51 protein-coding genes (1 of these 51 only partly in view) are annotated in these 55,188 nt (G+C 64.8%); 30 read left to right on the forward strand and 21 right to left on the reverse strand.

The window, feature by feature from the left end:
• Positions 1 to 45 precede the first annotated feature (45 nt).
• From dnaA to gyrB, 3 genes are all read left to right on the forward strand, one after another.
• Positions 46 to 1,422, forward strand: a complete 1,377-nt coding sequence (gene dnaA, locus ACLSSQ_RS00005; RefSeq protein ID WP_416244308.1) for a chromosomal replication initiator protein DnaA — start codon at positions 46 to 48, stop codon at positions 1,420 to 1,422.
• A 229-nt stretch (positions 1,423 to 1,651) separates the two neighbouring features.
• Positions 1,652 to 2,758 carry a DNA polymerase III subunit beta gene (gene dnaN / locus ACLSSQ_RS00010; protein WP_014235938.1) on the forward strand — a complete coding sequence of 369 codons (1,107 nt, stop codon included), beginning with the start codon at positions 1,652 to 1,654 and terminating at the stop codon, positions 2,756 to 2,758.
• Positions 2,759 to 2,830: 72 nt separating this feature from the next.
• Positions 2,831 to 5,323, forward strand: coding sequence for a DNA topoisomerase (ATP-hydrolyzing) subunit B (gene gyrB / locus ACLSSQ_RS00015; RefSeq protein WP_130459613.1), 2,493 nt, complete (start codon positions 2,831 to 2,833; stop codon positions 5,321 to 5,323).
• Between the two features lie 206 nt (positions 5,324 to 5,529).
• On the opposite strand, the gene ACLSSQ_RS00020 is transcribed toward gyrB, so the two are convergent.
• Genes ACLSSQ_RS00020 through ACLSSQ_RS00030 form a run of 3 tightly spaced genes read right to left on the reverse strand, consistent with a single transcriptional unit; the run spans position 5,530 to position 6,665 of the window.
• Entirely contained in the window at positions 5,530 to 5,883 is a 354-nt protein-coding gene (locus tag ACLSSQ_RS00020) for a rhodanese-like domain-containing protein (protein WP_416243414.1), read from the reverse strand.
• A gap of 36 nt (positions 5,884 to 5,919) precedes the next feature.
• Positions 5,920 to 6,351 carry a CopD family protein gene (locus ACLSSQ_RS00025; protein ID WP_416243415.1) on the reverse strand — a complete coding sequence of 144 codons (432 nt, stop codon included), beginning with the start codon at positions 6,349 to 6,351 and terminating at the stop codon, positions 5,920 to 5,922.
• Entirely contained in the window at positions 6,339 to 6,665 is a 327-nt protein-coding gene (locus ACLSSQ_RS00030; RefSeq protein WP_416243416.1) for a DUF3817 domain-containing protein, read from the reverse strand. The genes ACLSSQ_RS00025 and ACLSSQ_RS00030 overlap by 13 nt, the downstream gene beginning before the upstream one ends.
• A gap of 112 nt (positions 6,666 to 6,777) precedes the next feature.
• Between ACLSSQ_RS00030 and ACLSSQ_RS00035 the strand changes: the two genes are divergently transcribed.
• Positions 6,778 to 7,758, forward strand: a complete 981-nt coding sequence (locus ACLSSQ_RS00035; RefSeq protein WP_416243417.1) for a GlxA family transcriptional regulator — start codon at positions 6,778 to 6,780, stop codon at positions 7,756 to 7,758.
• 388 nt (positions 7,759 to 8,146) lie between these two features.
• Positions 8,147 to 9,271, forward strand: coding sequence for an acyltransferase family protein (locus tag ACLSSQ_RS00040; protein ID WP_416243418.1), 1,125 nt, complete (start codon positions 8,147 to 8,149; stop codon positions 9,269 to 9,271).
• Positions 9,272 to 9,375: 104 nt separating this feature from the next.
• On the opposite strand, the gene tpx is transcribed toward ACLSSQ_RS00040, so the two are convergent.
• Together tpx and ACLSSQ_RS00050 are read right to left on the reverse strand one after the other, a co-directional pair.
• Positions 9,376 to 9,879 carry a thiol peroxidase gene (gene tpx / locus ACLSSQ_RS00045; protein WP_152090178.1) on the reverse strand — a complete coding sequence of 168 codons (504 nt, stop codon included), beginning with the start codon at positions 9,877 to 9,879 and terminating at the stop codon, positions 9,376 to 9,378.
• A 372-nt stretch (positions 9,880 to 10,251) separates the two neighbouring features.
• The gene (locus ACLSSQ_RS00050) at positions 10,252 to 10,683 is read right to left on the reverse strand and encodes a hypothetical protein (protein ID WP_416243419.1); all 432 of its coding nucleotides are present in this window, start codon (positions 10,681 to 10,683) and stop codon (positions 10,252 to 10,254) included.
• A gap of 144 nt (positions 10,684 to 10,827) precedes the next feature.
• On the opposite strand from ACLSSQ_RS00050, the gene ACLSSQ_RS00055 reads away from it, so the two are divergent.
• The 3 genes from ACLSSQ_RS00055 to ACLSSQ_RS00065 all read left to right on the forward strand — a co-directional run bounded on the left by ACLSSQ_RS00055 (position 10,828) and on the right by ACLSSQ_RS00065 (position 13,485).
• Positions 10,828 to 11,532, forward strand: a complete 705-nt coding sequence (locus ACLSSQ_RS00055; RefSeq protein WP_152090176.1) for a pseudouridine synthase — start codon at positions 10,828 to 10,830, stop codon at positions 11,530 to 11,532.
• Between the two features lie 450 nt (positions 11,533 to 11,982).
• A complete protein-coding gene (locus ACLSSQ_RS00060) occupies positions 11,983 to 12,894 on the forward strand; it encodes a hydrogen peroxide-inducible genes activator (RefSeq protein ID WP_416243420.1) in 912 nt (303 codons plus the stop codon).
• Between the two features lie 114 nt (positions 12,895 to 13,008).
• On the forward strand, positions 13,009 to 13,485 hold the full coding sequence (locus ACLSSQ_RS00065; RefSeq protein ID WP_014235930.1) for a Dps family protein: 477 nt from the start codon (positions 13,009 to 13,011) through the stop codon (positions 13,483 to 13,485).
• 89 nt (positions 13,486 to 13,574) lie between these two features.
• Here ACLSSQ_RS00065 and ACLSSQ_RS00070 read toward each other — a convergent pair whose 3' ends face one another.
• From ACLSSQ_RS00070 to ACLSSQ_RS00085, 4 genes are all read right to left on the reverse strand, one after another.
• Positions 13,575 to 16,160, reverse strand: coding sequence for a DNA topoisomerase III (locus ACLSSQ_RS00070; protein ID WP_416243421.1), 2,586 nt, complete (start codon positions 16,158 to 16,160; stop codon positions 13,575 to 13,577).
• A gap of 189 nt (positions 16,161 to 16,349) precedes the next feature.
• The gene (locus ACLSSQ_RS00075) at positions 16,350 to 16,838 is read right to left on the reverse strand and encodes a DUF494 family protein (RefSeq protein ID WP_130459632.1); all 489 of its coding nucleotides are present in this window, start codon (positions 16,836 to 16,838) and stop codon (positions 16,350 to 16,352) included.
• Positions 16,839 to 16,848: 10 nt separating this feature from the next.
• On the reverse strand, positions 16,849 to 17,967 hold the full coding sequence (dprA, locus tag ACLSSQ_RS00080) for a DNA-processing protein DprA (protein WP_416243422.1): 1,119 nt from the start codon (positions 17,965 to 17,967) through the stop codon (positions 16,849 to 16,851).
• Between the two features lie 9 nt (positions 17,968 to 17,976).
• Positions 17,977 to 18,969 carry a LysM peptidoglycan-binding domain-containing protein gene (locus ACLSSQ_RS00085; RefSeq protein WP_232058792.1) on the reverse strand — a complete coding sequence of 331 codons (993 nt, stop codon included), beginning with the start codon at positions 18,967 to 18,969 and terminating at the stop codon, positions 17,977 to 17,979.
• A gap of 180 nt (positions 18,970 to 19,149) precedes the next feature.
• On the opposite strand from ACLSSQ_RS00085, the gene def reads away from it, so the two are divergent.
• From def to htpX, 3 genes are read left to right on the forward strand one after another with little or no spacing between them, the layout of a single operon-like run.
• The gene (gene def, locus ACLSSQ_RS00090; protein ID WP_416243423.1) at positions 19,150 to 19,653 is read left to right on the forward strand and encodes a peptide deformylase; all 504 of its coding nucleotides are present in this window, start codon (positions 19,150 to 19,152) and stop codon (positions 19,651 to 19,653) included.
• Positions 19,654 to 19,708: 55 nt separating this feature from the next.
• The gene (gene fmt / locus ACLSSQ_RS00095; RefSeq protein ID WP_287874611.1) at positions 19,709 to 20,635 is read left to right on the forward strand and encodes a methionyl-tRNA formyltransferase; all 927 of its coding nucleotides are present in this window, start codon (positions 19,709 to 19,711) and stop codon (positions 20,633 to 20,635) included.
• A gap of 57 nt (positions 20,636 to 20,692) precedes the next feature.
• Positions 20,693 to 21,538: a zinc metalloprotease HtpX gene (gene htpX / locus ACLSSQ_RS00100; protein WP_287874612.1), complete on the forward strand. Its 846-nt coding sequence runs from the start codon at positions 20,693 to 20,695 to the stop codon at positions 21,536 to 21,538.
• 90 nt (positions 21,539 to 21,628) lie between these two features.
• On the opposite strand, the gene ACLSSQ_RS00105 is transcribed toward htpX, so the two are convergent.
• Positions 21,629 to 22,552, reverse strand: a complete 924-nt coding sequence (locus ACLSSQ_RS00105; RefSeq protein WP_287874613.1) for a S1/P1 nuclease — start codon at positions 22,550 to 22,552, stop codon at positions 21,629 to 21,631.
• Positions 22,552 to 23,454 (reverse strand): cation diffusion facilitator family transporter, encoded by a 903-nt coding sequence (locus ACLSSQ_RS00110; RefSeq protein ID WP_416243424.1) that lies wholly within the window; start codon positions 23,452 to 23,454, stop codon positions 22,552 to 22,554. Before ACLSSQ_RS00110 ends, ACLSSQ_RS00105 begins: the two co-directional genes overlap by 1 nt.
• Positions 23,455 to 23,627: 173 nt before the next feature.
• Between ACLSSQ_RS00110 and rsmB the strand changes: the two genes are divergently transcribed.
• The 9 genes from rsmB to ACLSSQ_RS00155 all read left to right on the forward strand — a co-directional run bounded on the left by rsmB (position 23,628) and on the right by ACLSSQ_RS00155 (position 37,137).
• Positions 23,628 to 24,965, forward strand: coding sequence for a 16S rRNA (cytosine(967)-C(5))-methyltransferase RsmB (rsmB, locus tag ACLSSQ_RS00115; RefSeq protein WP_416243425.1), 1,338 nt, complete (start codon positions 23,628 to 23,630; stop codon positions 24,963 to 24,965).
• On the forward strand, positions 24,925 to 25,533 hold the full coding sequence (locus ACLSSQ_RS00120; RefSeq protein WP_152090167.1) for a DUF4390 domain-containing protein: 609 nt from the start codon (positions 24,925 to 24,927) through the stop codon (positions 25,531 to 25,533). Before rsmB ends, ACLSSQ_RS00120 begins: the two co-directional genes overlap by 41 nt.
• Positions 25,530 to 27,650 carry a sensor histidine kinase gene (locus ACLSSQ_RS00125; protein WP_130459641.1) on the forward strand — a complete coding sequence of 707 codons (2,121 nt, stop codon included), beginning with the start codon at positions 25,530 to 25,532 and terminating at the stop codon, positions 27,648 to 27,650. Before ACLSSQ_RS00120 ends, ACLSSQ_RS00125 begins: the two co-directional genes overlap by 4 nt.
• Positions 27,651 to 27,673: 23 nt before the next feature.
• The gene (locus tag ACLSSQ_RS00130; protein ID WP_130459642.1) at positions 27,674 to 28,930 is read left to right on the forward strand and encodes a sigma-54-dependent transcriptional regulator; all 1,257 of its coding nucleotides are present in this window, start codon (positions 27,674 to 27,676) and stop codon (positions 28,928 to 28,930) included.
• A 116-nt stretch (positions 28,931 to 29,046) separates the two neighbouring features.
• Positions 29,047 to 30,477, forward strand: coding sequence for a Trk system potassium transporter TrkA (trkA, locus tag ACLSSQ_RS00135; protein WP_014235916.1), 1,431 nt, complete (start codon positions 29,047 to 29,049; stop codon positions 30,475 to 30,477).
• A 10-nt stretch (positions 30,478 to 30,487) separates the two neighbouring features.
• Positions 30,488 to 31,945: a TrkH family potassium uptake protein gene (locus ACLSSQ_RS00140; RefSeq protein WP_152090164.1), complete on the forward strand. Its 1,458-nt coding sequence runs from the start codon at positions 30,488 to 30,490 to the stop codon at positions 31,943 to 31,945.
• A 99-nt stretch (positions 31,946 to 32,044) separates the two neighbouring features.
• Positions 32,045 to 33,127, forward strand: coding sequence for a uroporphyrinogen decarboxylase (gene hemE / locus ACLSSQ_RS00145; RefSeq protein WP_014235914.1), 1,083 nt, complete (start codon positions 32,045 to 32,047; stop codon positions 33,125 to 33,127).
• A gap of 651 nt (positions 33,128 to 33,778) precedes the next feature.
• On the forward strand, positions 33,779 to 35,803 hold the full coding sequence (locus ACLSSQ_RS00150; RefSeq protein WP_416243426.1) for a primosomal protein N': 2,025 nt from the start codon (positions 33,779 to 33,781) through the stop codon (positions 35,801 to 35,803).
• 221 nt (positions 35,804 to 36,024) lie between these two features.
• Positions 36,025 to 37,137, forward strand: coding sequence for a hypothetical protein (locus tag ACLSSQ_RS00155; protein ID WP_416243427.1), 1,113 nt, complete (start codon positions 36,025 to 36,027; stop codon positions 37,135 to 37,137).
• A gap of 10 nt (positions 37,138 to 37,147) precedes the next feature.
• On the opposite strand, the gene ACLSSQ_RS00160 is transcribed toward ACLSSQ_RS00155, so the two are convergent.
• From ACLSSQ_RS00160 to ACLSSQ_RS00170, 3 genes are all read right to left on the reverse strand, one after another.
• Positions 37,148 to 39,400: a diguanylate cyclase domain-containing protein gene (locus tag ACLSSQ_RS00160; RefSeq protein ID WP_416243428.1), complete on the reverse strand. Its 2,253-nt coding sequence runs from the start codon at positions 39,398 to 39,400 to the stop codon at positions 37,148 to 37,150.
• Positions 39,401 to 39,517: 117 nt separating this feature from the next.
• Positions 39,518 to 40,219, reverse strand: a complete 702-nt coding sequence (locus ACLSSQ_RS00165; RefSeq protein ID WP_416243429.1) for an MOSC domain-containing protein — start codon at positions 40,217 to 40,219, stop codon at positions 39,518 to 39,520.
• Between the two features lie 18 nt (positions 40,220 to 40,237).
• The gene (locus tag ACLSSQ_RS00170) at positions 40,238 to 41,128 is read right to left on the reverse strand and encodes an ROK family protein (protein ID WP_416244309.1); all 891 of its coding nucleotides are present in this window, start codon (positions 41,126 to 41,128) and stop codon (positions 40,238 to 40,240) included.
• 231 nt (positions 41,129 to 41,359) lie between these two features.
• On the opposite strand from ACLSSQ_RS00170, the gene ACLSSQ_RS00175 reads away from it, so the two are divergent.
• On the forward strand, positions 41,360 to 41,875 hold the full coding sequence (locus ACLSSQ_RS00175) for a DUF2059 domain-containing protein (protein ID WP_416243430.1): 516 nt from the start codon (positions 41,360 to 41,362) through the stop codon (positions 41,873 to 41,875).
• Positions 41,876 to 41,945: 70 nt separating this feature from the next.
• On the opposite strand, the gene ACLSSQ_RS00180 is transcribed toward ACLSSQ_RS00175, so the two are convergent.
• Positions 41,946 to 43,505, reverse strand: a complete 1,560-nt coding sequence (locus ACLSSQ_RS00180) for an acetyl-CoA hydrolase/transferase family protein (protein WP_014235907.1) — start codon at positions 43,503 to 43,505, stop codon at positions 41,946 to 41,948.
• 174 nt (positions 43,506 to 43,679) lie between these two features.
• Positions 43,680 to 44,336 (reverse strand): carbonate dehydratase, encoded by a 657-nt coding sequence (gene can / locus ACLSSQ_RS00185; protein WP_014235906.1) that lies wholly within the window; start codon positions 44,334 to 44,336, stop codon positions 43,680 to 43,682.
• A gap of 163 nt (positions 44,337 to 44,499) precedes the next feature.
• Here can and ACLSSQ_RS00190 point away from each other — a divergent pair, with 163 nt between their 5' ends.
• A complete protein-coding gene (locus ACLSSQ_RS00190) occupies positions 44,500 to 44,832 on the forward strand; it encodes a DUF1840 domain-containing protein (protein ID WP_416243431.1) in 333 nt (110 codons plus the stop codon).
• 8 nt (positions 44,833 to 44,840) lie between these two features.
• Here the strand turns inward: ACLSSQ_RS00190 and ACLSSQ_RS00195 are convergent, their stop codons facing one another.
• From ACLSSQ_RS00195 to ACLSSQ_RS00205, 3 genes are all read right to left on the reverse strand, one after another.
• Complete coding sequence (locus ACLSSQ_RS00195) at positions 44,841 to 45,218, reverse strand: hypothetical protein (RefSeq protein ID WP_014235904.1); 378 nt, start codon at positions 45,216 to 45,218, stop codon at positions 44,841 to 44,843.
• A 76-nt stretch (positions 45,219 to 45,294) separates the two neighbouring features.
• Positions 45,295 to 45,660, reverse strand: a complete 366-nt coding sequence (locus ACLSSQ_RS00200) for a cupin domain-containing protein (RefSeq protein ID WP_014235903.1) — start codon at positions 45,658 to 45,660, stop codon at positions 45,295 to 45,297.
• 20 nt (positions 45,661 to 45,680) lie between these two features.
• On the reverse strand, positions 45,681 to 47,507 hold the full coding sequence (locus ACLSSQ_RS00205; RefSeq protein ID WP_416243432.1) for a M61 family metallopeptidase: 1,827 nt from the start codon (positions 47,505 to 47,507) through the stop codon (positions 45,681 to 45,683).
• Between the two features lie 49 nt (positions 47,508 to 47,556).
• On the opposite strand from ACLSSQ_RS00205, the gene ACLSSQ_RS00210 reads away from it, so the two are divergent.
• Positions 47,557 to 48,300 carry an N-acetylmuramoyl-L-alanine amidase family protein gene (locus ACLSSQ_RS00210; protein ID WP_416243433.1) on the forward strand — a complete coding sequence of 248 codons (744 nt, stop codon included), beginning with the start codon at positions 47,557 to 47,559 and terminating at the stop codon, positions 48,298 to 48,300.
• Positions 48,301 to 48,322: 22 nt separating this feature from the next.
• Here ACLSSQ_RS00210 and ACLSSQ_RS00215 read toward each other — a convergent pair whose 3' ends face one another.
• Positions 48,323 to 48,811, reverse strand: coding sequence for a hypothetical protein (locus ACLSSQ_RS00215; protein ID WP_014235900.1), 489 nt, complete (start codon positions 48,809 to 48,811; stop codon positions 48,323 to 48,325).
• A 592-nt stretch (positions 48,812 to 49,403) separates the two neighbouring features.
• A complete protein-coding gene (locus ACLSSQ_RS00220) occupies positions 49,404 to 50,117 on the reverse strand; it encodes a LexA family transcriptional regulator (RefSeq protein WP_416243434.1) in 714 nt (237 codons plus the stop codon).
• Positions 50,118 to 50,322: 205 nt separating this feature from the next.
• Between ACLSSQ_RS00220 and ACLSSQ_RS00225 the strand changes: the two genes are divergently transcribed.
• The 7 genes in view from ACLSSQ_RS00225 to ACLSSQ_RS00255 are tightly spaced (at most 54 nt apart) and all read left to right on the forward strand, a layout consistent with a single transcriptional unit that may run on beyond the window.
• Entirely contained in the window at positions 50,323 to 50,652 is a 330-nt protein-coding gene (locus tag ACLSSQ_RS00225; protein WP_416243435.1) for a helix-turn-helix domain-containing protein, read from the forward strand.
• 2 nt (positions 50,653 to 50,654) lie between these two features.
• Positions 50,655 to 51,095, forward strand: coding sequence for a hypothetical protein (locus tag ACLSSQ_RS00230; RefSeq protein WP_416244310.1), 441 nt, complete (start codon positions 50,655 to 50,657; stop codon positions 51,093 to 51,095).
• Positions 51,092 to 53,179, forward strand: a complete 2,088-nt coding sequence (locus tag ACLSSQ_RS00235; protein WP_416243436.1) for a Mu transposase C-terminal domain-containing protein — start codon at positions 51,092 to 51,094, stop codon at positions 53,177 to 53,179. Before ACLSSQ_RS00230 ends, ACLSSQ_RS00235 begins: the two co-directional genes overlap by 4 nt.
• A 54-nt stretch (positions 53,180 to 53,233) precedes the next feature.
• Positions 53,234 to 53,968, forward strand: coding sequence for an AAA family ATPase (locus ACLSSQ_RS00240; RefSeq protein ID WP_416243437.1), 735 nt, complete (start codon positions 53,234 to 53,236; stop codon positions 53,966 to 53,968).
• 1 nt (position 53,969) lies between these two features.
• Positions 53,970 to 54,614 carry a hypothetical protein gene (locus ACLSSQ_RS00245; RefSeq protein WP_416243438.1) on the forward strand — a complete coding sequence of 215 codons (645 nt, stop codon included), beginning with the start codon at positions 53,970 to 53,972 and terminating at the stop codon, positions 54,612 to 54,614.
• Complete coding sequence (locus ACLSSQ_RS00250; RefSeq protein ID WP_416243439.1) at positions 54,604 to 54,942, forward strand: hypothetical protein; 339 nt, start codon at positions 54,604 to 54,606, stop codon at positions 54,940 to 54,942. Before ACLSSQ_RS00245 ends, ACLSSQ_RS00250 begins: the two co-directional genes overlap by 11 nt.
• Positions 54,939 to 55,188, forward strand: partial view of a hypothetical protein gene (locus ACLSSQ_RS00255; RefSeq protein ID WP_416243440.1) — the 5' portion only. The gene runs 104 nt beyond the window's last position; 250 of the gene's 354 nt are visible here — the first part of the coding sequence; it begins with the start codon at positions 54,939 to 54,941; the stop codon falls past the right edge of the window. The genes ACLSSQ_RS00250 and ACLSSQ_RS00255 overlap by 4 nt, the downstream gene beginning before the upstream one ends.

Consider the following 55,188-nt stretch of genomic DNA (forward strand, 5'->3'; position numbering starts at 1 on the left):
ATGAGCGGTTTCTGGTCAATCTGTCTGAGCCAGTTCGAACAAGAACTGCCGCCCCAGCAATTCAACACCTGGATCAAGCCCCTGCGGCTGGAAGGCGAGGACAACCTCGCCGAAGGCCTGCGCCTGCTCGCGCCCAACGGCTTCATCCTGAAGTGGGTGAAGGAGCGCTACCTGTCCCGCATCGAGGAGCTGGCCCACAGCCACTTCTCTGCCCCTGTCGCCATCAGCCTGGGCATCGGTGGCGGCCGCACCGCCGTGGCGGTGGCCCGGCCCACGGCGCCGGCAGCCGCGCCCGCCGAGATTCCCGCTGCCGCCCCCCGGACCATGGCCCCGGCACCTGCCGCCGCCCCGGCACCGGCGCCCGCCGCCCGCCGCAATAACGGCCCCCAGAGCAGCTACGAGAAGACCCGGCTGATTCCCGGCTTCACCTTCGACAACCTGGTGGTGGGCAAGGCCAACGACCTGGCCCGGGCTGCCGCCATGCAGGTGGCCCAGAATCCGGGTGTCTCCTACAACCCCCTGTTCATTTACGGCGGCGTCGGCCTGGGCAAAACACACGTCATCCACGCCATCGGCAACGCCATCCTGCAGGCCGATCCGGACAAGGTGGTGCGCTACGTGCACGCCGAGGACTACTACTCGGACGTGGTGCGGGCCTACCAGCAGAAATCCTTCGACGTCTTCAAGCGCTATTACAAGTCCCTGGACGTGCTGCTGGTGGACGACGTGCAGTTCTTCAACGGCAAGAACCGCACCCAGGAAGAGTTCTTCTTCGTCTTCAACGCCCTCACCGAAGCCAAGAAGCAGATCATCATCACCTGCGACACCTACCCGAAGGACATCAACGGCCTCGACGACCGCCTGGTGACACGCTTCGACTGGGGCCTGACGGTGCAGATCGAGCCGCCCGAGACGGAAATGCGGGTGGCCATCCTGAAGAAGAAGGCCGAAGCCGAGGGCGTGGCCCTGGACGACGAGGTGGCCTTCTTCATCGCCAAGCACCTGCGTTCCAATGTGCGGGAGCTGGAAGGCGCTCTGAAGAAGGTGCTGGCCTATTCCCTCTTCCACGGCCGCGAGATCGCCCTGGACCTGGCCAAGGACGCGCTGAAGGACGTCATCGGCGCCTTCAACCGGCAGATCACGGTGGAGAACATCCAGAAGACCGTGGCCGAGTACTACAAGATCAAGGTGGCCGACCTCTATTCCAAGAAGCGCACCCGGGCCATCGCCCGGCCGCGCCAGGTGGCCATGTGGCTGGCCAAGGACCTGACGCCCCACAGCTACCCCATGATCGGGGATGCCTTCGGCGGCCGGGACCACACCACGGTATTGCATGCGGTCCGCACCATCGACACCCTGCGGGCCAAGGACAACGAACTGAACCACGACCTGCATGTGCTGCTGCAGGTCCTGAAAGGCTGAAAAGCCTGCACTTATGTCGTGCCCCGGGTTTTTTCCCGGGATGAAATGTGGATAATCGAGGTTTCGCCGTGGGCAGCCCCGATTTTCCCAGGCTTCACCCGGTGACCCGCCCTTTTGCGCGGGCAGCCGGAGGCAACAGGTTTTCGCAACACAGGCTTCTGCAATAATCGGATCAACGCGAGTTATCCACAGAGTTGGCGCCGCTACTATCTTTTAAGGATTGATCTCTATGCTTCTAATCAAGACCCAACGCGACACGCTGCTTTCGCCGCTGCAATCGGTCTCCGGCATTGTGGAGAAGCGGCACACCCTGCCCATCCTGTCGAACGTGCTGCTGGAAAAGAAGGGCGACGCCCTGACCTTCCTGGCCACCGACATCGAAATCCAGATCACCACCAGCGCCGCCGCCGAAGGCGGTGAAGGCGACGGCGCCGTCACCGTCGGCGCCCGCAAGCTGCAGGACATCCTGCGCTCCCTGCCCGAAGGCACGGAAGTCAGCCTGGTGCTGGAAGAAAAGCGCCTGCTGGTGCGCGGCGGCAAGAGCCGCTTCACCCTGCAGACCCTGCCCGCCGACGACTTCCCCCGCATGGCCATCGGCAACGACGACGCCAAGCGCTTCTCCGTCACCCAGAAGCAGTTCCGCCAGCTCCTGGCCCAGACCCAGTACGCCATGGCCGCCCAGGACGTGCGCTACTACCTGAACGGCCTGCTGCTGCTGACCGAAGGCAAGGAACTGCGCGCCGTGGCCACCGACGGCCACCGCCTGGCCTTCGCCAGCATGGAGATCGAAGCCGAGCTGCCCCGCCAGGAACTGATCCTGCCGCGCAAGACCGTGCTCGAGCTGAACCGCCTGCTGGCCGATTCCGACGACGCCCTGGAAATCACCCTCTCCGCCAACCAGGTGCGTTTCGCCTTCGGCAACGTGGTGCTGGTGTCCAAGCTGATCGACGGCAAATTCCCCGACTACGAGCGGGTCATCCCCGCCACCCTGAAGAACAGCCTGGAGCTGGGCCGCACCGCCCTGCTGCAGTCCATGGTTCGCGCCGCCATCCTGACCAACGAGAAGTTCCGCGGCGTGCGCCTGGTGCTCCAGGGCAACAGCCTCAAGGTCATGGCCGCCAACGCCGAGCAGGAAGAAGCCCAGGAAGAGCTGGAAGTGGAATACGCCGGCGACTCCCTGGATGTGGGCTTCAACGTCGGCTACGTGCTCGACGTGCTGAACAACGTCAGCAGCGACACCGTCACCCTCAATTTCAACGACGCCAATTCCAGCGCCCTCATCACCGTGCCGGGCAACGACCGCTTCAAGTATGTCGTCATGCCCATGCGCATCTGATCGCCGCCGAACGCCGTGATCTAAGGTCCGCCGCCCGGCGGACCTTTTGCAGTTTTAAGTGGAACAGGAACAATGAGCGAAGAAAACCCGCAAATGAACACCCCGCAGGAAGCGGCCCCCGCCTACGGCGAATCCAGCATCCAGATCCTTGAAGGCCTGGAGGCCGTGCGCAAGCGCCCGGGGATGTACATTGGCGACACTTCCGACGGCACCGGCCTGCACCACCTGGTCTTCGAAGTGGTGGACAACTCCATCGACGAAGCCCTGGCCGGCCATTGCGACGACATCACCGTCACCATCCACGCCGACAACTCCATCTCCGTCACCGACAACGGCCGCGGCATTCCCACCGGCGTGAAGATGGACGACAAGCACGAGCCGAAGCGCTCCGCTGCCGAAATCGCCCTCACCGAACTGCACGCCGGCGGCAAGTTCAACCAGAACTCCTACAAGGTTTCCGGCGGTCTGCACGGCGTCGGCGTCTCCTGCGTGAACGCCCTCTCCAAGTGGCTGCGCCTGACCATCCGTCGCGACGGCAAGCGCCACTTCATCGAGTTCAACCGGGGCGTCCCGGTGGAGCGCGTCATCGAAGTGCGCGACGGCTTTGAAGTTTCCCCCCTCAAGGTGCTGGGCGATACCGACAAGCGCGGTACCGAAGTGCACTTCCTGGCCGACGACGAAATCTTCGGCACCGTGGAATTCCACTACGAAATCCTGGCCAAGCGCCTGCGCGAACTGTCCTTCCTCAACAACGGCGTCAGCATCCGCCTGGTGGACCAGCGCAACGGCAAGGAAGAGCTGTTCGCCTTCGCCGGCGGCGTGCAAAGCTTCGTCGAATACATCAACCGCACCAAGTCCGTCCTGCATCCCAGCATCTTCTACTCCGCCGGCGAAGCCAAGGTCGGCGACACCGGCGTCACCATCGGCGTCGAAGTGGCCATGCAGTGGAACGACTCCTACCAGGAACAGGTGCTGTGCTTCACCAACAACATTCCCCAGTCTGACGGCGGCACCCACCTCACCGGCCTGCGGGCGGCCATGACCCGCATCATCAACAAGTACATCGAAGAGAACGAGATCGCCAAGAAGGCCAAGGTGGAAATCACCGGCGACGACATGCGCGAAGGTCTGGCCTGCGTTCTCTCGGTGAAGATGCCCGATCCCAAGTTCGCCTCCCAGACCAAGATGAAGCTGGTCTCTTCCGAAGCCCGTCCGGCGGTGGAAGAAGTGGTGGCGGCCAAGCTCACCGAATTCCTGCTGGAACGCCCGGTGGACGCCAAGACCATCTGCGGCAAGATCGTCGAAGCCGCCCGCGCCCGGGACGCGGCCCGCAAGGCCCGCGAAATGACCCGCCGCAAGGGCATCCTGGACGGCGTCGGCCTGCCCGGCAAACTGGCCGACTGCCAGGAGAAGGACCCCACCCAGTGCGAACTGTACCTGGTGGAGGGTGACTCCGCCGGCGGCTCCGCCAAGCAGGGCCGGGACCGCAAGTTCCAGGCGATCCTGCCCCTCAAGGGCAAGATCCTCAACGTGGAAAAGGCCCGCTTCGACAAGCTCATCTCCAGCCAGGAAATCGCCACCCTCATCACCGCCCTCGGCACCGGCATCGGCAAGGACGAATACAAGCCGGAGAAGCTGCGCTACCACCGCATCATCATCATGACCGATGCCGACGTGGACGGCGCCCACATCCGCACCCTGCTGCTCACCTTCTTCTACCGGCAGATGCCCGAGCTGGTGGAACGCGGCCACATCTACATCGCCCAGCCGCCCCTGTACAAGGTCAAGCACGGCAAGACCGAGCGCTACCTGAAGGACGACCACGAGTACCAGCAGTTCCTGCTGCAGATGGCCATGGAAGGCACCGAGCTGCTGCCCCGGGCCGGCGCCGAGCCCATCAGCGGCGCGGCCCTCGAATCCCTGGCCCGGGAATACCTGCTGGCCGAGGCCGTCATCAACCGCCTCTCCAACCACATCAACCCGGAAGTGCTGCACGCCCTGGTGCACCACAACCTGGAACTGAAGCTGGACGACGAAGCCGCCGCCAAGGCCAGCGCCGCCCTGCTGGCCAAGGTATCCAGCGACGGCATCGACGTCTTCGCCCACTACAACGAAGCCCAGGAAAGCTGGCAGGTGCGCATGGAAAAGATGCACCACGGCAACCGCAAGGTCAGCAGCATCGACGAAGACTTCCTGCGCTCCGGCGACTACCTGCAACTGCGCAAGACCGCCGAACTGCTCAACGGCCTCTTCGGCCCCGGCGGCCTGATCCAGCGCGGCGAGAAGAAGATGGCCGTCGCCGACTTCGCCAGCACCATGACCTGGCTGCTCAACGAAGTGGAAAAGGGCATCAGCAAGCAGCGCTACAAAGGTCTGGGCGAAATGAACCCCGAGCAGCTGTGGGAAACCACCATGGACCCCAACGTCCGCCGCCTGCTGCGGGTCGGCATCGACGACGCCATCGGCGCCGACGAAGTCTTCACCACCCTCATGGGCGAACTGGTGGAACCCCGCCGCAACTTCATCGAAAGCAATGCTTTGCGGGCGCAGAACATCGACGTTTGATGTTGTAGGATCTCATTTGCTTCTAGATTTGTCTCACAACTCTAGATTTATTTAGGCCCCATAAAATGAAAAAGCCACTCCCTGTGAGTGGCTTTTTTTTGTCCGCTAGTCGACCAGAGCTGCCGATCAAAAGAATAGGCGTAAACGGCAACTTTGCACTGAATTCTGCGCATACTTACCACAGAACCTTAATCATCCTGTTTCACCTATGGCAGACGATGTAGGGCCTCGATATTCGCCATGGCCCCTCCGTTGAAGGCATATTTGAATCCTCTTTCCCTAAGGATTTTGACAGCCTTGATGCTCCTGAGTCCGTGGGAGCAATAAGTTATATAGGTTCGGGTTGGATCAAGCTGAATGTAATTTTCCCTCAGTTTTCCAAGGGGGATGTTGATTGCACCATCAATATGGGTATCGTCATACTCGAAGTTCGTCCGGACGTCAATTAAGACAGCCCCATCGGCGATTAATTGCCCTAAATCTTCATCACTCTTAGCAAATTGAAACGCCCCGCAAGCAACGATCAATACCGATAGGACAAGCACCAGGGCAATCATCATTTTTTTTTCGAACATTTTTCATTATTGAGGTTCCGCTCAAAGCGGCTTAAGAACGGCCAAGGTCACTACCACAGCGACCGATAGCAATATCCCGACCGGGGCAAAGCGCAGCATCGCCCTGGGCTTGCGGCGAGTTCCGTTCGCCACCAAACGGCGCAGCGTTGCAGCCTGGATTCCATGAAGCGCTGACAGCGCCAGGACAATCAGTAGCTTGGCCGAGAGCCAGATTGACGCAAACCAATGGCCTTGAGTTGCAAGTGCAAGTCCTAGTACCCACGCCGATGCCATCGCAGGCGTCGTGACCCGTTGATCCCAACGTTGTAGAGCAGCCAACAAGCGATTCTCAGGCAAGATAAACGGACCGGCGACCGGCCGCATGGAAACCAGCAACAGCGCTGCCAATAGCAAGCCGCCTGTCCAGGTAATGATGGCTAGGACATGCAGCGCCTTGATGGTCAGGTAGAGCATGATTGGTCCAATTCGACATTCTTGCGCATCAGGAACTTCGCATTCACGAAAGCTCCGAAAGGTAGCAAGGCCATCGCGACGGAAAGGGCGATCTGGCCCTTGCTCCAATCTTCACTGACTGCGGTGTTAACGACTGTCCAGAGATAGAACACGAACGCGAGTCCATGTATTGGACCGACGATTGAAACCGTCGCCGGCATGCCCATCAAATGTTTGAGGGGAACCGCTATGAAAAGCAGGGAGAGCAAGGTTATGCCTTCGATCAGGGCAGCAAGCCGTAAGCGGTGTAGTGGATTATGCTGTTCAAAAATCAAGTTACTGCCTCCTTTACGTACTCTGTATTTCCATTTGATACGGAGTAAATTCTGGCAGTTCGAACCGCGGTAGGCCATTGGCTAGAATGACAACATACGAAATAATCTAGCCATGCACAAAATTGCCATCGTCGCCCTCCATGGGGTCGTTCCTTTTGATCTATCTACCGCCAGTGAGGTATTTGGCTGGACACGCACAGACGATCAGCAGCCAGCCTATGAAATTCGCGTCTGCGGAGAATCGAGAACGGTTGACGCCGGCACCTTCGATATACGTACGAAGTGGGGGCTGAGGGATATTTCTTGGGCCGATACCGTGATCGTCCCCGGCTTGTCTAATCCACTGACGCCTATTCCCAAAGCCGTGACTAGACGTATTAAAACGGCAGTTGATGCTGGTGTGCGCGTAGCTTCGATATGTTCGGGAACCTTCGTTTTGGCGGCAGCGGGGGTGCTTGATGGTCTGCGTGCTACAACGCATTGGCGGGCTGCAGCGGAACTAGCGCGACGCTACCCAGCTATCGATGTAGACCCGAATGTGCTGTTTGTCGACAACGGACAAATTCTGACCTCGGCCGGTGCCGCTGCCGGACTGGACTTATGTCTACACATGGTACGTCGCGATTACGGAGCGGCAGTCGCAGCGGAATCTGCGCGCCTATCCGTAATGCCACTTGAGCGTGAGGGCGGCCAAGCGCAGTTCATCTCACACGAAGGGCCGACATCCTACGCTAATCTTCAACCACTGCTCGTTTGGTTGGAGCAAAATCTTCAACGCCCACTGAGCCTCGAAGACATTGCAAAGCAGGCGGCAACAAGTAAACGGACACTCAGTCGGCGCTTTCTCGAACAAGTTGGCACAACTCCGCTGCAGTGGCTACTTGCCTCTCGCATTCGTCTTGCAAGAAAACTGCTTGAGACGACGGCCTTGTCAGTCGAGCAAATTGCAACAGCAACCGGGTTTGGTTCCGCGACAGCGCTGCGAGTGCGTTTTGCACAGACTTTGGGGACAAGTCCCTCACGTTACCGTCAAGCCTTTCGCCAATTGCCCGACGAACATGGAACTCAGCGGTTTAAGTGGGCCATGAATTAGCCCCCGCTACTTTCGGCAGAACTATTATTCTCTGCGGACTAACCTAATACAGTTGCAAGTTCACAAAGCGCACGTTGGAAGAACTGGATATTTCCAGGCGCCTATGGATCGAATTTCACCGCCCTGCCCGTCAATCCCCGTACGCCATTCCCGGCTTTCCCCAGGCTGTTACTTTCCCTAGACTCTGCCCATCTTTAAGTCCGTCATCCTCTTCCAGGTCGAGGGCTTGAAAGTCACAAAAGGGAACCGATATTCCCACCCCGAAAGGCTGCCGCCCTGGCGGTCTTTTCCGGCGTTTTAGCGCGTCAGCGCTGCTTCGGCTCAACCCGCCCCGCTTTTTCAATACTTCTGCCGGCAATGCCGCTGCGGCGCTGCACGGCCGGCCATCATGCCCATGCAATCAGTGATCGAGGGCGGAAGTACGGTGATCCCGGCTTCCGACAAGCGTTATTTCATTACCGGCCTGCGGGCCGTGGCAGCGGTGATCATCGCCTGGCATCACTTCGCCCTGTATCCGCCGCTGAAGGAATGGGCCGCGCCCCTGCTGGGCCACTTGCTGGACTGGCTGGCGGACCACGCCCGGGCCACCCAGGTGTTCTTCGTCGTGGGGGGCTATGTGATGGCCCTCAGCATGAGCGGGCGCGACTGGCGCCTGCCGGCCTTGGGGCGCTACGTGGTGCAGCGTTATTGCCGCCTGGGGCTGCCTTACCTGGCGGCCATGATCCTGGTGTGCCTGGCATACACCTATGGGCGGGAATGGCTGCCGGAGGAGATCACCGGGTCCCCCGTGAGCCTGCCCCAGGTGCTGGCCCACCTCTTCTTCCTCCAGGGCTTGCTGGGCTATGAGCAATTGTCGGCTGGCTTCTGGTTCGTCTGCATCAACTTCCAGCTGGCCCTGGTGTACGCCGGCAGCCTGTGGCTGCGCGACAGTCTGGGCCGGGGCCGTATCAACATGCCCCTGCTGCTGGGCTGGCCGGCGGCGGCCTTTGCCCTCTTCCACTTCAATCTGGATGGGGCCCTGGACGGCTGGTGGCTGTATTTCTTCCCCTACTTCTTCATGGGCATCGTCATTCACCATGCCGTGCGCCAAGCCCGTTCCCCCCTGCAGTTCTGGCTCTACGCCCTGCTGCTGCTGGCGGCCATGGGTTTTGAATGGCGCTGGCGCCTGCTCAGCGCCCTGCTGGTGGGCCTGCTGCTATGGCACGCGGAATGGCGCGGCTGGGGCGCCCGCTGGCCGCAACACAAGGCCGTGCTGGAGCTGGGGCGGATTTCCTACAGCCTGTTTCTGGTGCATTTCCCGGTGCTGGTGTTTGTCGGCGCCCTGTGGACCCGGCTGGAACTCTATTCGCCGGAGCAGGCGGCCCTGGGCCTGTTGCTGGCCTTTGTCTGCAGTGTGCTGCTGGCGCAGTTGTTCCACCGCTGGGTCGAGCAGCCGGCGGCGGCTCTGGGGCGCCGCCTGACCCAGGGTTCTACTTCCCCTGCCGGTTATGTGCCGGCTTGGAAGGGGGCCTGATCGGTGGCGGTTCGGACTTGGGCGGGTTGCTTGCCGATCCACCAGCAAAGCCGCAATGAAAAACGCCCGGCACAGCCGGGCGTTTTATTTTTTTTTAGGCAGCCTTACTTGAGCGCTGCCAGGGCTGCGTCGTAATTCGGTTCGTTCTTGATCTCGCCGACCAGTTCGCTGTGCAGGACCTTGTTGTCGGCATCCAGCACCACCACGGCCCGAGCGCAGAGACCCTTGAGGGGGCCGTTTTCCACCGCCACGCCGTAGTTCTGCAGGAATTCGGGATTGCGGAAGGTGGACACGGTGCGCACCGCTTCCAGACCTTCCGCGCCGCAGAAGCGGGCCTGGGCAAAAGGCAGGTCGGCGGAAATGCACAGGACTACAGTGTTGGCCAGGGAACCGGCGGCCTGGTTGAAGCGGCGCACGGAGGTGGCGCAGGTGGGCGTATCGATGCTGGGGAAAATGTTCAGCACTTTGCGCACCGGGCCCAGGCCGGCCAGGGTCACTTCGCCCAGGTCTTTGCCGGTCAGAGTGAAAGCGGGGCCGGCACTGCCGGGGGCAGGCAGTTGGCCGGCCACTTGAATGGGGTTGCCGCCCAGGGTAACGGTCTGGCTCATGGAATTTCCTCGCTGATGGATGGGGTTGAGGTTGTCAGAGTAGCAACGATGGCGGCGGTTCCCCAACACCTGTTAACAGCCTGTGCATAACTTGGGTATGGATCGGGTACCAGTTGTGCACAACTCCCTGTTTCGCAGGTTTGGCAAAAACCCTGCACAATTGCCTCACAGCGCTACACAGACGTTTTGCACAGGGATTTTTCTGTCTTAAGCAATTGTTGTATCGGAAGAAAAATTAGTTATCCACAGATTTGGGGCCAGGTTAACTGGTTTACGTCTTTGTATACATAAAAAACAGTGAACAACCCTTAGCTGGAGCCGGAAAAAAAAAGCCCCCGGTGAAGAGGGCGGTAAAAGAGAAGAAAAGAGGCTTCAGTTCTGGGGAGGAGCGGATGCCGGTGCAGCCGGTGCGGGAGCGGGCCGGTCGCCGTGGCGCTTGCCCCGGCTTTCGACAAAGCGTTTCTTCATGTCGTCGCAACGCTTGGGATCTTCCTTGCAGCGCTGTTCGAACTGTTCCCGGGCTTTGGCACGCATTTCTTCCCGCGCCTTGTCACAGGCGGCCGGGTCTTGTTTACACTTCTGCCGCATTTCCTCCCGTTTTGCCTTGAGCTCTTCGCAGCGTTGGGGGTTATCCTTGCAGAAGGCGTCGTGGCGCTCCTTGAGCCGTTCGCAGGCCCTGGGGTTGGCGGCACAGCGTTCCTGCATGGCGGGGCCCTTGGGGGCCGGCTGGGGGGCTTCCTGGGCCTGTACCGCAAAAGCGAAGCCGGCAAGGGCGAGGAAGGCGAGAACATGGCGTCCTGACATGGTGTTTCTCCTGGGTTCGGGGTTCATTGAATCGACGGGCCCAGTATAGGAAGGCCAGGGCGTCCCAGGTGTTTCACCCCGGCAAGGGGTTGTAAAAGTGTGTAAGCGGTCGCCGCGGCGGCCGGATTAGGAGAGAGCGTCACCATGCAACTGGAAAAACTGCTGCACAGCCAGGGATTCGGCACCCGCAAGGAATGCCGGGCCCTGGTGCGTAACGGCTGGCTGGAAATCGGCGGGGTGGTGGTGGAAGACCCCTTCCTGGAAGTGGATCCCGAGGGTTTTGAATTCACAGTGGACGACCAGCCCTGGCGTTACCGGGAAAAGGCTTACCTGATGATCCACAAGCCGGGGGACTACGAGTGCTCCCACAAGCCCAAGCACCACCGCAGCATTTTCACCCTGCTGCCGGAGGAGCTGGTGAACCGGGACGTGCAATGCGTCGGCCGCCTCGACGAGGACACTACGGGCCTGCTGCTGATGACCGACGACGGCCAGTTCATCCACCAGATGAGTTCGCCCAAGCGCAAGGTGCCCAAGGTTTACGAGATCACGGCCAAGCATCCCATCGACCAGGCCCAGATCGATCAGCTGCTGGCCGGGGTTCTCCTTCATGGCGAATACGAGCCGGTGGTTGCGGATAGCTGCGAGCTCGTCAGCGACACCGTACTGCGGTTGACCATCACCCAGGGTAAGTACCACCAGGTAAAGCGCATGCTGGGCGCTGTAGGCAACCGGGTGGAGGGTTTGAAGCGGGTGAGGATCGGCGCTTTGGACCTGCCCGCGGATCTGGCGCCGGGAGAGTGGCGCTGGCTGGAAGCCGAGGATCTGGAAAAGCTGAAGCCGGCCTGAGTGAAAAAGCCCCGCCAACGCGGGGCTTTTTCTTTGGCGCCTGGAAATGAAGGAATGACGGCGATTTTCAGGGTGCCATGCCTGTAAGCACGAAAAATAGAGCTTCTCCAGCCACCATCTTTCCTTTGCCCCGCCCTTTCTGCCTTCCGGCCTGGGTCGTTTTTTTCTTGCCCGCTTTGGCTTTTTTCAGCCGTTCCGGTTTTCCCGGCTTTTCCCTAGGGGTTGTTCACTGTTTTTTATGTATACAAAGACGTAAACCAGTTAACTCAGCCCCAAGTCTGTGGATAATTTTGAAAAGCCAATCCCATTCATTGGCTTAGGTCCGAAAAATCCCTGTGAGAAACCTCTGTGCAGTGGTGTGGGAAGATTGTGCAGGGATTTTTCCCCTACCCTTGCCCGCCCAGGTTGTGCACAATTGGTTCCACCACTTTTACCTGAGTTATACACAGCATGACCCTGACGGAAATGCGCTACATCGTGTCCTTGGCCCGGGAGCGCCACTTCGGCCGCGCCGCCGAGAAATGCCACGTGAGCCAGCCCACCCTGTCGGTGGCCCTGAAAAAGGTGGAAGAGCGCCTGGGGGTGCTGCTGTTCGAACGCAGCGCCGCCGAAGTGCGGCTGACGCCCATCGGCGAAGAGGTGGCGCGGCAGTCCGAGAAGGTCCTGAACGAGGCCCAGCGGGTCGAGGAAATCGCCCAGCGGGGCAAGGATCCCTTCAGCGGGCCCCTGCGCCTGGGGGTGATTTACACCATCGGCCCCTATCTGCTGCCCCGGCTGGTGCCGGCCCTGCACCAGGCCGTGCCCCACATGCATCTTTACCTGCAGGAGAATTTCACCCACGTGCTGGCCGAATCCCTGAAGCGGGGCGAGCTGGACGTGATCGTGGTGGCCCAGCCGTTCGACGAGCCGGGCATTGTCACCCAGCCGGTGTACGTCGAACCCTTCCGCATGCTGGTGCCGGCGGCCCATCCCTGGGCCGAGCGGAAATCGGTGGATGCGGGGGAACTGAAGGGCGAGGAACTGCTGGTGCTGGGCCAGGGCAACTGTTTCCGCGACCAGATGGTGGCCGCCTGTCCGCGCCTGACCGAGCCGGGCGGGCTGGAACGTTCCTATGAGGGCGGCTCCCTGGAGACCATCCGCCTGATGGTGGCCAGCGGCACCGGCGTTGCCGTGCTGCCCGCTTCCGCCGTCGAGGTGGCGCCGCCGGATCCGTCCCTGGCCCGGGTCATTCCCTTCAAGGCGCCGGAGCCTTCCCGCCGCATCGTGCTGGCCTGGCGCGTCACCTTCCCCCGGCCCCAGGCCATTGATGCGGTGCGGGCCGCCATTTTGCAATGTCCGCCACCCGGGGTTAAGGTACTGTAGTCCGTCTGTATTGCCCGTCCCTATTCAATCCATAGGGATAAGTCATTGGCCCGGGCGGCCGCTATCGGCCACAATGGGCGCATGGTTATTGAGAAGCTTGAAAGGAGAATCCACATGGCAACCAAGATCGATATCGGCATCACCGAGAAAGACCGCAAGAAAATCGCCGACGGCCTTTCGCACCTGCTGGCAGACAGCTACATCCTCTATCTGAAGACCCACAATTTCCACTGGAACGTCACCGGCCCCATGTTCCAGACCCTGCACACCATGTTCATGACCCAGTACACCGAACTGTGGAACTCCCTGGACCTGATCGCCGAGCGCATCCGTGCCTTGGGTTACCCGGCTCCCGGCTCCTACAAGCGCTTCGTGGAACTGGCTTCCATCACCGAGGAAGACGGCGTGCCCAAGGCCAAGGACATGATCCGCCAGCTGGTGGCCGGCCAGGAAGCCGTGGCCCGCACTGCCCGCCAGGTCTTCGCGGTGGTGGACAAGGCCAACGACCAGCCGACGGCCGATCTGCTGACCCAGCGCATGGAAGTGCATGAAAAGAACGCCTGGATGCTGCGCGTCCTGCTCGAAGAATAAGTAAATTCACCGCTTCGCCGCCTGGCGGCGGTGCGGATGCAAAAAGGGCTCGGTTCACACCGAGCCCTTTTCTTTTGCCTTGCTTAACCTCAGGCTTCCTTCGCCTTGCGCTTTGCCGGGGCTTTGGCGGGCTTTTCCGCCGCTGCCTTGGGCTCGGCCTTGGCGGCGGTTTTTTTCGCCGCTGGGGCCTTGGGCTCCCGTTTCTCGAACTCGAAGCTGACCTTGCCGTCCTTGCCCTTCACCAGGAAGGCGGAGAACTTGCGCCGGGTGCGGGCGGAGATGAAGTCCTTGAGCAGATCGGTGCGGCCGGTGGACAGCAGTTTTTGCATCTGTTCCCGTTCCACCGCCTGTTGCAGGATGATCTTGCCGGAACGGAAGTCGCAGCTCTTGGCCGGACCCACGGACTTTTCGCAGACGTAGGCCAGACCGTGCTCATAGACAGGGCTGCCGCACTTGGGACAGGGTCCCAGGCTTTCCTGGCCGGAGAAGTCCACCGGTTCGCCGCCGTCCTCGCCGGAGCGGTCCTGGCCGAAGTCGAATTCCGGTTCGTTCTTGTCGTTGAGCTTGATCAGGGCATTGAAGGGCCGCCCCATCTTGTTGCGGAAGCCCATCAGGGGGCCGACCTGGCGTTCGGTGAGCAGGGTCTCGATTTCCTCCGGCTCGAACTGGCGGCCGGCGACGATCTTCCACAGGCCGTAGTCGCAATCGCCGCACTGGAATTTCTTGTAGGTCTCGCGCATGAGACCGCCGCACTTGGGACAGGGCGACTTGAGCAGGCCGAAGTCGCCGGGCACCGTGTCGCTGTCGTAGCTCTTGGCCCGGTCCACGATGTGCCGGGTCATTTCCTCGATTTCCTGCATGAAGGCGCTGCGGGAAAGGTCGCCGCGCTCGATCTGGGCCAGCTTCCATTCCCATTCGCCGGTCAGTTCCGGCGAGGTCAGTTCGGAAATGCCCAGGCCGTTGAGCAGGGTCATGAGGGAGAAGGCCTTGGCGGTGGGGATCAGTTCCCGGCCTTCGCGGTGCAGATACTGTTCGGTGATCAGGCCTTCGATGATCTGGGCCCGGGTGGCCGGGGTGCCGAGGCCGCGGCGGGCCATGGCGGCACGCAGTTCCTCGTCGTCCACCATCTTGCCGGCGCCTTCCATGGCGGAGAGCAGGGTGGCTTCCGAGTAGCGGGCCGGGGGCCGGGTGTCGTTCTGATTGACCGCCACTTCTTCGGTCTGCACCTTCTCGCCCTGGGAGACGGCCACCAGGTTGCCCTCGTCGCCCTCCTGGCCTTCGCGGCCGTAGATGGCCAGCCAGCCCGGATTCACCAGGACCTTGCCTTCGGTCTTGAAGGGTTCGCCGGCGACCCGGGTGATGCGGGTGGTGATCAGGTATTCGGCGGCCGGGAAGAAGACGGCGAGGAAGCGCTTGACCACCAGGTCGTAGAGCTTCTGTTCCGGCTCGGAGAGGTTCTTCGGCGCCTGGGTGGTGGGGATGATGGCGAAGTGGTCGGAAATCTTGGCATTGTTGAAAATGCGCTTGTTCGGCACCACCCACTTGGACTTGAGAATCTTGTTGGCGAAGATGCCGTAGCGGTCCACCACGGAGGTGTCAGAACCCTTGGTCAGGTTTTCGCCGTTGAACATCTGCAGGGTGGCCTGCACCGTGCCCAGGTAATCCTCGGGCAGGGCCCGGGAGTCGGTCCGGGGATAGGTCAGGACCTTGTGCTTTTCATACAGGGCCTGGGCCAGGCCCAGGGTGTTCTTGGCGGAGAAGCCGAAGCGGCTGTTGGCTTCCCGCTGCAGGCTGGTGAGGTCGAAGAGCAGGGGCGAGAGCTGGGTGGAGGGCTTGGCCTCCTCGCTCACTTCGCCGGGCTGGCCTTCGCACTTGGCTTGCAGGGCCTTGGCCCGGGCTTCGTCCCACAGGCGGTCGGCCCGGGCGTGTTCGTCCTCGTCCTTGCCCTTGAAGGCTTCGTCGAACCACTTGCCCTTGTATTCGCCGGCAGCGGCGGCGAAGGTGGCTTCCACTTCCCAGTAGGGACGGGCCTTGAATTCGCGGATCTTGCGTTCCCGCTCCACCACCAGGGAGAGGGTCGGGGTCTGCACCCGGCCCACGGTGGTGAGGTGGAAGCCGCCGGTCTTGGAGTTGAAGGCGGTCATGGCCCGGGTGCCGTTGATGCCGACCAGCCAGTCGGATTCGGAACGGCACACGGCGGCATCGCCCAGCCCCTGCATTTCCTCGCCGCGGCGCAGACGGGCGAAGCCGTCGCGGATGGCCTGGGGCGTCATGGACTGCAGCCACAGCCGCTGCACGGCCTTGCCGGACTTGGCGTGGCGGGCGATGTAATTGAAGATCAGCTCGCCCTCGCGGCCCGCGTCACAGGCGTTCACCAGGCCGTCCACATCCTTGCGCTTGATCAGCTTGGTCAGCAGCTTCAGGCGGGACTCGGTTTTCTCCACCGGCTTCAGTTCGAAGTGGGGCGGGATCACGGGCAGGTGGGCAAAGGACCACTTGCCGCGCTTGACCTCGTATTCCTCGGGGATCACCAGTTCCAGCAGATGGCCGATAGCAGAGGAGAGAACGAAGTTGTCGCTCTCGAAATAGTCGTCATGCTTGGTGAAACCGCCAAGGGCTTTGGCGATGTCGGCAGCGACGGAAGGTTTTTCGGCAATGATGAGCTGTTTGCCCATGGCAGGGGCCTCTGGCAGTCCCGGTCGGGAGGTGCGGGGGATGATAAGAGGGACTTACGGGCCTTGGCAAGCAAGCAGCCACTAATTTGACGCGCGAAGCCTGCATATTGCGTGCTTCGCCCATCATGCTGCCTGCGCCATCTGGTGCGACCCCTCAGTCGCCCCGGCTGGCAGGCCCGACGGATGGACTTAATGCAGGTGTTCGGGTTCCGCGTCGGAGAGCAGTTCTTCGACGATGAGGGTATCCAGGTTCTGCTCCTGGCTCCACAGGACCATCAGCACGATGACCTTGAAGCGGCCCAGGGACAACCGGTCGTCCGGCAGGGCCATGGCCCGCTCGATGACCAGTTCCCGCAGGTCGGCGGAGAGGACCTTGGCCTGTTCCAGGAAATGCAGGAAGCCCAGGGCGTCGGCACCCAGGTGGGCGCTTTCGTCCGGCGTGTAGGCCCGCAGGGAACGGGAATCGGCCTGCAGCTGGCGGGTCGGCAGGGTGGCCTTGAGGCCCTGGAGCCATTCCAGGGCTTCGCTGATTTCTTCTTCGGAGAAGCCGGCCGCAGTGAGTTTGCGGCTGAGGGCCGTGTCGGCCTGGGAATCGGGTGAATCGGGTTGATTGCCGGACTTGCTGAAGTCGGCGAAATCGACGTAGTTTTCGAAGAGATAGACGAGGATGTCGAACATTGGCAACGTATCAGGTGGGGGAAAGCCGCTGGTAGCGGCCTCCGGGAAGACTGGCAACGCGGTCCGCCAGTTCCAGCGTCACGAGGATGGCGCATAGGGCTTCCGTCGTCAAGCCTGTGCGCTGCAGCAATTGGTCCAGATTGGCCGGATCGTGGCCGAGGGCATCGAGTACGGCAGCCTGGCCAGGATCAAGGATTGGCGAGGTTGTTGGGGTATTGCCGGTGGAAAGTGGCGTCCTTGCTGGCTTGCAGCCCGGGGGGTCGAACGGGCCGATTTCTTCCACGATGTCCCGGGCTTCCTGCACCAGCTTGGCGCCCTGCTGAATCAGCCGGTGGCAGCCCTTGGCCACCGGCGAATGGATGGAGCCCGGAATGGCAAACACCTCCCGGCCCAGTTCGGCCGCCAGGCGGGCGGTGATGAGGGAACCGCTTTCCAGGGCGGCTTCCACCACCAGGCAGCCCTTGGCCATGCCGGCGATGATGCGGTTGCGGCGGGGAAAATTGTGGGCTACCGCCGGCGTACCCAGGGGAAATTCGGAAACGATGGCGCCTTCGGTCGCCAGTTGCAGCGCCAGTTCCTTGTGCCGCGAGGGATAGATGCGGTCAGCCCCGGTGCCGATGACGGCGACGCTGCCGCCCTCCCCTTTCAGCCCGCCGCGATGGGCGGCGCCGTCGATGCCCAGGGCCAGGCCGCTGACGATGGTCAGCCCCTGGGCCGCCAGATCGGCAGCGAGGGCCTCGGCATCCTTGAGGCCCTGGGGCGTGGCATTACGACTGCCGACAATGGCCAGGGCAGGCCGGTTGAGCAATTCCACCCGGCCCTTCACATAGAGCAGGCTGGGAGGATCGGCGGATTCGAGCAGCAGCTGGGGATAGTCTGGATCGGCCAGGGTCAGGATGCGGTTGCCCGGCTTGCCGGCCCAGTCCAGGGCCCGGTCCACCGCTTCCTGATTGTCCGTGTCGAGCAGCAGTTCGGCCTTCTTGCCGACGACCTGCTTGAGGGCACCGGGGGGGGCGGAAAAAATCTGTTCCGGCAGGCCGAAGGCGGCCAGCAGATGGCGCTGGGTCTCCGGCCCGACGCCCGGAACCAGCGTCAGCCGGAGCCAGGCGGTGAGGGCCGGATCAGCCACGGCGGGGGCTCAGGGGTTGCGTACCAGATCGGCCAGAGACAGGGGCAAGGCAGCATCCATGACCAGGGCGTAGGAAACCCGCTCGAACGTCCGGAAGACAAAGACCAGGCCATAGCGCTGGGGCGGCACTTTGACCAGCTCCCGCTCGCCCTGTTCGTTGCGCTGTTCATAGACCTTTTCACTGCGCAGCAAGGCCAGGACGTGGCCGACCTCGAGCCCGTCGCGACTGCCCCTGGACAGGGATACCACCGAGTAGCGCCCACCGGTGCCGACACCGCCGTACACCGCGATGATGCGGGCCTCAACCTTGGCTTCCGGACGACGGGGCGCATAGGTGATCAGTTCGGGGCGGGATGCGGGCATCAGCCGGTCGAACTTGCCGACCTCCTGCTTCACCTCCACCATTTCCATGACGGAGGGCTCTCCCGGTTGAATCAGCCTGGCCGTACCCAGGTAGAACGCCTCATGACCCAGCACTTCCTTGGTGTCGGGATCGAGCATGGCCTTGCCGGGACGATAGACCTGCCACAATTCGGAAGGCTCCCGTACCCCAACCACGTAGGCCTGGTCGCCGCCGCCAAGATAGACCCGTCCTTCCTGGGTGGCGATGATGCGGGCTTCCTTGTCCATGGCGCTGGGGTCCACCACCAGGGGCTGGGACAGGAAGGGCTCGATGATGCTTTGCGGAATGGTGGGAATTTCGTTCTTGACCGCTTCGCTGTACTCGCGCGGCTGCAGCTTGAGCGATTTGGCCAGCTTGAGCTGTGGCTTGCCGTCCTCGCCGGTGACCATGACGATGACGTCGCCCGGGTAGATGCGGTGGGGATTCTTGATCTGGTCCTTGTTCAGGCGCCAGATTTCGGGCCAGCGCCAGGGTTCCTGGATGAACTTGCCGGCGATGCCCCACAGGGTGTCGCCCGGCACCACGATATGGCGGTCCGGCGCGTTGTCGGCGAGGCGGGGAGATTCCTGGGCACTGGCGCTGGAGGCGGCGACAGCCAACAGAAGGGTGGCTATAATGCGGGCGGGGTTCAGGCCAGGGCGGCCGAACAGGTGTCGAATCATCGTGGCGTCCTCGCGCTGCCGGAACAAGGGCGGCCCTTTTGTTGTCCACACCCATGTCCCGAATCTAGGGATTTGGTTTAAATTCTGCATGTAATAGATTATTCGGGCAAGCTTTTTATGGCTTTACTCCCTATTTTGCGCTTCCCGGATCCCCGCTTGAAAAAAGTGGCGGTTCCGGTCCAAAAAATTGACGACGGCATTCGTGCCCTGGCCCGGGACATGGCGGAAACCATGTACGAGGCGCCGGGTATCGGTCTGGCCGCCACCCAGGTCGATGTACACAAGCAGGTGATTGTCATCGACGTGTCGGAAACCAAGGACGAACTCTTGGTGCTGATCAATCCGGAAATCACCCACCGCGACGGACTGCAGGTGGGTGAAGAAGGCTGTCTCTCGGTGCCGGGCATTTACGACAAGGTCGAGCGGGCCGAGCATATCGCCGTGCGTTACCTGGACCTGGACGGCAAGATCTGTTCCCTGGAAACCGACGGCCTGCTGGCGGTCTGCATCCAGCATGAGCTGGATCACTTGCAGGGTAAGGTTTTCGTCGATCATCTGTCCCAGCTCAAACAGGGTCGCATCAAGGCCAAGCTGGCCAAGCAGGCCCGCATCACCGCCTGATTTTCCGGGGGAGCAGCTCTGCTCCCCTGCCCTCTTTCCTTCCGGTTCTCCCCCCATGAAAATCGTCTTTGCCGGCACTCCCGAATTTGCCGCCCGGGCCCTGGCCGCCCTTTACGAGGCAGGCCACGACATTCCTCTGGTACTGACCCAGCCCGACCGGCCGGCGGGCCGGGGCATGACCCTGCAGGCCTCGCCGGTGAAGCAACTGGCCCTGTCCCGGGGCAGCGAAGTGTTCCAGCCCCTGACCCTGAAGGATGAGGCGGCCCAGGAGAAGCTGCGCCAGCTGGCACCGGACGTGATGGTGGTGGCCGCCTATGGCCTGATCCTGCCCCAGGCCGTGCTGGATATTCCGCGCCATGGCTGCCTCAACATCCATGCCTCCCTCCTGCCCCGCTGGCGCGGCGCGGCTCCCATCCACCGGGCCATTCTGGCCGGCGATGCGGAAAGCGGTGTCTGCATCATGCAGATGGAAGCCGGCCTGGATACCGGCCCCGTGCTCCTTTCCGCCAGTACGCCCATCACGGCCCAGGATACGTCCCAGACCCTGCACGACAAGCTGGCGGTGCAGGGGGCCCAGCTTATTGTCAGCGCCTTGCAGCACCTGCCGCTGCCGGCGGTCGCCCAGCCCGAAGCCGGTGTCACCTACGCCGCCAAGCTGGACAAGTCCGAGGCGCCCCTGGACTGGCGCCGTCCGGCAGCCGAGCTGGATCGGCAGATCCGGGCCTTCACTCCATTCCCCGGAACCACCGCGGTGCTGGACGGTGCGCCCCTGAAAGTCTGGGCCGCCCTGCCCCGCAGCGAAAGCGGTGTCCCCGGTACCGTGCTGGCGGCGGACAAGCACGGCATCCTGGTGGCTTGCGGTAGTGGCTCCCTGCTGCTGACCGAATTGCAGAAGGCCGGCGGCAAACGCCTGCCGGTAGCCCAGTTCCTGGCCGGCCACGGCGTGTCCGCAGGGGCGCGGTTCGAACTCCCGGCGGCTTGAATTTGGCGACAGGCGCCCCGAGTTAACCACCCATACAAGATTGTCCGGAGGTTTGAGATGAGTGCGAACTGGTTCAAGACCACCCTGCTGATGGCGGCCATCGTCGCCCTTTTCGGTGTCATCGGCGGCGCCGTGGGCGGTGCCCAGGGCATGGTGATCGCCCTGCTTCTGGGCGGCGCCATGAATGTGTTCGCCTACTGGAATTCGGACAAGATGGTGCTGCGCATGTACAACGCGCAGCAGGTGGACGAGGCTTCCTCCCCCTATCTCTACAATATGGTGAAGGAGCTGGCCGGCCGTGCCGGGTTGCCCATGCCCCGGGTGTACATCATCGACGAGGCTCAGCCCAACGCCTTCGCTACCGGCCGCAATCCCGAGAACGCCGCGGTGGCGGCGACCACCGGCATCCTGCAGATGCTCTCCCAGCGGGAGTTGCGGGGCGTCATGGCCCACGAACTGGCCCACGTGCAGCATCGGGACATCCTCATTTCCACCATTTCCGCCACCATGGCCGGCGCCATTTCGGCCCTTGCCAATATCGCCATGTTCTTCGGTGGCCGGGACGAAGAAGGTCGACCGGCAAATCCCCTGGCCAGCATCCTGGTGGCCCTGTTGGCGCCCCTGGCGGCCAGCCTGATCCAGATGGCCATTTCCCGGGCCCGGGAATTCGAGGCCGACCGGGGCGGTGCCCAGATCAGCGGCGACCCCCTGGCCCTGGCCGATGCCCTGGCCAAGATCGATGCCTACGCCCGGGGCATTCCCATGCCGGCGGCGGAGGCCCATCCGGAAACGGCCCAGATGATGATCATGAATCCCCTGTCGGGGGGTGGTCTGGCCGGACTGTTTTCCACCCATCCGGCGACCGAAGAACGCATTGCGCGGCTGCGTCAGCTGGCCCGCTGACAATTTCCCAAAAGAAACAGGGCGGTCCTCACCGCCCTGTTTCACGTGAAACACCCGGTGGCGTTCGCCGGCTTTGTTCCACGTGAAACGTCACTTACCCCATATCCTGTTGAGCAGTCCGGCCAGCCGGCGCCCTGCCTCAACCAGCCGTCTATCTGCGACTGCCTTGGCTTGCCTGCTGTAACGTTCATCCAGTACCGGCACCAGATTGCTGTCGATGCCGGGATAAACCCGGGTGCGTGCCAGTTGCAATGACTCCTGCCGCCAGGCGGCAACCGTCTTCTGTGGTGTGTGCTGAATGTCGGAGTCCATTAACTGGGCGGCATCCAGCAGCTGGTTTCCCCGCAGCCGGGAGGGTCCCGGCAGATCATCCCAATAGGTGTGCAGGCTGGTTTCGGGTCTGCGGTTGTTGGCCGGGTCGATCACCGACTGGTCGTTGCCCCCGGCATCCGGGTTGCCTTCCTCGTCGTAGCGGCTAACCACGTGCAGGGGCTGGTGGATGTCACCCACCAAATGGATCAGCCAGACCAGGGCGTAGGCCCGCTCCGGGTCGCCCAGGCGCCGGTCGGCCAGTTGGGCCGACAACTGCTTGATGCGGGTGGTGAGCTGTCCCCGCTGCGGTGCCCGCTCCTCCGGCCCGCCCCGCCCAGGCGTCAGGGGCAGGTTCTCGTAGTGCCAGTCCCGATGCCGGGCCATCATGTCCGGCGTGTCGGAAAGCGTCTCTGCGTCGTTGTCGTGGTAGCGGCTGTCGTGACGGATGTCGTCGGCCCAGGTGGAGGCTTCGATGAACAGAACCCGGCTTTGCTCCAGGCTGCCGTAGTGCTTCTGCTGGCGTTGCCAGCGGGCGAGGTCCGGGTGTGCCTGCAGCAGGCGGCTCACCTGTTGGCGCGCCGGGGCGGACAGCCTGTTCCAGGCAATGCTGGCGCTGATGCGGTGCCCCGCTCCGTTCCAGGCCAGGGCGGGAGGCGCGCCGAGGCCGATGCCCAGGATCAGGAGCAGCGCCTTGGCTCGCATCAGCGGTCCAGGTCGATGTCCTGGTGGGACAGGGGGTCTTCCAGGGGCTCCAGATGAGTGGTGACGTGGGCGCCGGGAATGGCCCGGCGGATGTCCTCCTCCACCTGCTCGGCCAGCTCGTGAGCCCGTTGCACCGTCCATTCCCCCGGCACCAGCACGTGCAGGGAAATGAAGGCCCGGGTGCCGGCCTGGCGGGTGCGGATGGCGTGGAAGCCGATGCCTTGCTGCCGGTGGGGCGAGAGGGCGCCTTCCAGGCTGCCGAGGAATTCCTCCGGCAGGGCGGCGTCCATGAGTCCGGCAGCCGCATCCCGAATCAGGTGCCAGGCAGTGTAGAGAATGTGGGTGGCAACGATCAGGGCCAGGATCGGGTCCAGCCACAGCCAGCCGGTCAGGGCCACGGCGGCCACGCCGGCAATGACGCCGACAGAGGTCCATACATCGGTCATCAGGTGGGCGCTGTCCGCCTTGAGGGCGACCGAGCCGTACTGCTTGCCGGCGGCCAGGAGGACCCGGGCGACGCCCAGATTGACCAGGGAAGCCACTACCGAAATGGCCAGGCCCACGCCTACCTGCTCCAGAGCCTGGGGGTTCAGCAGGCGGTTGATGGCGGTGTGGGCGATGGCCAGGGCCGCCACCAGGATGAGCAGGCCCTCGAAGCCGCTGGCGAAATACTCGGCCTTGCTGTGGCCGTAGGCGTGCTTTTCGTCGGGCGGCTGGGCCGCCAGGGTCAGCATCCACAGGGCCATGAGGGCGCCGGCCAGATTGACGAAGGATTCCAGCGCATCGGAAAGCAGGCCGACGGAACCGGTCCACCACCAGGCCGCCCCCTTGAGCAGGATGGTGGCGATGGCGGCGGCAATGGACAGCCAGGCGTAGCGGGTCAGGGAGGTGTTGGTGTGCATGGCCGGATTATCGCCCAAAAGTGCCCCGGGCCCGAGGGACCCGCGACGGCGGGAAAAGTGGTGAAAACCGCTCCGGTGCTGCCGGAGCGACAGAAAGGCCATGCTAAACTGCTTCGACTACGCCGATGTACTTCCGGCAGCCTTTTTTACCGATTTTTTTGAGCCCGCAATCCTTGTCTTCCCGCAACTCCCCGCCCGCCTCCCGCCGCCCTTCTCCTGTCCACTCCGCTCCGGAGCCGGCACCCGATTCCCTGGCCCGCGCCCTGCTGCTGGCCAGTGCAGCCGTTGCTGCCGTCCAGGCCGGACGCAGCCTGACCGAAGTGCTGGCGCAGCAGGCCAAGGGCGAACTGGGGCCGACCCGGGCCCAGGCACAGGATCTGGCCTACGGCGCCCTGCGCCGTTATGGCTGGGGCGAGGCGGTGTTGGCGGCCCTGCTGCAGAAGCCCCTGCCCGAACCCCAGCTGCAGAGCCTGCTGCTGTGCGCCCTGTACCGCTTGGAGAGCCGGCCGGAGCAGAGCCACACGGTGGTGGACCAGGCCGTGGCCGCTGCCGCCACCCTGGCCAAGGGCAATTTCCGGGGGGTGATCAACGGCGTGCTGCGCAGTTATCTGCGGCAGCGGCCCGAGCTGCTGGCCCGGGCCACCGGCAAGCCGTCGGGGGCCTGGTGGCATCCCGACTGGTGGCTGTTCCGCCTGCGCCGGGCCTATCCCCGGGATTGGGAAGCCATTGCCACGGCCGGCAACGGCCAGCCGCCCATGACCCTGCGGGTCAATCTGGCCCGGGGCTCCCGGGAGGAATACCAGGCTCGCCTGGACGCCGCCGGGATTGCCGCTGCACCCCTGGGCAGCGCCGCCCTGCTGCTGCAGAATCCGGTGCCGGTGGATGCCCTGCCCGGCTTTTTCGACGGTTTTGTCTCGGTTCAGGACTGGGGCGCCCAGCGCGCCGCCGAGCTGCTGGACGCCCGGGCCGGCCAGCGGGTGCTGGATGCCTGCGCCGCCCCCGGCGGCAAGACGGCCCATATTCTTGAACGGGCCGGGGTGGACCTGCTGGCCCTGGACGTGGACGGGCTGCGCTGCCGCCGGGTGGAGGAAAACCTGAGCCGCCTGGGCCTTCGGGCCGCCGTGCGTGCTGCCGATGCCCGCTGCCCCGACGACTGGTGGGACGGCCGCCCCTTCGACCGCATTCTGGCCGATGTGCCTTGTTCCGCCAGCGGCGTGGTGCGCCGCCATCCGGACAGCAAATGGCTGCGGCGGGAGACCGACATCGCCCAGTTCGCCCGGGTGCAGCGGCAGATCCTGGAGGTGCTGTGGCCGACTCTGGCGGTGGGTGGGCGCCTGCTCTATGCCACCTGCTCCGTTTTCCCCGAGGAGAACAGCCAGCAGGTGAGCGCCTTCCTGGCGCGCCACGGGGATGCCCGCCGCATCGGCATCGACGGTGCCGACGAGTTGCAGTTGTTGCCAGGAAGTGAACATGACGGCTTCTACTATGCGCTGCTGGAAAAGACCGCTTAAGCTCCTCGCCATCTGCTGGCTCTGTCTCTGGGCTGCCCTGGGGGCGGCGAGCGAGGTGGAGGTACGCAATCCCCAGCTCACTCCGGGGGACGACGGCTACACCCTCTCCGCCGACTTCGCCTTCGAGTTCAATTCCCGCCTGGAAGAAGCGGTGACCCGGGGGGTGGTGCTCAACTTCCTGGTGGAATTCGAGCTGACCCGCGTCCGCTGGTACTGGCTGGACGACAAGGTGGCCAGCCGCAGCCAGACCCTGCGTCTCTCCTACAACGCCCTCACCCGCCAGTACCGCCTTTCCTCCGGCGCTCTGCACCAGAACTTCTCCTCCCTGGAGGAGGCCCTGCGCATCCTCTCCCGCCTGCGCCACTGGACGGTGCTGGACAAGTCCGTGGCCCTCCGCCCCGGGGAAACCTACCAGGCTTCCCTGCGCCTGCGCCTCGATCCCTCCCAGCTGCCCAAGCCCTTCCAGCTGACGGCCCTGGCCAACCGGGAATGGAACCTGGCTTCCGACTGGCTCAACTGGCCCTTCTCCGTGCCCCGGGAAGAGCCGCCGCGGGAGGGCGCCAAGTGAGAGTCCTCCTGGTCATCGTCGCCGCCCTGGGCGGCATCCTGCTCTTCCTGCTGGCCTCGGCCTCGGCCAATACGGCCCTTTTCGCCCGCAACTATCCCTGGCTGCTGGCCCTCAACGGTCTGGTGGCCCTGGCCCTGGCCGGCCTGGTGGCCTGGCAGCTGCGGGCCCTGTGGAAGGAGCACCGGGCCAAGGTCTTCGGCTCCCGCCTGAAGCTGCGCCTGCTGGTCTTCTTCGCCCTCATGGGGGTGGTGCCCGGTGTCACCATCTATGCCGTGTCGGTGCAGTTCGTCACCAAGAGCATCGAGAGCTGGTTCGACGTGCGGGTGGAAACCGCTCTGGAGTCGGGCCTCAACCTGGGCCGCAGTGCCCTTGACGCCATGCTTTCCGACCTCACCGAGAAGGGCCGGCAGATGGCCCAGGAACTGGCCGACCGGCCCGACGGCACTCGCCGCCTGCTGCTCAACCGCCTGCGCGACCAGGCCGGGGTGGAAAGCGCGGCCCTCTTCGCCGCCAACGGCCAGGTCATCGCCAGCGCCAATGGCGACTATTCTTCCCTGCTGCCCTCCCTGCCCTCCTCCGCCCAGCTGAAGCAGGCCCGTCTTTCCCGGGGTATCGGTTCCATCGAGGGTGAGGGCAAGGACATGACCCTCAGGGTGCTGGTGGGCATTCCCGGCTACGGCCTGACCGAGGAGCCGCGCATCCTGCAGCTGACCCAGGGGGTGCCGCCGGCCATCGCCGAGAATGCCGATGCGGTGCAGGACGTGTACCGGGACTACCAGGAGCTGTCCCTGGCCCGCAGCGGCCTCACCCACATCTACGCCCTGACCCTGACCCTGGCCCTGCTGCTGTCCCTGTTTACCGCCATCGCCGTGGCCTATGTGCTGGCCCGGCGCCTTTCGGCGCCCCTCTCCATCCTGGCCGAGGGTACCCAGGCCGTGGCCGCCGGCGACTTCACGCCGCGCCAGGCCATCTACAGCCGGGACGAACTGGGGGTGCTGACCCAGTCCTTCAACCAGATGACCCGTCAGCTGGACGATGCCCGCAAGGAGACGGAGCGCCACCGCAGCGAACTGGAATCGGCCCGGGCCTATCTGGAGGAAATTCTCGCCAACCTCTCTGCCGGCGTTCTCGCCTTCGACGCCCGCTTCGTCCTGCGGGCCATCAATGCGGGGGCCTGCACCATCCTCGGCGACGACTTCGTCGGCCTTTCCGGCGAGCCGGTGGAAGCCTGGCCCCGGCAGAACCTGCTGGGCCGGGCCATCCGCGACGGCTTTGCCGCCCATGCGGAAGAGGATTGGCAGACCCAGGTCGAGCTGGACCGCCCCGGCCTGGCGCCCCAGGTCCTGCTGTTGCGGGGCTCCAAGCTGCCGGCCGGCAGCGGCGGCGGCTACGTGGTGGTGTTCGACGAGGTGACCCAGCTCATCGCCGCCCAGCGCAGCGCCGCCTGGGGCGAAGTGGCCCGACGCCTGGCCCACGAGATCAAGAATCCCCTCACCCCCATCCAGCTTTCCGCCGAGCGCCTGCAGATGAAGCTGGAGGACAAGCTGGATGCGGCCGCGGCCGAGACCCTGAACAAGGGCACCCAGACCATCATCAACCAGGTCCAGGCCATGAAGCGCATGGTGGACGACTTCCGCGACTACGCCCGCATGCCCTCGCCGGTGCTGGCGGTGCTCGACCTCAACGCCCTGGTGGGCGAGGTGCTGGGGCTCTACGAGACCTCCCACGCCAGCATCGACGTGCATCTGGCCGGCGACCTGCCGCCGGTGCTGGGGGACGCCACCCAGCTGCGGCAGATCATCCACAACCTGCTGCGCAACGCCGAGGACGCCCTGGCGGAGCAGCCGGCGCCGGCCATCCGCCTCGCCACCGAGCCGGCCGGGCGCTTTGCCCGCCTGGTGGTGGAGGACAACGGCCCCGGCTTCCCGGCGGAAATCCTGGCCCGGGCCTTCGAACCCTACGTCACCACCAAGCCCAAGGGCACCGGCCTGGGCCTGGCCATCGTGCGCAAGATCGTGGACGAGCACGGCGGCCGCATCGACATCACCAACAAGCATGAAAACGGCACCGGAGGCGGCGCCCAGATCAGCATCCGCCTGCCCCTGGCCAACCCATAAGAAAACCGAGGATCTCAAGCAACATGGCTCAAATACTGGTTGTGGACGACGAAATCGGCATCCGGGAACTGCTGTCGGAAATCCTGGAGGACGAGGGACATCACATCTGGCTGGCGGAAAACGCCACGGCCGCCCGCCGCCTGCGGGCTGAGAAGCGCCCGGACCTGGTGCTGCTGGATATCTGGATGCCCGACACCGACGGTATTTCCCTGCTCAAGGAATGGGGCGCCTCGGGCCTGCTGACCATGCCGGTGGTGATGATGTCCGGCCACGGCACCATCGACACCGCGGTGGAGGCCACCCGCCACGGCGCCGTGGAATTCCTGGAAAAGCCCATCGCCCTGCAGAAGCTCCTAGCCACGGTGAAGAAGGCTTTGAAGCACGACGCCCAGACCGTCAAGCCGCCCCTGACCCTGGATGCCCTGGCCAAGCTGCCCCTGCTCAAGGACCTGAAGAAGCGCCTGGAGCAGGCGGCCAAGAGCGCCCCAGTGCTGCTGCTCAAGGGCGGCGCCGGCGCCATCGCCGACATCTGCGCCCGCACCCTGCAGGCGCCCCATGCGCCCTGGCTCGACCTGGCCGCCGAATCCGGGCCCCTGACCCAGGAACGTCTGCAACAGGCCTCCGGCGGCATTCTCTTCGTGCCGGACCTGGCGGTCCTGGGCAAGCTGCAGCAGATGAACCTGGCCTTCGCCCTGGAGCGCCTGGAGAAGTACAAGCTGCAACTGGTGGTGGCCTGCCACAAGCCGCTCCAGTCCTTGCTCGAAGCCGGCTGGGACGCCGCTCTGGTAGCCCGTCTCGGCGAGGTCTGGGTGGCCCTGCCCCAGCTTTCCGCCCATGCCGACGAGGTGCCGGAAATCGCCGGCCTGCTGCTCTCCCACCTGATGGAACGGGGCGAGGCCCCGGCCCGCCATTTCTCCAGCGCCGCCCTCAACGCCCTGCGCATGCACCGCTGGAGCGCCGATGGCTGGGGCGAGCTGCAGGGGGCGGTGAAAAACCTGGCGCTCACCGCCCTGGAGGAGGAAATCAGCGCCGAGGACGTGGCCGGCCTGCTCCACACCACCGACGGCGAGGCCGCCAGCACGCCCCTGGAGCCCCTTTTCTCCCAGCCCCTGCGGGAAGCCCGGGACGCCTTCGAGAAACTCTATTTCGAACACGTCCTGCGCCAGGAAGGGGGCAACATGACCCGGGTCTCGGAACGTTCCGGGGTGGAGCGCACCCACCTCTACCGCAAGCTCAAGCAACTGGGCGTCAGCACCGGCAAGCGCGGCGGCGAGGGCTGATCCGCCTGGGCGTGATGCAGTCCACGCCCCGCCCTTCCCCGCCGGCGCTACACTCGACGCAATAGAACAGGTTCCCGCCGGCCGCCCCATGGCCGGCCCAGGACATTGGGGGAAGCATGAAGATCGTCATTCTCGGTGCCGGCCAGGTCGGCGCCAGCGTGGCCGAGGCCCTGGTGCACGAGGCCAACGACATCACCATCGTGGACAACGACCGGGAGCGCCTGGCCGCCCTGCAGGACCGGCTCGACCTGCGCACCGTGTGCGGCAATGCGGCCCTGCCGTCCATCCTCGGCGACGCCGGCCTGGACGATGCGGACCTGCTCATCGCCGTGACCCAGAGCGACCAGACCAACCTGGTGGCCTGCAAGATCGCCAAGAGCCGCTTCAACGTGCCGACCCGCATTGCCCGCCTGCGGGCCGCCGATTTCCTCGAGGACGAGCAGCTTCTCTCCGACGAGAACTTCGCCGTGGATTTCGCCATCTGCCCCGAGGAGAACATCACCGACTACATCGTGCGTCTGGTGGATTTCCCCGAGGCCCTGCAGGTGCTGGAGTTCGCCGAGGGCCGCCTGGTCATGGTGGCGGTGCGGGCCTACGAGGGCGGCGCCCTGGTGGGCAAGCCGGTGCGCAAGCTGCGGGAGCACCTGCCGTCCCAGGTGGATGCCCGCATCGCCGCCCTCTTCCGCCAGGACCAGCCCATCATCCCCGAAGGCGAGACAGTGATCCATGCCGGCGACGAAGTCTTCATCATCGCCGCCAGCGAGCACATCCGCCCGGTGCTGCGGGAGCTGCGGCGCATGATGCGGCCGGTGAAGCGGGTGATGATCGCCGGCGGCGGCAACATCGGCTACCGGGTGGCCACCGCCCTGCAGCAGCGCCTGGAGGTGAAGCTGGTGGAGCACAACCGCAGCCGGGCCGAATGGATCGCGCCGCGCCTGGGCGACACCCTGGTGCTGTGCGGCGACGCCACGGACGAGGACCTGCTGGAGCAGGAGAACATCGCCGAGATGGACCTCTTTCTCGCCCTCACCAACGACGACGAAGACAACATCATGGCCGCCTCCCTGGCCAAGCGCCTGGGCTGCCAGCGGGTGCTGGCCCTGATCAACCGGCGCGCCTACGCCGACATGGTGCAGGGCGGCCCCATCGACATCGGTATTTCCCCGGCCCAGGTCTCCATCGGCACCCTGCTGGCCCACGTGCGCCGGGCCGACGTCTCCCAGGTCCATTCCCTGCGCCGGGGCGCCGCCGAGGCCCTGGAACTGGTGGCCCACGGCGACCGCAATTCCTCCCGGGTGGTGGGCCGCAGCCTGGGCGAGATTCCCCTGCCCAAGGGCGTCACCATCGCCGCCATCGTGCGCGACCTGGAGACGCCGGAAATCATCGGCTACCAGGGCCCGGTTGGCATCCAGGCCTACGGCCACGTGGTCATCGCCCACCGCGACACGGTGATCCAGTCCGGCGACCACGTCATCGTCTTCTGCGTAAATAAGAAGCTGGTGCACAAGGTGGAAAAACTGTTCCAGGTCGGCTTCGGCTTTCTCTGACGGGGGCACCATGCGCCGCTTCTATCCCGTCTTCCATATCCTGGGCCTGATCGTCCTCATTTTCGGCCTGACCATGCTGGCGCCCCTGGCGGTATCCGCCTACGCCCAGGATGGCGCCACGGCGGCCTACGACGAGGCCATCGTGGTGACCATGGGCGTGGGCCTGCTGCTGTGGGTTTGTACCCGCCGTTACCGCCAGGACCTGCGGGTGCGGGACGGCTTTCTCCTGGTGGCCCTGACCTGGACCATCCTGCCCCTCTTCGCCAGCCTGCCCCTGCTGCTTTTCCTGCCCGACATCTCATTTACCGACGCCTATTTCGAGGCCGCCTCCGGCCTTTCGGCCACCGGGGCGACGGTGATGTCGGGGCTGGACTCCCTGCCCCTTTCCATCAACTTCTGGCGCACCTTCCTGCACTGGCTGGGGGGCATGGGGGTGATCGTGCTGGCGGTGGCCATTTTGCCCCTGCTGGGTATTGGTGGCCGGGCCATGTTCAAGGCCGAACTGCCGGGGCCGATGAAGGATTCCAGCCTGACGCCGCGCATCGCCGAAACCGCCAAGGGGCTGTGGGGCGTCTATCTGCTGTTCACCGTGCTCTGCGCCCTGGCCCTGTGGTGGGCCGGCATGGAAGGGTGGGACGCCCTCATGCACGCTTTCAGCATCCTTGGCCTGGGCGGTTTTTCCACCCGGGACGCCAGCCTGGGTTACTACAACAGTCTGACCATCGAACTGGTGGCCATGGGCTTTGCCCTGCTCTCCGGCATCAACTACGCTACCCACTTCCTCGCCCTGCGGGGCTGGAGCCTGAAGCCCTACCAGCGGGATTTCGAACTGCCCTTCTATCTCGGCGTGCTGGCCGTCAGCGCCGTCGGTCTGGCCCTCTACCTGATGCCCTACGGCCTCTACGACAGCTTCGGTACGGCCCTGCGCTACACCGCCTTCCACGTCATTTCCCTGGCCACCTCCCTGGGCTTTGCCACCACGGACTACACCATGTGGCCCATGTTCGCCCAGTTGTGGGTGCTGTTCCTTTGCAGCTTCGTCGCCTGCGGCGGCTCCACCGGCGGCGGCATCAAGATGATGCGGGCCGTCATCCTTTACAAGCAGGTGTTCCGGGAACTGGTGCGGGCCATGCATCCGACGGCGGTGCATCCGGTGCGTATCCAGGGCGTCATCGTGCCCGATCCGGTGTTGCACGCGGTGCTGGCCTTCAGCTTCATCTACATGGTGACCATCGTCAGCCTGACCCTGCTGCTCTCGGCCAGCGACCTGCCCATCGTCACCGCTTTCTCCGCTGTGGTGGCCTGTCTCAACAATGCGGGCCCGGGATTGGATGCGGTGGGCCCGGCGGCCAATTACTCGGTGCTGAGCGACTTCCAGACCTGGGTCTGTTCCTTCGCCATGCTCCTCGGCCGCCTGGAAATCTTCACCCTGCTGGTGGTGCTGACGCCGGCCTTCTGGCGCAAGTGAGGCCGGCCGATCTGGGGGCGGCTTGATCTATCCCAATGACAGGGGTGGGGGTTCCGAAGGATAATCCGGGTCTTTCTAGCTAACCCGGCGGAGCCCCCTGTGACCCGACCCCGCAACGACACCTTCCTGCGCGCCCTGCTGCAGGAACCCACCGATTACACCCCCCTGTGGCTGATGCGCCAGGCCGGCCGCTATCTGCCCGAATACCGGGAGACCCGGGCCCGCGCCGGCAGCTTCCTCGACCTGTGCAAGAACCCGGCCCTGGCCTGCGAAGTGACCCTGCAGCCCCTGGCCCGCTACGACCTGGATGCGGCCATCCTCTTCTCCGACATCCTCACCGTGCCCGACGCCATGGGCCTGGGCCTGTACTTCGCCGAAGGCGAAGGCCCCAAGTTCGAGCGTCCCCTGCGCGAAGAATGGGCCATCCGCGACCTGCAGGCGCCGGACCCCTACGAGCATCTGCGCTACGTCACCGACGCAGTGAGCGAGATCCGCCGCGCCCTGGACAACTCCGTGCCCCTCATCGGCTTCTCCGGCAGCCCATACACCCTCTCCTGCTACATGGTGGAAGGCGGCTCCAGCGACGATTACCGGCATGTGAAGACCATGCTCTACAACCGTCCCGACCTGATGCACCGCATCCTCTCGGTGACCGCCGATGCCGTGACCTCCTACCTCAACGCCCAGATCGAAGCCGGCGCCCAGGCCGTGATGATTTTCGACTCCTGGGGCGGCGGTCTGTCCGCTGCGGCCTACGAGGAATTCTCCCTGCAGTACATGCGCCGCATCGTCGCCGGCCTGACTAAGGAGAAGGACGGGGAGAAGATTCCCTGCATCGTCTTCACCAAGGGCGGCGGCCTGTGGATCGAGAAAATCGCCGCCATCGGCTGCGATGCCGTGGGCCTGGACTGGACCATCGACATCGGTGAAGCCCGCCGCCGCACCAACGGCAAGGTGGCGCTGCAGGGCAACCTGGACCCCAACGTGCTGTTCGCCTCCCCCGAAGTGGTGCAGGCCGAAGCCAAGAAGGTGCTGGATTCCTACCACGCCGCCGGCGGCAGCAAGACCGGCCACGTCTTCAACCTGGGCCACGGCATTTCCCAGTTCACCCCGCCGGACCACGTCACGGCCCTGGTGGAAGCGGTGCACGGCCACAGCCGCAAGCTGCGGCAGCAGGGCTGATCCAGCCCTGCCCGGCGCTCCGCCCGGGGCGCCGGTCTGCAATCCCCCTCCCCGCCGCATGGCGGGGGGCGGCCTTCCCCACGGGGCCCCTGCCGTCAGCGCCTTCCCGCCTGCCTTTCCTCCTAGCCCTCGCCATCCTCCAGTTCCCCTGCCCCATTCCGGGGATAACTCGGGGACGGGACCGTTCCCCAGAGTTTTTTCGCTCCTTCCCCTTGACTTATGCACAGAAAGAGGGCGCGGTGACGATTTGTTACAAAAGGCCGGCTATTACTTTGGGCATATTTATAAGTCGTTGATTTATAAGGGTGATAGGAGTGCCTTATTTTGCAGCAAAGTGACAAAAACCCTTGCGGGGGGCCTGCTTAGCAAAATTATTCCGGCACAATCCACAAAGTTATCCACAGGAATTGTGAGTAAGTGAAAAAGTCCTTTCGGGCAAAGGGCTTGGCCCCTATTCAGGAGAAAGACGGCGAACTTGTGCCCCTAACTTGGGCTGAGAGTTGGGCTGTACATTGGACTGAGATCCCGCCCGTGGAAGTGGGGCCCGGCCCGGAATATCCCCGCCGGTCCGCCGGCCTTTCCCAAAGGCCCCCGATCCCTTAAGCTTCCGGCCTTGCCGGTCTCATGCCGCCGGCCCCTTTGCCCATCCCCATGCCCGTCATCCGCGTCGCCCTCGACGTTCCCCTGCACCGCCAGTTCGACTACCTGGCCCCCGACGCCCAGCCCGACGACGTGGGCCGGCGGGTGCGGGCGCCCTTCGGCCGGGGCACGCGCATCGGCGTCATCACCGCCGTGCTCGGCGCCGACGAGGAAGGGGACCTGCCCCTGGACAAGCTGAAGGCGGCGGAAATCCTGCGGGATGACGTGCCGCCCCTGCCGCCGGACTGGTTCCGTCTCACCGAATTCTGCAGCAGCTATTACCAGGCCCCCATCGGCGAGGTGATGCTGGCGGCCCTGCCGGTGGGCCTGCGGCGTACCGATCCGCCCAAGGCCCGGGCGGTGAAGGCCAAGGTCAAGGCGGAGGCGCCCCAGGTGGCGCCCGAGCTGACCCCGGGCCAGGCCGAGGCCGTCGCCGCCGTATTGGCGGCGGGGGTGGGCACGGCGCCCCGTTTCGCCCCCTTCCTGCTCTACGGCATCACCGGCTCGGGCAAGACCGAGGTGTACCTGCGCCTGGTGGAGGCGGCCCTGGCCGGCGGCCATCAGGCCCTGCTGCTGGTGCCGGAAATCAACCTGACGCCCCAGCTGGAGGAGCGGGTGCGGTGCCGCTTCCCCGGCGTCGGCCTGGTCAGCCTGCACAGCGAACTCACCGAGGCCGCCCGCACCCGGCACTGGAAGGCGGCCTTCAAAGGCGAGGCCCGCATCGTCCTCGGCACCCGCCTTTCCATTTTCACGCCCCTGCCCGACCTGGGCCTGATCGTGGTGGACGAGGAGCATGATCCCTCCTTCAAGCAGCAGGACGGCATGCGCTACTCGGCCCGGGACGTGGCCGTGTTCCGCGCCTGGCAGCGGGGCGTGCCCATCGTCCTGGGCTCGGCGACGCCGTCCCTGGAAACCTGGGCCAACGCCACCGGTGAGGGTATTCCCCGGCGCTACACCCTGCTGACCCTGGCGGACCGGGCCAACGCCGCCGCCTCCCTGCCGCCGGTGCGGCTGCTGGACACCCGCCGGGAGAAGCTCCAGGACGGCCTTTCCGCGGCCCTCCTGGCGGCCCTGCAGGTGCGCCTGGAACGGGGCGAGCAGAGCCTGGTGTTCCTCAACCGGCGCGGTTACGCCCCGGTGCTGGCCTGCCCTTCCTGCGGCTGGATTTCCCGCTGCCGCCGCTGCGCCGCCAACCTGGTGCTGCACCTGGCCGACCGGCGCCTGCGCTGCCACCACTGCGGCTTCGAGAACGGCATTCCCCGGGCCTGCCCCAGCTGTGGCAACCAGGACATCCATCCCTTCGGCCGCGGCACCCAGCGCCTGGAGACGACCCTGCAGGAACGCTTTCCCGAGGCCCGCATCCTGCGGGTGGACCGGGATTCGGCGAAGAGCCGCAAGCAGTGGGAAGCCCTGGCGGAAAAGATCCACGCCGGCGAGGCCGACATCCTGGTGGGCACCCAGATGCTGGCCAAGGGCCACGACTTTCCCCGCCTCACCCTGGTGGGCGTCACCGGCGCCGATGCGGCCCTCTTCGCCGCCGACTGGCGAGCCCCGGAGCGCCTCTTCGCCCAGCTGATGCAGGTGGGCGGCCGTGCTGGCCGCGCCGAACTGCCCGGCGAGGTGCTGATCCAGACCGAACACCCGGAACATCCCCTCTACGGCGCCCTGCAGCAGCACGACTTCGCCGCCTTTGCCGCCAGCCAGCTGGAAGAACGGCGCAGTGCCGGCTTTCCGCCCTACTCCTACCAGGTCATGCTGCGGGCCGAGGCGCCGGAGATGGGGCCGGCCCTGGAGTACCTGGCCCAGGCCCGGGCCCTGGGGGCCGACCTCAACGGCAACGGCCCGGTGCTGCTGTACGACCCGGTGCCCATGCGCATGGCCCGCCGGGCCAACCTGGAGCGGGCCCAGCTGCTCGCCGAATCCACCTCACGCCCCGCCCTGCAGGTCTTCCTGGCCGAATGGCGGCCCCTGCTCGAAGGCATCAAGGCGCCCTCCCGCCTGCGCTGGCATCTGGAAGTGGACCCCCTGGAATTCTGAAGCCGGGGCGGCGGCCATTGCCGGCCACACCCAGCCACATCCTGCCGCCAAGACCGTCCATCATTGCCGCCGGCAAGCCCGATGGAATACCTCCATTTCGCGTCAATCCGCTGAAACACAAGGTTTTTTACATTTGGCAAGACTCTTGCAGAGGCTCTGGCCCGAGCCCATTCCGGGCCGGGCTTTTGTGGAGAGAAATCATGAGAATCCAGGATTGCCAGATGGATATCAGCTGTCAGCGCACGGCCAGCGAAACCCGGGAGAGCAGATATGTCTTTCGGTTCGAGCGTGACGACGAGTTCAAGAACATGCTGGAAAGCTATACCAAGGACGGCAAGATCGTCGCTCAGGAGGTAGAGCCGAGGGATTCGGCCATCGCCCTGGTGCTGGAAAGCTGGAGCAGCGGCGCCATCGCCAGTGGCGACGAAAGCCGTCGGCGCAGGGTGGACCAGCTGCTGCAGGAGATGATTACCCGGCTGTTTGCCATGCTCACCGCCGGAGGCAAGGACTGCTGCTGCCATAAGGACGAGGATAGCACCGGCCTGCCCGACCTGGGCCAGGGCAAAGGGGCGTCAGCCAGAACGCCGGCGGCGGGGGATTTTGAAGCCCAGCCCCGTATGCCCCGGGTGCGGGTGGTGGCCTGGGAGTCGGAGACCAACCTCAAGGTGCGGGAAAGCGAATCCACCACAGTCTGCGCCAGCGGCAGCGTGCGCACCGCCGACGGCCGCTGCATCGACTTCGACCTGGAAGTGGCCATGCAACGCCAGTACGAGGCCGACTACCAAAAGAAGGAAAGCGGTACCTGGGAACTGAAAGATCCCCTGGTGCTCAACTTCCCCGGCAAGGCGGCCGAGCTGGCCGACACCCGCTTCGACTTCGACCTGGATGCGGACGGCGACCAGGAGTCGGTGGCCGGCCTCGGCCGGGGCTCCGCCTTCCTGGCCCTGGACCGCAACGGCGACGGCGCCATCAACGACGGCCGGGAGCTGTTCGGCGCCCTTTCCGGCAACGGCTTCGCCGATCTCAAGGCCTACGACACGGACGGCAACAACTGGATCGACGAAGCCGACGCCATCTATTCCCAACTGCGGCTGTGGCAGCCCGGTGCCGACACGGCGGCAGCCGGAAAGGCAGGTCAGGAGGGCAAGAGCGCCGGCCTGCAGACCTTGCAGGAGGCGGGTGTGGGCGCCCTCTGGCTGGGCTCGGTGCAGAGCGAGTTCAGCCTCAAGGACGGGGACAACCAGCAGCAGGGCCAGGTGCGCCAGACCGGCGTCTGGCTGGCCGAGAACGGCGAGGCCGGTTCCCTGCAGCAGGTGGATCTGGCCACCACCTGAAGGGCTGGCCTCAGGCCTCTCCCGGGGCCAGTTCCGGCGTCCAGCACAGATGCCGGTTCTTGCCCCGGGCCTTGGCCTGGTACATGGCCGCATCGGCCCGGGCCATGAGCAGTTCCACGTTGTCGCCGTCCGCCGGGTAGAAGGCGATGCCGATGCTGGCGCCGACGCGGAAGCTGCGGCCGTCCAGCAGCACCGGCTCGTTGATGGCGGCGATGATGCGTCGCGCCGCCTCTTCCGTTTCTGCAATGCCCTGGCCGTTGTTGAGGTTCTCCAGGAGCACGGTGAATTCGTCGCCGCCCTGGCGGGAGACGCTGTCTACCTTGCGCAGCACGCTGGTGATGCGCCGCGCCACCTCCACCAGCAGGCGGTCGCCGGTATTGTGGCCGGCGCTGTCGTTAACCGCCTTGAAGCCGTCCAGGTCCATGAACATCAGGGCCAGGCCGGTGCCGTTGCGTTCGGCCCGGGCCAGGGCCTGGCAGACCCGGTCCTGGAACAGGTTGCGGTTGGGCAGCTGGGTCAGGCCGTCAAAATGGGCCAGGTGCTCCATCTGCTCGGCCAGATGCTTCTGTTCGGTGATGTCGGAAAAGACGTGCACGTAGTGGGTGAGGCGGCCTTCGCCGTCGCGCAGGGTCGAGATATCCAGCAGGCAGGCGAAGAGATGGCCGTCCTTGTGCCGCTGCCACACATCCCCCTGCCAAAAGCCGCGACTCTGCAGGGCTTGGTGCATGTGGTGGTAGAACTCGGCGTCGTGAACGCCGGAGGCCAGCAGGCCGGGGGAATGGTCTTCCACCTCTTCCGGCGCGTAGCCGGTCATCAGGCAGAAGGCCGGATTGACGCGGAAGATGCGCTCGCTGGCATCGGTGACCATGACCGCTTCGTGGGTCTGGGCCACGATGGCGTCGGACAGCCACAGCTGCCGCTGCTCCTCCCGCAGCAGGGTGAGGTCGTGCCCCACCAGCGCCACATGGCTGATGTGTTCGCTGCCGTCGTGTACCGGTACCGCCGTCCAGCGCACGGTGCGCTCGCCGCCGGGGTAGGACATGGTCTGCTCCGCTTCCTGCACTTCGCCGCTGCGTACCGTCTCGTCCAGCATCAGCTGGCGGCGCAGGGCATCTTCCGGCGTCAGCACCTGGTCCAGGGGATGGTGCTGCATTTCCTCGGCGCGGCGGCCGGCCAGGGTCAGGGCGGCGGGATTGAAATAGCGATAGTGGAAGTGGCCGCCGGGGTCCCGCTGCAGCATCACCATGGGATCGGGGGAGGCGGAAAAGACCGCATGGGCCGCCTCCACCTCCTGCCGCGCCTGGCGCAGGCGGGCCAACAGCCACCACAGGAGCAGCCCGGTGAGCAGCAGCGCGGCGGTGCTGGCGGCGGTGATGCGACGATAACTGCGGGCCCGCTCCTGGTAGGGCGCCAGGACCTGGGCCTCGTCGAAACCCGCCACTACGGACAGGGCCAGGCCCGGCATCTGGCCGTAGCTGTAGAGGCGCATGGTGCCGTCGAAGGAACTGGGGGCGCGGAAGCGCCCGTCGCTGCCCTGGTGCAGGGCCCGCAGCAGGGGGGCGCCGTCGCTCAGGGTCTGGCCGAAGGTGGTTTCCCGGTCGCTGACGCGCACCCGCAGCACCCGGTCGTGGCCGATGAGGCCCAGCACGGTGCCGGCCTGCAGCCCCACTTCCTGATAGAAGCGGGCCAGGTACTGGGGGTCCACCGAGGCCACGGCGACGCCGGCGAAGCTGCCGTCCTGGTGGTTGAGGCGGCGCGAGAGCTGGATCGACCACTTGCCCGAGGCCCGGCCCAGCACCGGCTTGCTGATGAAGACCTGGCCGCTGTCCCGGTCCACATGGACCTGGAAGTGCTCCCGGTCCTTCAGGTTGACCTGCTTGAAGGGGACGTTGCTCCACTGCAGTTCGCCGTCGGCCCCGATCACCCCCAGCTGGACGAAGATGGAACTGTGCTCCAGGGCCCGGCGGAATTCGCTGAACTCCCGGGTGCCCGGCCGCTCCTCGAACTCGGCCTTGAGCAGGCGGAGAATCTGGTCCGCCGTGGTCAGGGTGTTGTGGCTGTGTTCCTGGAAGGTGCGGCGCAGATAGTCCAGCTGGCGGTAGCCGTGTTCCAGCTCCCGTTCCTTCTCGTGGGCGAGGATGATATCCACCGCCGCCCACAGCAGGGCGCTGAGGAGCAGGGCCAGCAACAGGGGCAAGGCCTCGACACCACGCCGGATGGGGCGCAGGGAGACCTGGGGTCTGATGGGCGCGTCAGTCTTCATCGGCACGTCCTGTGGCCATGGGAGCCGCTCCTGGCGGTGCATTCCGCCTATATGACTTTAATCCCATCCTAGTATGCCGATGCCGGCGAGGTTTAACGTACGTCAAACAATGGGCATTCAGTCGCGGCGCGGATGCCAGGTGGTGGCGGCCGCGGCAGCCGCCTGGGGATTGGCCCGCAGCCAGTCGGCCCGCTGCCGCAGGCGCCGGCTCCAGTCCGGGGTCAGGCCCGGGGTGGCGGCCAGGCGCTCCAGCAGTTCCAGGGGCGGCCGGTGGATCTGCCAGCCCTGCCACAGTTCGGCCAGGGACACCGGGTCCGGATTGCGCGCTTCCAGTTGCAGGGCATCGCCCACCCGGGCCGAGCCCGGGGTGAGGACGCGGAAATACCAGCCGGTGAGGCCGTGCTCGGCGATGTGGGCGGCGATGCCGTCGGCGCCGTGGCGGGAGTCGATTTTCCAGCAGGGGGAGCGGGGCTGGGAAACCTGCAGGCGGGCGCTGCCGAAAACGTAGATGTCGCCGATGCAGACCTGAGCCTCGTCGGTGCCGGCCACCGCCAGGTTTTCCCCCAGGCTGCCGGGTACCAGGGTGCTTGCCGCCTCGGGAAAGGCCGCCGCCAGCTTGCCGTAGTGGTCGCTGGGGTAAAGATGGACGGCCTTCTCCGGCCCGCCATGGACGCGCCGGTCGGCCTGGGCGTCGCCCTCCAGGCCGAGGGGGCCGATGGCCAGCGGGCCGTCCACGGCATTCTTGTAGATGGCCGTGGGGCGGCCTTCCGGCAGGGCGGAAACGGGACCGACGGCGAGACGGGAGACGATCAGGGTCATGCTTTCACTTTCAGGCAATCACCACAGCCAGGCGGCGCCCCGCACCCCGGAGGAGTCGCCGTGCACGGGCGGCAGCAGGCGGGTGGCGATGTGGTCGGAAAAGACGTGGGGTGCCCACAGGCGGGGCACGTTGGCATAGAGCCGTTGCAGGTTGGACAGGCCGCCACCGAGGACGATCACGTCCGGGTCCACGATATTCATCACCGTGGCCAGGGCCCGCGCCAGACGGGCTTCGTAGCGCTGCAGGGTGGCCTCGCAGCGGGCGTCGCCGGCGGCCGCGGCGGCGGCGATGGCGGCCGCCTCCATGGCTTCGCCGCCGTGGCGGAGGTGGTCCGCCGCCAGGGCCGGGCCCGAGAGATAGGTTTCGACGCAGCCGTGGCGGCCGCAGTAGCAGGGCGGCAGGGGCAGGTCGTCGGCCCCGGCGCCGGGCAGGGGGATGTGGCCCCACTCGCCGGCGATGCCGTTGGCACCCCGCAGCACCTGGCCGTCGATGACCAGGCCGCCGCCGACCCCGGTGCCGAGGATGACGCCGAAGACGCAGCGGGCGCCCCGCCCGGCTCCGTCCATGGCCTCGGACAGGGCGAAGCAGTTGGCGTCGTTGGCCAGGCGCACCGGCCGCTGCAGCAGGGCCTCCAGGTCCCGCCCCAGGGGCTGGCCGATGAGGCAGGTGGAATTGGCGTTGCGGATGTGGCCGGTGAGGATCGATTCGCTGCCGGGCATGCCGACGCCGACGCTGCCCGTCATCTGCAGCGCCGCTTCAGCCTCCCGCACCAGGCCTGCCACCGCCTGCAGGGTGGCGCCGTAGTCGCCCCGGGGCGTCGGCACCCGGCGGCGCAGCAGCTCCCGGCCGTCGTCGCCCAGGGCGATGATCTCGATCTTGGTGCCGCCCAGGTCGATGCCGAGACGCACGGTCACGCCCTCGGCAGCCGCAGAGGCGGGGTGGTTGCTATGGTGCGGATGGTGGCGGGGATGGGCATTGCAGCGTCGGCAAATGGCAGGCGGGCCATTCTGGCACAGGGGCGGGAGCGGGAAAAGCCGGCCGGGACGCGGGGCAGCCCGCATTGGCGTTTGCCAAGTCGGACGGCATAATCCCCGGGCTCGTAGCCTTGTCTTTTACTCCATCCCTTTTTTGGAATCCCCATGCGCTCATCAATCCGCAACCTGCTGCTCCTTGTCCTTCTGCTCGGGGGCTCTGCAGCCCTGGCCGAGCCGGCCAGCGAAGCCTCGGTCCGGCGCCTGCTGGAGGTGACCCAGGCCCGCGCCCTGTTGCAGCAAGTGCAGCAGCAGGCCCAGGACATGATGCAGGGCCTGGCGCAGCAGAGCCTGCGGGGCAAGTCGCCGACCCCGGCCCAGGAGGCGGCCATCACCCGGATGACGGCGCGCATGGTGGCCCTGATCCAGGAGCAGTTGTCCTGGGAGCGCCAGGAGCCGATGTACATGCGCCTTTATACCCAGACCTTCACCGAGGACGAAGTGGCCGGCATGCTCGCCTTCTACGAAACGCCGGCGGGCCGCGCCACCATCGAGAAGATGCCCCTGGTGCTGCGTCAGATATCCCAGGAGTCCCAGCGCTCCATGGCGGAAATGGGCGCCCAGCTGAAGGCAATCCAACGGGATTTCGTGGCCGAGATGCAGGCCGCCAGCGGCAAGCCCTGAAAGGATTTTCCTCGAAAAAAAACCGGCCCCTCGGGGCCGGTTTTCGTTTGGGCGGAAAGAACCGCCCGGCTTACTTCTTCCAGGCGTCGGCCTGCACCAGGGAGTCGTCGCGCCAGGCTTCCCGGGCGGCCTTGTTGGCCATCCAGTTGGGCATGAAGGTGAAGGCTTCGTCCAGCAGGTGCGGGGTGTGGCGGCCGGGGGAGTAGCGCAGGGAGCGCTCGTAGTACTCCTGCAGGGCCGGCTTGAAGTTGGGGTGGGCACACTTCTCGATGACCACCTTGGCCCGGGCCTTGGGGGAGAGGCCGCGCAGGTCGGCCAGGCCCTGTTCGGTGACGATCACCTGCACGTCGTGCTCGGTGTGGTCCACGTGGGAGACCATGGGCACGATGCAGGAGATGGTGCCGCCCTTGGCGCTGGAGGGGGTCATGAACATGGAGATGAAGGCGTTGCGGGCGAAGTCGCCGGAGCCGCCGATGCCGTTCATGATGGAAGTGCCCATGATGTGGGTGGAGTTCACGTTGCCGTAGATGTCGGCTTCGATCAGCCCGTTCATGGCGATGACGCCGAGGCGGCGGATCACTTCCGGATGGTTGGAGATCTCCTGGGGCCGCAGGATGATCTTGTTCTTGAAGTCCTTCAGGTTGGCGGTGAGATCGGCCAGGGCCTCGGGGGAGAGGGAGAAGGAGGTGGCGGAAGCACAGGTCATCTTGCCGCACTTCAGCAGTTCCAGCATGCCGTCCTGCAGCACTTCGGTGTAGGCGGTGAGGTTCTCGAAGGGGCCGTCCTTGAGACCGGCCATCACGGCATTGGCCACGTTGCCGACGCCGGACTGCAGGGGCAGCAGGTTGGTCGGCAGGCGCCCCATCTTCACCTCATGCTGGAGGAAGTCCAGGATGTGGCCGGCGATCAGCTTGGAGTTGGCGTCCGGCGGGGTGAAGGCGGAGTTGCGGTCCGGCTTGTTGGTTTCAACGATGGCGATGATCTTGCTGGGATCGACGTTGAAGTAAGGCTGGCCGATGCGGTCTTCGGTGCGGATGATGGGGATGGGCTTGCGATGGGGCGGCAGGGCGGTGCCGTAATAGATGTCGTGCATCCCTTCCAGGTCCAGGCTCTGCCAGGAGTTCACTTCCAGGATGATCTTGTCGGCCTGGTCCAGCCAGGTCTTGTTGTTGCCGACGGAGGAGGACGGAATCAGCTTGCCGTCTTCGGTGATGCCGGCCACTTCCACCACGGCCACGTCCAGCTTGCCGAGGAAGCCGCCCCAGACGAACTGGGAAACGTGGGACAGGTGGATGTCGATGTATTCCATTTCGCCGGCGTTGATGCGCTTGCGGCAGGTGGGGTCGGACTGGTAGGGCAGACGCATTTCCACGCCGTCCACCATGGCCAGGGCGCCGTCCAGTTCGGGGGCGGTGGAAGCGCCGGTCCAGACGCCGATCTTGAACTTCTTGCCGTTCAGATTGGAGTCCATGATGTGCTTGGCGAGGGCGGCGGGCACGACCTTGGGGTAGCCTGCGCCGGTGAAGCCGCTCATGCCGACGTTCATGCCGGACTGAATGAGGGCGGCGGCCTGTTCGGCCGACATGATCTTGCTGCGCATGGCAGCGTTAAGAATCCGGGTTCCGGACATGGGTGAAACTCCTGCTGTTGATTGTGGGGGTCAGCAACGGCCCGGACTTTCTTGGGTGGCCCGGGTCCAGCGGCTGGCTGGTCTCAAAGGTGATGCACGCCGGCGGGACGCGGATGGGCGTCCGTTAACGTGAAAAAACCGCCCGTGTTGCGGGCGGCCTCTCCGCAAGTCAGATCAGGCCGGCGAGCCGATCTGGGCGATCGCAGCCTCGTAGGCCGCGTGGGTGTCCTGGTGAGAATTCACCGAAATGTTCATGTCGTTGGCCAGGCCGTCGGCCAGGCCGTAGACCCAGCCGTGCACCGTCAGGTCCTGACCCCGGTCCCAGGCATCGCGGACCACGGTGGCATGGCAGACGTTGAGCACCTGCTCGATGACGTTGAGCTCGCACAGGCGGTCCAGGCGCACGGCCGGGTCGGCGATGGCATTGAGCATGGCCAGGTGCTTCTGGCGCACGTCCTGGATGTGGCGCAGCCAGTTGTCCACCAGGCCGACGCGCAGGTTGTCGAGCACCGCCTTGACGCCGCCGCAGCCGTAGTGGCCCACCACCAGGATGTGCTTCACGTGCAGCACATCGACGGCGTACTGCAGCACCGAGAGGCAGTTCAGGTCGCTATGCACCACCACGTTGCCGATGTTGCGATGGACGAACACTTCCCCCGGTTGCAGGCCGGTGATCTGGTTGGCCGGGACCCGGGAATCGGAACAGCCGATCCACAGGTATTCGGGATTCTGTAATGTGGCGAGGCGGTCGAAGAATTCCGGATCTTCGGAACGAATGCGTTCCGACCATATCCGGTTCTGTTCGAAAAGGTGGTCAAGACTGGATGCCATGCATGGCCTTCCATTACATAATTATGAATAACGGCATTTTACCCCATGGCGCCGGGTAGGTCGAAGGTCGGGGGCAAGCGGTCGGGAGAAGCGTAGAATCAAGACGTGAACGAGGGCGCCAAGCCCAGGCCCGGCGGGCCCTGCCGCCACAGGAGAGCACACCATGATCGTCAAGTTCCAGTCCGTCGCCACCGCCGACATCATCACTTTCGCCGACGTGGCCCGGGCCCTGCTGAAAATCCTCGGCAAGGAGCCCACCGCCCGGGGCGTCATCGTGCCCGAAGACATGACCGAGGCCCTGGCCCGCCTGGCGGCCCTCTGTCACAAGGAAGGGGAAAACGCCGAGGCGGCGCCGGACAGCGGCGTCGGCGTCGAGGCCCACGAACTGGTGGCCCTCTCCCAGCGGGTGCAGCCCTTCATCCGCATGTTCGACCGGGCCCATCTGGCGGGCAAGCCGGTGACCTGGACGGCGGCCAAGGATTTCTACGAAGACTGAAGGCGCCTTCAGCAGCTGCGCATGACGAAGACGATGGCCGCGGCGAAGGCCAGGGCCAGGATGCCGGCTACGGCGATGCGCCGCTGATTGTCCGGGGAGCGCTGCTGGCGTTGTGCTTCCACCAGGTTCACCACCTCGCCGATGAGCACCATGCCGCTCAGGGCCAGGCCGGCGGAGAGGTAGAAAAGGGTGACGATGGCGCCGTTTTCCGAGAGGCGGCACAGGTAGCTGGGGTAGAACTGGGGCTTGGCCAGGGACAGGTAGCCGATGAACATGACCAGACCGGCCGGCACCAGCACGGCCAGTAGCAGTTTCCAGGCGTGCTTGCTGAAGAGCCAGCGCACGCCCAGGATCAGGTCGCCCCACAGTGCCTTGAGTACGGACAAATTCCGCCCTCCCCGTTTGCCATTGGCTCCATCATAAGAGGGGACGGCCTCAGCCGCCATGGGTATTTACCCCGCCTCAGCCGGCGGGTTGGTCCACCATCACGTAGCGTTTTTTCACCGCCTCGATCACCTTGAACACGCCGCTGAAGCCGGCGGGAATGATGGCCGCATCGCCGGGCCCGTATTCCCGTACTTCGCCGCTGTCGGCAATGAGCTGCAGCCGCCCTTCCAGCACCTGGAAGAACTCGTGGCGATGGGCGTGGAAGGCGATCTTCCAGGCCCCTGGCTCGCAGGCCCACACGCCCATGGAAATGCCCTGCTGCTCGTACAGCTCCCAGGTGGTGCGCCGGGGCGGCGTGCCGATACAGCGTTCCGGGGCGGGCTGGTCCAGGGTTGGCGCCGGCAGCGGGTCGGCGAAGTGGATGGCGCGGGGGGCAGTCATGGCGGGCTTCTCCACGATGCTCAGGCGCCGATCCAGCCCTGGCGCAGGGCCTGGGCGGCCCGGTCGGCCTTGGCTGTGAGGCTGAGCTTGGCGGTGTCGGCCGCCGGGGCGGCCAGGGTCAGGCTGGCCTCGATCAGTTCGTCGCGGCGGAAGGCGTGCAGCTTCACCTGATCCCCCGCCCGGTGGCGCTTGAGGCGCTTGTCCAGGGCGGCGGGGGTGAGCTTGAGGCCGTCCCAGGCGATCAGCACGTCGCCGGCCGAGAGGCCCGCCGCTTCCGCCGGGCCGCCGTTGTACACGCTGGTCAGCTTCACTTCGCTACCCTCGCCGCCGGTCTTGGCCCCGAGGACAGGCAGGCTGGAAGTCGCTTCCCAGGCCAGGGTGACGCCGAAGGGCTTCAACAGCCGCTCCAGGGGCAGGTCGCCGGTGCCCGTCACCGCCTGCTTCAGCCAGCGGGCGGCGGCCGCCCCGCCCACCTCGGCCACGGCGGCAAAGACGCTGTTAGGCCCCTCCTCCGCCACGCCGACACCAGTACGGCCATGGCGCTGCCACAGCAGCTGCATCACCTGATCCAGGTTCGCCTTGCCGCCGCTCTCGGCCCGCAGCTTCAAGTCCAGGGCCAGGGCGATGAGGGAGCCCTTGGCGTAGTAGCTGACCACGGCGTTGGGAGCGTTCTCGTCCTGCCGGTAATACTTGGTCCAGGCGGTGAAGGAGGATTCGGCCACGCTCTGCAGGTGGCGCCCCGGGCCCTTTTTCACGGCGCTGGCGGTCTTGGCCAGCAGGTTGAGATAGGTGGCGCTGTCGATGGCGCCGCTCTTCACCAGGCAGAGGTCGTCGTAATAGGAAGTGAAGCCCTCGAAGGCCCACAGCAGGCGGGTGTAGGCCTCCTGGGTGAGGTCGTAGGGGACGAAGGCGGCGGGCTTGATGCGCTTCACGTTCCAGGTGTGGAAATACTCGTGGCTGCATAGGCCGAGGAAGGTGACGTAGGCCTCGGGCAGGGGGCCGCTGGCGGGTGTATTGCTGTTGGGCAGGTCGTCCCGGGAACAGAGCAGGGCCGTGGAGGCGCGATGCTCCAGGCCGCCATAGCCGTCGCCCACGGCCATCACCAGGAAGACGTAGCGCTCCATGGGGGCCTTGCCGCCAAAGAGATCGATCTGCCATTCGCAGATGGGCTTGAGGTCGGCGGCCAGGCGCTTCAGGTCCACGTCCGTGCGGCCGGTGACGGCGATGGCATGGGGGACGCCCCGGGCCTTGAATTCGATGAGGGCGAAAGTGCCCATCTCCACCGGATGGTCGATCAGTTCGTCGTAGTCGGCGGCCCGGTAGCGGCCGAAGCCGTAGAGGGGGGCGGCGCCCTTCTCTCCTTTGGCCACGGGCAGGCTGGTGGCCACCCGCCAGGCGGCGTAGGCCTTGCCCTGGGGCTTCACCAGTTCCACCCGGCAGGGCCGGTCTTCCTGGCCCAGGGCGCAGAGAAAGACGCTGGTGCCGTTAAAGAAGCCGTGGCTGGCATCCAGATGGGCGCCACGCACCGAAAGGTCCCAGGCGTAGACCTCCATGGTCACGCTCAAGGCGGTGCCGGCGGGCACCTTGTCCGCCTGCCAGGTGGCCTTGTCGATCTGGGTCAGGCCCACCGCCTTGCCGCCGGCACTGGCCTCAATGCGCACGATATTCTTGGCGAATTCGCGGATCATGTAGCTGCCGGGAATCCAGGTGGGCAGGGCAAAGCGTTGCCCCGCCGGGTCCGGGTCGGTTACGGTGCACGTCACCTGGAACAGATGGGCCTCGGGCCGGATGGGCACCAGGCGGTAATCGACAGACGGCAGAGCGACGGAAGGAGTTTTCTTGGCCATGGGAATCACGCAGAGTCAGAGTGAAGGGCGGCGGCGCCGTCCCTGGAGCATGGCCGCCATTCTAGCCTGCCTGCTGCTGACCGCCCTCGCCCCCCTCCCGGCCCGGGCCGCCGGCACCGTGGCGGTGGACGTGGGCCACGGCCTGTGGGACTCCGGCGCCATCAGCGCCCGGGGTGCCACCGAATTCGACTTCAACCTCAACCTGGCCCGGGTGCTGCAGCCGGTGCTGGAAGCCCGGGGTCTCACGGTGCAGCCGGTGAATTTCGACGGCGAAATCGAAAGCCTGCAGGCCCGGGTCGATGCCGCCGCCGGCAGCGACTTCCTGCTCTCCATCCACCACGACTCGGTCTCGTCCTTCAAGCTCACCGCCTGGAACTGGATGGGCGAAGACCTGGATTTCGCCGACGAGGACCGGGGCTTCGCCCTCTTCATTTCCCACCGCAATCCCCGGCAGGACGAAAGCCTCGCCTGCGCCTCCGCCATGGGGCGGGCGCTAAGGGCCCGGGGCTTCGTCCCCGCCACCCACCACGGCACCACCGCCGCCGGCACGCCCCGGCCCTGGGCGGACGAGGAGAACGGGGTGCGCTTCTACGACACGCTGTTTGTCATTTCACACGGAACGATGCCGTCGGTGCTGTTCGAGGCGGGGGTGTTGAAGCATCGGGATGAGGAACTGGCCCTGCGGGACCGGAGCCGCCAGCAGGCCATGGCGCAAGGCCTGGCGGAGGGGCTGGCGGTGTGCCTGGGGGAACCCCTGAAAGCAGAGGGCCAGTTGCCTGGCCCCCGGAACTAAGCGGCGGGAAGGCCCGCCCGCATTAGCAGGTGCTGCCGTTGTTGCGGCAGTCGGCGGCAGCCTGCTGCTGCAACTGCTGTTGCTGCTTTTCCTGGGCCCGGTCCACGGAGACGGACTTGCCCATTTCCACCGGCAGGGTGGTGGGATAGTCGTAGCCGGTGCCCTTGTTGTGGTCGATGATGGCGCCGATGCCGCCGCCGAAGACGATGTTGCCCCACATGGAGCCGGCGGCGCGGGAAACGGCGGTAAGCAGGCCGTCCACCAGGCCTTCCTTCTTGCACACCACGTTCAGGTTTTCGCCGCTCTTGCGCACGTCCACCTGGCCCGGGGCCTTGGCGGTCCAAGTGCCCTTGTCGTTGCTGAGGGAGCAGTCCGCGTCGGGGACCGGCTTGCCTTCATAGGAAGCGGTCACGGAAACGCGCTGGTTTTCGGATTGGGTAATGGTGGAACAGCCGGTGGTCAGGCTGACTGCAGCGACAGCGACCAGCAATGCAACTTGCTTGTTTTTCATTTTCTCGCCCTGTGATGATGTGATGACGCGCCGGGATGGCGCATCAAGGCCGGTTGAGCCGGGCGGGATAGTAGGGATTGTTGGATGTCATGTACATATGACGAAGGTGATGTTTGGCGGTGGTAGAGGGGGCGGGCTCTCTGGTGACTCGGGCGTGGAATGAGGTTTGACCGCCGGGTTCCGCGCCGCCGCGCGTGTTCCTTTTCTTGCTTCCCCAAGAAAAGGAACCAAAAGAAGGGGAACCCTCACCCCCGGCCCTGCGGGCTCCCCTGCGCTGCTCAGTCGAGCGGGGCGGCTGCGGAACTCGCCCCCTGCGGGGGCTCAAACAGTCCTCGCCGAAACCCCCCCGCCCGCCTTGCGCTGCTCGGCGGGGGTGGATGGGGGAAACACCACGTGGAGCGCTTGTGGGGAGGTGTTCGTTTTGACGGGGCAGAACAACCGGGATGAGGTGGGATGAATCGGGAGAATCCGGGACAGGGCGCGGGTTTCAGCGCGGCGGGCTCAAAAATCGCGCACCGCTAAGAAATGAGCAAAAACGAGCGGCGCCCGGTAAGTTTTGCGCTGGAATTGTCGGGAAGTAACCGGGGAGTGGTCAGAACCGGCGGCCGGCCCATACAACGCGCCCAACGATGCACACTTCCGAGCCCTCTAGGTCGGCCCGTGTGAGCTGCCATGGGGCGAAGGCTGCGTTATCGCTGGAGATATTCAGGATGCCGCCCGGCATCGCCTGAACACGCTTAACCAGAAGCATCCCATCCATGCGCAGGATGTAGATGCCCTCACGGTCTGGCCGGGTGGCGCTGTGGTCGATCAGGATCACGTCGCCCGAGCGGAGTGTCGGCTCCATGGAGTCCCCTGAAACCCTTATCAGGCGCAGGTCTTCTGGCCTGGTGCCCAGCTCAAAGCGTATCCAATCCTCTTTGAACATCAGGGCATCGTCTGGGGCCTCATGCTCCACCACGGCACCATGACCAGCCGCTGCGCGGACGCTGTTGTAGAGCGGGACTGCAACATATCCAGAGGGGATCGGCTCCTCCGCCAGGTGCTGCGGTGCAGGAGGGGGCTCGGCAGACTCCCTGAACATCATTCCCCCAACGCCAGTCATCAACCAGTTCAGGTTGATGCCGGCCCGTGCAAAGGCTTCCATCGCATCCCTGTTAGGTGCGCGGTAATTGGAGCCGGTGCTTTCGTAGTTCTGGTAGGTGCGGTAAGGAATACCCAAATGAGTGGCCGCCTCCTTCTGGTCCAGATTCCTAGACTTTCTCCACTCAACCAGGCGCTTCTGCATCGCAAACATCTCTTGCATCGCTATTTCCCCTGACAGCGGTGCACGCCAGCGGTGCAAATTGGATTGTGCAATCCAATTTTTAACCTCTTGAATTTTTTAATCATTCTAGTTTTTTCCAAGAATCGCACTCATTCGGCGTAGCGGTGCACGTCAACATCGTTGACGCATCACTCAATTGAGTATTTAATGCCATCTATCGCACAACAACGACGCGGTGCAAAACATGGCAACGAACTGCAATAAAAATACCAGTCAAGACTGGCACCCTGCTGACATCAAAGCCGCCCTTCACAAGGCAGGTAAAACACTCAAGAGCATTGCGGCCGACTACGGTTTGACCAGCAGCTCTACCCTCTCGGCCGCGCTGGTACGCAGCTATCCCGTCAATGAAAAAAGGATCGCCAAGGCCCTGGGGATGCACCCCATGGAGATATGGCCGAGCCGGTACAACGAAGACGGGACCCGGAAGCCCCAAGGGTTCCAAGTTTTGCAGCAAAAGAAGTGTACCCGAGCCGTTACCGGGCGCAATGGCAATGCACGTAAGGCTGCGTGAACATGCCACGCCGGCCTGCTGACAACCTGACCATGGACCTATTCGAGGTGCCAACGCCGGTTTCCCCCCGGCCCGGAGCCCTTCTTATCGGTCAGCAGCTGCGGAGCCTCATCTCCGACCTGCTCAAGGCCTCGCCTCTGAACCGCTACGAAGTGGCGGCCAAGATGTCCGAGTTAGTCGGCCACGAAATTACCAAGAACCAGCTGGACTCCTGGACTGCCGAGAGCCGCGAAGGCTGGCGATTTCCCCTGGAATACCTGCCGGCTCTGGAAGTCGTCCTGGAAACCCATGCCATTACCGCCTGGTTGGCTGACCTGCGAGGCGCCCGCCTTTCCGTGGGCCGGGAAGCCCTAGAGGCCCAACTCGGCAAGGTCAGCCGGATGAAGGATGAACTGTCCCAGCAGGAAAAGGCCATCAAGCGGCTACTGGGAGAAGGCGCATGAACGCCCCCCTTCCCTCCACCGTGCAGAGCTACACCCTTGCCGATCTAGCCACCGCCATCGGCACCCACAAGACCAGCGTGATGCGTCGGGCCGCCAAAGAAGGATGGAACTACGACGAAAAGCCGCACCCTGGTGGTGCCAAGCGTTACTACGCCATGGCCGACCTCCCCGCCGACGTGCGCAAAGCCGTCCAGGCCAAGGCCATGAACAAGGTTCTCCAGGATGCCGGCTCCTTTTTGCCGGCCACTGCCGGGGGAGTCCTCCCCCTTGCTTCCCCGGTGGTGCCTTTTTCTGGAGACCTGTCAGAGCGCCAGCGTGAAGAACGGGACGCCCGTACCGTCATCCTGGCCGCTATCAACCGCCTGCGTGATGAGGCGTCCTGCAGTCAGGAGGCCGCCATCACCACCCTGCTGGTCAATGCCCGGGCAGGAAAGCTGGAGCCGGTGCTGACCAAAATGCTGCGCTCCGCCAAGGATAGCCGCGGCCGTAAAGGTGACGACTTCCCTTCATCCCGAACCATTGAGCGCTGGCTGCAGAAGGGAAAGACAGGAGACCTGGCACCCATCGTCCCAGTGCAGGACATGACGATCAAGCCATGGCATGGCCTTGTCGTCGCACTCAAGCAGCGCCCCCAGGGCTCTTGCATGACCTGGATTCACGAAGAGCTGGAAAAGCAGTGGGACCCTACCTGGGGCGCCACTCCCCCCAGCTATGACGCCGTGCGCCGCTTCCTGGTGAAGAAGTTTTCGGCTATTGATCAGCTGAAGGGGCGCCATACCGGCAGCGCGCTGCGGGCCCATCGCCACTACACCAAGCGCACCAATGCGGGCATGGTCCCCTGGCAGGAAGTCCATGCCGACGGCTGGAATACCCACTTCACAGCCCCCCACCCGATTACCGGCGAATTCGTCACCTATGAGGTCTGGCACTTCCACGACGTCGCCACCCGCTACGTAACACCTCCCGGGATCGACCTCACAGAGCGCTTTGAGGTGATCGCCAGAGGCCTGGAGAACTGCATCCGCACCGGTGGCGTGATGGCCATCCTCCAGACCGACAGCACCCGCATCGTCAAGAACTCCGAGCGCTTCAAGACAAACCCGGCAACCGCCATCTCCGAGCGAGCCGGCATCACCATCGTCCATCCCCAGGAGGTCGGCAACAGCCAGGCCAACGGTATCGCCGAGAACTTCAACACCTGGCTGGACAAGCAGTCCCGGGAACTGGCGACCTACCAGGGCAAGGGGATGGACAGCCTCACCCTCAAGCGGGTCAAGAAAATCACCGCAAAAATGGTCAAGGCTGCCAATGCAGGCGACCTGGAGGCGCGTGACCAATTCCGCCGGGAAGCAGAAAAGCAAGGGAAGGGGCTGGTCTTCACCAGCCACATCGAAGCGGTGGAGTGGATCAACCGGAAGTGCGAGGAATACAACGACCGTCCCCATCGCACTCTTCCCAAAGTGCGGGATCAGCAGCACGGGCGGATGCGCCACCAGACCCCCCGGGAAGCCTTGCAGGGATTCATTGATGCCGGATGGCTCCCGGTTGTAATGGATGAATCCAGCCTCATCGACCTATTCCGCCCTCACGTCCAGGTGCGGGTCACCCGGGAAGCCGTCACCCCCTACAAGGGCATGCGCTTCCATCACCCCGACCTTGGCCACTGGAACGGCAAGGACGTGGTTGTCGCCTACGACATCATGGATTGGCGCCAGGTCTGGGTGAAGGACCTGCAGGGGCGCCTGATCTGCGAAGCCATCTTCTCCGAAGCGACTGGCCATCGCACCAAAACCGCCTACGAAGCCGCAGAAGAGAAGCGCGCCCTGGCCCAGATCAAGCGCAAGGAACAGCAGATCGACAGCATCGCCGAGCGCCACGGGATGGATGCCATCGAAGGCAGCAGCAACCGCATCCCGGAACTTCAAACCATCGACGCCAACGTCCTGCTCAGTGATGCCGAGCTGGTCGAGGTGGAGGCCGCCCATCAGAAGCCGTCCGGCGGCTCCGTGTTGGACCTGGCCATGTGGCTTTACGCAGAAGAGGAAGACGGGGCGGACGCCCCAAATAAGGCGGCCGCCGGCTAGTTACAGCTAACCGGCGGCCATTTGAAACACCACTTGCAATAAGGAGTTTATTACATGAAACACCACTTCGTCAGAACCGAGAACCACCGCCGCTTCATGAGCATCATCTCCCTACTGGAAGGCCGGGGCTCTTCCGAGCGCTGCATCGGCCTGATTACCGGTGACCCGGGGGTTGGCAAGACCCGCACCGTGGATAACTGGGGCAGCGATGTGGATGCCGTCCTCCTGGAAGGCATCTCTGGCATGAACCTGCGTTACATCAAGGATGCCCTCAAGCACGAAACCGGCGTTACTGAACGCGGCAATTTTGAAATGCTGAAAGCGCTGGTGAAGCACTTCAAGGAGAGCGGCGCCCCCATCATTCTGGACGAAGCCCACCACGGCCTGGCTCTGAAGGCCGAGTGCATTGAATACCTCCGTCGCCTCGCTGAAAAGGCCGAGGTCATGCTGATCCTGGTGTGCCACACCAGCGAGAAGCACCGCTTCAACAAGCCTGGCCTGGAACACATCTCGACCCGAATCGGCGGCATCTGCGAACTGCAAAAGCCGACGATCGAAGACACAGCCATCTTTGTGCGGGAACTGTGCGAGGTGGAAGTCGCCCCTGACCTGATCGCCGAAATCCACAAGCAAAGCTCCGCCCGTTACCGCCTGATCGGCGACGCGGTGGCCAACATCGAGCGCATCGCCGCCAAGATGAACAAGACCGCCCTGCAGGCCGCCGACGTTTCCGGCTTCGCCCTCTGCCAGGACTGGGAAAAGTCCCTCAAGTACAAGGGGGCCCGCTGATATGTCCGAGAAGGTCGACCGTCCCCCAAGGGGGCTTCCTTCGGGGCGTATCAAAGGCATCACCCAGGAGGTGCTGGAATGCATCCATTCCGGTGCCACTGATATGGATGCCCTGGCTCTGGCCCTGGGTCACGCCAAGGGGGTTATCAGCCATGCCACGCAGCGCCTGAAGCGGCGGGGATTCATTGCGGCGGCCATCCCTGGGAAATACAGCGTTACCGAAGAGGGCCTCCGCTGGATCACTTCGGGAGTATCCATCAAGCCTGGGCAGTCCCTGAAGAAGCGGAGCAAGACCCGGGGCCTGCGGGCTCGGGCCTGGTGGGTGCTGCGGGCACGGGGTTCAGCAAGCCTGGTGGATTTGCTTCACACCCTCGCCGGACCCAACGCATCCGCCACAGCCAACAATTTGGGCAAGTATCTGAGGGCCCTGCACTGGTCCGGTTTCCTGCGCCCCCAGGAGCGGCGTCAGCACACCGGCACCTCGGGGACCATCGGCTACGTCCGTTACAACCTGGTCCGCGATAACGGCCGCCTGGCCCCGGTAGAGCGCCGGAAGGGGAAGGAAGTATTCGACCCCAACACCGGAGAGGTGTTTCCCATCGTGAAGCCTGGCAGCGATGTCGAGGGGAGCAGTCATGCCGAATGATCCCCGCGACCCGCGAGTGGTCGCCATCGCGCATGCCGCCGTGAAGGCAGAGAAGTCAGTTGCGGCAGCCGCCGCCCAGATCGGCTACAGCCGCCCTGCGCTGTCTCGCTACCTCAATGCCGATTGTGCCAATCCCAGCAACATCGAGAAGTCCATCGTCGAGCGCTACGACCGGCGGGTGTGCCCCCACACGCAGTCGGAAGTCACCTCCGAGGTCTGCCAGAAAAAGGCCCTTTGCCCGGAGCCGTTCGGTGGCGCAGAGAAGCGCCGCCACTGGCTTGCCTGCCAGACCTGCCCCAACCGACCCGAGAAGGGAGACCAGCAATGAACCGCGCACAGCAAGGCATCGCCCCCAACGTCTTCCCGTTCCTTGGGGTGACTGTCATCAATCCCGGTACCGAAGGAGCGGACATGCCCGAGGCCAAAGTCTTCACCCCCGTTTTCCTGCTCCGCCTGGCCGCCATCACTGCGGCCGAGCGGGAGATTCGTGCCATGGGCTACTCGGTGGCCTGGACGGCCCTGGCCGGCCAGCTGCCGGAGATTTGCGTCACCCGTTCCGACAAGACCATGGCGC

The organism is Azospira sp. APE16, from assembly GCF_047901315.1.
GTDB lineage: Bacteria > Pseudomonadota > Gammaproteobacteria > Burkholderiales > Rhodocyclaceae > Azospira > Azospira oryzae.

What these genes read in the sequence shown, in the direction of transcription:
- dnaN (WP_014235938.1), top strand. Translation starts at nt 1,652, where the DNA reads ATGCTTCTAATCAAGACCCAACGCGACACGCTGCTTTCGCCGCTGCAA.
- gyrB (WP_130459613.1), top strand. Translation starts at nt 2,831, where the DNA reads ATGAGCGAAGAAAACCCGCAAATGAACACCCCGCAGGAAGCGGCCCCC.
- ACLSSQ_RS00020 (WP_416243414.1), bottom strand. Translation starts at nt 5,883, where the DNA reads ATGATGATTGCCCTGGTGCTTGTCCTATCGGTATTGATCGTTGCTTGC.
- ACLSSQ_RS00025 (WP_416243415.1), bottom strand. Translation starts at nt 6,351, where the DNA reads ATGCTCTACCTGACCATCAAGGCGCTGCATGTCCTAGCCATCATTACC.
- ACLSSQ_RS00035 (WP_416243417.1), top strand. Translation starts at nt 6,778, where the DNA reads ATGCACAAAATTGCCATCGTCGCCCTCCATGGGGTCGTTCCTTTTGAT.
- ACLSSQ_RS00040 (WP_416243418.1), top strand. Translation starts at nt 8,147, where the DNA reads ATGCCCATGCAATCAGTGATCGAGGGCGGAAGTACGGTGATCCCGGCT.
- tpx (WP_152090178.1), bottom strand. Translation starts at nt 9,879, where the DNA reads ATGAGCCAGACCGTTACCCTGGGCGGCAACCCCATTCAAGTGGCCGGC.
- ACLSSQ_RS00050 (WP_416243419.1), bottom strand. Translation starts at nt 10,683, where the DNA reads ATGTCAGGACGCCATGTTCTCGCCTTCCTCGCCCTTGCCGGCTTCGCT.
- ACLSSQ_RS00055 (WP_152090176.1), top strand. Translation starts at nt 10,828, where the DNA reads ATGCAACTGGAAAAACTGCTGCACAGCCAGGGATTCGGCACCCGCAAG.
- ACLSSQ_RS00060 (WP_416243420.1), top strand. Translation starts at nt 11,983, where the DNA reads ATGACCCTGACGGAAATGCGCTACATCGTGTCCTTGGCCCGGGAGCGC.
- ACLSSQ_RS00065 (WP_014235930.1), top strand. Translation starts at nt 13,009, where the DNA reads ATGGCAACCAAGATCGATATCGGCATCACCGAGAAAGACCGCAAGAAA.
- ACLSSQ_RS00070 (WP_416243421.1), bottom strand. Translation starts at nt 16,160, where the DNA reads ATGGGCAAACAGCTCATCATTGCCGAAAAACCTTCCGTCGCTGCCGAC.
- ACLSSQ_RS00075 (WP_130459632.1), bottom strand. Translation starts at nt 16,838, where the DNA reads ATGTTCGACATCCTCGTCTATCTCTTCGAAAACTACGTCGATTTCGCC.
- def (WP_416243423.1), top strand. Translation starts at nt 19,150, where the DNA reads ATGGCTTTACTCCCTATTTTGCGCTTCCCGGATCCCCGCTTGAAAAAA.
- fmt (WP_287874611.1), top strand. Translation starts at nt 19,709, where the DNA reads ATGAAAATCGTCTTTGCCGGCACTCCCGAATTTGCCGCCCGGGCCCTG.
- htpX (WP_287874612.1), top strand. Translation starts at nt 20,693, where the DNA reads ATGAGTGCGAACTGGTTCAAGACCACCCTGCTGATGGCGGCCATCGTC.
- ACLSSQ_RS00105 (WP_287874613.1), bottom strand. Translation starts at nt 22,552, where the DNA reads ATGCGAGCCAAGGCGCTGCTCCTGATCCTGGGCATCGGCCTCGGCGCG.
- ACLSSQ_RS00110 (WP_416243424.1), bottom strand. Translation starts at nt 23,454, where the DNA reads ATGCACACCAACACCTCCCTGACCCGCTACGCCTGGCTGTCCATTGCC.
- ACLSSQ_RS00120 (WP_152090167.1), top strand. Translation starts at nt 24,925, where the DNA reads ATGACGGCTTCTACTATGCGCTGCTGGAAAAGACCGCTTAAGCTCCTC.
- ACLSSQ_RS00130 (WP_130459642.1), top strand. Translation starts at nt 27,674, where the DNA reads ATGGCTCAAATACTGGTTGTGGACGACGAAATCGGCATCCGGGAACTG.
- trkA (WP_014235916.1), top strand. Translation starts at nt 29,047, where the DNA reads ATGAAGATCGTCATTCTCGGTGCCGGCCAGGTCGGCGCCAGCGTGGCC.
- ACLSSQ_RS00140 (WP_152090164.1), top strand. Translation starts at nt 30,488, where the DNA reads ATGCGCCGCTTCTATCCCGTCTTCCATATCCTGGGCCTGATCGTCCTC.
- ACLSSQ_RS00150 (WP_416243426.1), top strand. Translation starts at nt 33,779, where the DNA reads ATGCCCGTCATCCGCGTCGCCCTCGACGTTCCCCTGCACCGCCAGTTC.
- ACLSSQ_RS00155 (WP_416243427.1), top strand. Translation starts at nt 36,025, where the DNA reads ATGGATATCAGCTGTCAGCGCACGGCCAGCGAAACCCGGGAGAGCAGA.
- ACLSSQ_RS00160 (WP_416243428.1), bottom strand. Translation starts at nt 39,400, where the DNA reads ATGAAGACTGACGCGCCCATCAGACCCCAGGTCTCCCTGCGCCCCATC.
- ACLSSQ_RS00165 (WP_416243429.1), bottom strand. Translation starts at nt 40,219, where the DNA reads ATGACCCTGATCGTCTCCCGTCTCGCCGTCGGTCCCGTTTCCGCCCTG.
- ACLSSQ_RS00175 (WP_416243430.1), top strand. Translation starts at nt 41,360, where the DNA reads ATGCGCTCATCAATCCGCAACCTGCTGCTCCTTGTCCTTCTGCTCGGG.
- ACLSSQ_RS00180 (WP_014235907.1), bottom strand. Translation starts at nt 43,505, where the DNA reads ATGTCCGGAACCCGGATTCTTAACGCTGCCATGCGCAGCAAGATCATG.
- can (WP_014235906.1), bottom strand. Translation starts at nt 44,336, where the DNA reads ATGGCATCCAGTCTTGACCACCTTTTCGAACAGAACCGGATATGGTCG.
- ACLSSQ_RS00190 (WP_416243431.1), top strand. Translation starts at nt 44,500, where the DNA reads ATGATCGTCAAGTTCCAGTCCGTCGCCACCGCCGACATCATCACTTTC.
- ACLSSQ_RS00200 (WP_014235903.1), bottom strand. Translation starts at nt 45,660, where the DNA reads ATGACTGCCCCCCGCGCCATCCACTTCGCCGACCCGCTGCCGGCGCCA.
- ACLSSQ_RS00205 (WP_416243432.1), bottom strand. Translation starts at nt 47,507, where the DNA reads ATGGCCAAGAAAACTCCTTCCGTCGCTCTGCCGTCTGTCGATTACCGC.
- ACLSSQ_RS00210 (WP_416243433.1), top strand. Translation starts at nt 47,557, where the DNA reads ATGGCCGCCATTCTAGCCTGCCTGCTGCTGACCGCCCTCGCCCCCCTC.
- ACLSSQ_RS00215 (WP_014235900.1), bottom strand. Translation starts at nt 48,811, where the DNA reads ATGAAAAACAAGCAAGTTGCATTGCTGGTCGCTGTCGCTGCAGTCAGC.
- ACLSSQ_RS00220 (WP_416243434.1), bottom strand. Translation starts at nt 50,117, where the DNA reads ATGCAAGAGATGTTTGCGATGCAGAAGCGCCTGGTTGAGTGGAGAAAG.
- ACLSSQ_RS00225 (WP_416243435.1), top strand. Translation starts at nt 50,323, where the DNA reads ATGGCAACGAACTGCAATAAAAATACCAGTCAAGACTGGCACCCTGCT.
- ACLSSQ_RS00230 (WP_416244310.1), top strand. Translation starts at nt 50,655, where the DNA reads ATGCCACGCCGGCCTGCTGACAACCTGACCATGGACCTATTCGAGGTG.
- ACLSSQ_RS00235 (WP_416243436.1), top strand. Translation starts at nt 51,092, where the DNA reads ATGAACGCCCCCCTTCCCTCCACCGTGCAGAGCTACACCCTTGCCGAT.
- ACLSSQ_RS00240 (WP_416243437.1), top strand. Translation starts at nt 53,234, where the DNA reads ATGAAACACCACTTCGTCAGAACCGAGAACCACCGCCGCTTCATGAGC.
- ACLSSQ_RS00245 (WP_416243438.1), top strand. Translation starts at nt 53,970, where the DNA reads ATGTCCGAGAAGGTCGACCGTCCCCCAAGGGGGCTTCCTTCGGGGCGT.
- ACLSSQ_RS00250 (WP_416243439.1), top strand. Translation starts at nt 54,604, where the DNA reads ATGCCGAATGATCCCCGCGACCCGCGAGTGGTCGCCATCGCGCATGCC.